The organism is Streptomyces sp. NRRL S-920 (genome assembly GCF_000717945.1).
GTDB classification, from domain to species: domain Bacteria; phylum Actinomycetota; class Actinomycetes; order Streptomycetales; family Streptomycetaceae; genus Streptomyces; species Streptomyces alboniger.
In genome coordinates, this window is record NZ_JODF01000017.1 from 1 (window position 1) to 57,379 (window position 57,379).

General features: G+C 70.5%; 53 protein-coding genes (1 of these 53 cut by a window edge). 41 read left to right on the top strand and 12 right to left on the bottom strand.

Annotated features, from left to right (window positions below; all coding sequences use genetic code 11):
- The first annotated feature begins 78 nt into the window (after window positions 1–78).
- Window positions 79–1,680: an ABC transporter substrate-binding protein gene (locus tag IG54_RS0114805; RefSeq protein ID WP_030782866.1), complete on the top strand. Its 1,602-nt coding sequence runs from the start codon at window positions 79–81 to the stop codon at window positions 1,678–1,680.
- A 58-nt stretch (window positions 1,681–1,738) separates the two neighbouring features.
- Window positions 1,739–3,325, top strand: a complete 1,587-nt coding sequence (locus IG54_RS0114810; RefSeq protein WP_030782869.1) for an ABC transporter substrate-binding protein — start codon at window positions 1,739–1,741, stop codon at window positions 3,323–3,325.
- A 90-nt stretch (window positions 3,326–3,415) separates the two neighbouring features.
- Here the strand turns inward: IG54_RS0114810 and IG54_RS0114815 are convergent, their stop codons facing one another.
- On the bottom strand, window positions 3,416–4,087 hold the full coding sequence (locus IG54_RS0114815) for a response regulator (RefSeq protein ID WP_030782872.1): 672 nt from the start codon (window positions 4,085–4,087) through the stop codon (window positions 3,416–3,418).
- A gap of 14 nt (window positions 4,088–4,101) precedes the next feature.
- The gene (locus tag IG54_RS0114820) at window positions 4,102–4,983 is read right to left on the bottom strand and encodes a RecB family exonuclease (RefSeq protein ID WP_030782875.1); all 882 of its coding nucleotides are present in this window, start codon (window positions 4,981–4,983) and stop codon (window positions 4,102–4,104) included.
- A 128-nt stretch (window positions 4,984–5,111) separates the two neighbouring features.
- Between IG54_RS0114820 and IG54_RS0114825 the strand changes: the two genes are divergently transcribed.
- The 3 genes from IG54_RS0114825 to IG54_RS0114835 all read left to right on the top strand — a co-directional run bounded on the left by IG54_RS0114825 (window position 5,112) and on the right by IG54_RS0114835 (window position 8,408).
- Window positions 5,112–6,566 carry a site-2 protease family protein gene (locus tag IG54_RS0114825; RefSeq protein ID WP_030782877.1) on the top strand — a complete coding sequence of 485 codons (1,455 nt, stop codon included), beginning with the start codon at window positions 5,112–5,114 and terminating at the stop codon, window positions 6,564–6,566.
- 137 nt (window positions 6,567–6,703) lie between these two features.
- Window positions 6,704–7,606, top strand: coding sequence for a tRNA (adenine-N1)-methyltransferase (locus tag IG54_RS0114830; RefSeq protein WP_030782880.1), 903 nt, complete (start codon window positions 6,704–6,706; stop codon window positions 7,604–7,606).
- A gap of 214 nt (window positions 7,607–7,820) precedes the next feature.
- Entirely contained in the window at window positions 7,821–8,408 is a 588-nt protein-coding gene (locus IG54_RS0114835) for a hypothetical protein (RefSeq protein WP_030782883.1), read from the top strand.
- A gap of 19 nt (window positions 8,409–8,427) precedes the next feature.
- Here the strand turns inward: IG54_RS0114835 and IG54_RS0114840 are convergent, their stop codons facing one another.
- Window positions 8,428–8,742 (bottom strand): ferredoxin, encoded by a 315-nt coding sequence (locus IG54_RS0114840; protein ID WP_030782886.1) that lies wholly within the window; start codon window positions 8,740–8,742, stop codon window positions 8,428–8,430.
- A gap of 253 nt (window positions 8,743–8,995) precedes the next feature.
- Between IG54_RS0114840 and arc the strand changes: the two genes are divergently transcribed.
- The 6 genes from arc to prcA all read left to right on the top strand — a co-directional run bounded on the left by arc (window position 8,996) and on the right by prcA (window position 15,050).
- Window positions 8,996–10,762 carry a proteasome ATPase gene (arc, locus tag IG54_RS0114845; protein ID WP_030782890.1) on the top strand — a complete coding sequence of 589 codons (1,767 nt, stop codon included), beginning with the start codon at window positions 8,996–8,998 and terminating at the stop codon, window positions 10,760–10,762.
- Window positions 10,763–10,975: 213 nt separating this feature from the next.
- Window positions 10,976–12,487: a depupylase/deamidase Dop gene (gene dop / locus IG54_RS0114850; RefSeq protein WP_420712254.1), complete on the top strand. Its 1,512-nt coding sequence runs from the start codon at window positions 10,976–10,978 to the stop codon at window positions 12,485–12,487.
- Window positions 12,488–12,611: 124 nt separating this feature from the next.
- Window positions 12,612–12,830 (top strand): ubiquitin-like protein Pup, encoded by a 219-nt coding sequence (locus IG54_RS0114855; protein WP_030782898.1) that lies wholly within the window; start codon window positions 12,612–12,614, stop codon window positions 12,828–12,830.
- Between the two features lie 3 nt (window positions 12,831–12,833).
- The gene (locus IG54_RS40260; RefSeq protein WP_030783188.1) at window positions 12,834–13,427 is read left to right on the top strand and encodes an endonuclease VII domain-containing protein; all 594 of its coding nucleotides are present in this window, start codon (window positions 12,834–12,836) and stop codon (window positions 13,425–13,427) included.
- A complete protein-coding gene (gene prcB / locus IG54_RS0114865; RefSeq protein ID WP_030782902.1) occupies window positions 13,379–14,224 on the top strand; it encodes a proteasome subunit beta in 846 nt (281 codons plus the stop codon). Before IG54_RS40260 ends, prcB begins: the two co-directional genes overlap by 49 nt.
- Before the next feature lie 52 nt (window positions 14,225–14,276).
- Entirely contained in the window at window positions 14,277–15,050 is a 774-nt protein-coding gene (gene prcA / locus IG54_RS0114870) for a proteasome subunit alpha (protein ID WP_037897121.1), read from the top strand.
- Window positions 15,051–15,130: 80 nt separating this feature from the next.
- On the opposite strand, the gene IG54_RS0114875 is transcribed toward prcA, so the two are convergent.
- Window positions 15,131–16,153 carry a LacI family DNA-binding transcriptional regulator gene (locus IG54_RS0114875; RefSeq protein WP_030782908.1) on the bottom strand — a complete coding sequence of 341 codons (1,023 nt, stop codon included), beginning with the start codon at window positions 16,151–16,153 and terminating at the stop codon, window positions 15,131–15,133.
- 143 nt (window positions 16,154–16,296) lie between these two features.
- Between IG54_RS0114875 and IG54_RS0114880 the strand changes: the two genes are divergently transcribed.
- The 17 genes from IG54_RS0114880 (at window position 16,297) to IG54_RS0114960 (ending at window position 33,421) form a co-directional block, all read left to right on the top strand.
- Window positions 16,297–17,556, top strand: a complete 1,260-nt coding sequence (locus IG54_RS0114880) for an MFS transporter (RefSeq protein ID WP_030782911.1) — start codon at window positions 16,297–16,299, stop codon at window positions 17,554–17,556.
- 9 nt (window positions 17,557–17,565) lie between these two features.
- Window positions 17,566–18,927 carry a Pup--protein ligase gene (pafA, locus tag IG54_RS0114885; protein WP_030782913.1) on the top strand — a complete coding sequence of 454 codons (1,362 nt, stop codon included), beginning with the start codon at window positions 17,566–17,568 and terminating at the stop codon, window positions 18,925–18,927.
- A 183-nt stretch (window positions 18,928–19,110) separates the two neighbouring features.
- Window positions 19,111–20,109 carry an FKBP-type peptidyl-prolyl cis-trans isomerase gene (locus IG54_RS0114890; RefSeq protein ID WP_030782916.1) on the top strand — a complete coding sequence of 333 codons (999 nt, stop codon included), beginning with the start codon at window positions 19,111–19,113 and terminating at the stop codon, window positions 20,107–20,109.
- Between the two features lie 81 nt (window positions 20,110–20,190).
- A complete protein-coding gene (locus IG54_RS0114895) occupies window positions 20,191–20,565 on the top strand; it encodes an FKBP-type peptidyl-prolyl cis-trans isomerase (RefSeq protein WP_030782920.1) in 375 nt (124 codons plus the stop codon).
- 134 nt (window positions 20,566–20,699) lie between these two features.
- The gene (locus IG54_RS0114900) at window positions 20,700–21,677 is read left to right on the top strand and encodes a helix-turn-helix transcriptional regulator (RefSeq protein WP_030782923.1); all 978 of its coding nucleotides are present in this window, start codon (window positions 20,700–20,702) and stop codon (window positions 21,675–21,677) included.
- A 17-nt stretch (window positions 21,678–21,694) separates the two neighbouring features.
- Window positions 21,695–22,726, top strand: a complete 1,032-nt coding sequence (locus IG54_RS0114905; RefSeq protein ID WP_030782926.1) for a helix-turn-helix transcriptional regulator — start codon at window positions 21,695–21,697, stop codon at window positions 22,724–22,726.
- A gap of 11 nt (window positions 22,727–22,737) precedes the next feature.
- Window positions 22,738–22,998, top strand: a complete 261-nt coding sequence (locus IG54_RS0114910; protein ID WP_051819518.1) for a hypothetical protein — start codon at window positions 22,738–22,740, stop codon at window positions 22,996–22,998.
- Window positions 22,999–23,007: 9 nt separating this feature from the next.
- The gene (locus IG54_RS0114915; RefSeq protein ID WP_030782931.1) at window positions 23,008–23,205 is read left to right on the top strand and encodes a hypothetical protein; all 198 of its coding nucleotides are present in this window, start codon (window positions 23,008–23,010) and stop codon (window positions 23,203–23,205) included.
- A gap of 225 nt (window positions 23,206–23,430) precedes the next feature.
- Window positions 23,431–23,712, top strand: a complete 282-nt coding sequence (gene tatA / locus IG54_RS0114920) for a Sec-independent protein translocase subunit TatA (RefSeq protein WP_030782934.1) — start codon at window positions 23,431–23,433, stop codon at window positions 23,710–23,712.
- Between the two features lie 92 nt (window positions 23,713–23,804).
- A complete protein-coding gene (tatC, locus tag IG54_RS0114925; RefSeq protein ID WP_051819525.1) occupies window positions 23,805–24,698 on the top strand; it encodes a twin-arginine translocase subunit TatC in 894 nt (297 codons plus the stop codon).
- Between the two features lie 17 nt (window positions 24,699–24,715).
- A complete protein-coding gene (locus tag IG54_RS0114930) occupies window positions 24,716–25,606 on the top strand; it encodes a diacylglycerol kinase (protein WP_030782940.1) in 891 nt (296 codons plus the stop codon).
- Between the two features lie 54 nt (window positions 25,607–25,660).
- Complete coding sequence (locus tag IG54_RS0114935) at window positions 25,661–28,474, top strand: DEAD/DEAH box helicase (protein WP_030782943.1); 2,814 nt, start codon at window positions 25,661–25,663, stop codon at window positions 28,472–28,474.
- A 360-nt stretch (window positions 28,475–28,834) separates the two neighbouring features.
- Entirely contained in the window at window positions 28,835–30,448 is a 1,614-nt protein-coding gene (locus tag IG54_RS0114940) for an ATP-binding protein (protein ID WP_030782946.1), read from the top strand.
- Complete coding sequence (locus IG54_RS0114945) at window positions 30,445–30,852, top strand: roadblock/LC7 domain-containing protein (RefSeq protein WP_030782949.1); 408 nt, start codon at window positions 30,445–30,447, stop codon at window positions 30,850–30,852. The genes IG54_RS0114940 and IG54_RS0114945 overlap by 4 nt, the downstream gene beginning before the upstream one ends.
- Complete coding sequence (locus IG54_RS0114950; RefSeq protein ID WP_030782952.1) at window positions 30,849–31,292, top strand: DUF742 domain-containing protein; 444 nt, start codon at window positions 30,849–30,851, stop codon at window positions 31,290–31,292. Before IG54_RS0114945 ends, IG54_RS0114950 begins: the two co-directional genes overlap by 4 nt.
- Entirely contained in the window at window positions 31,273–31,902 is a 630-nt protein-coding gene (locus IG54_RS0114955) for a GTP-binding protein (protein ID WP_030782955.1), read from the top strand. The genes IG54_RS0114950 and IG54_RS0114955 overlap by 20 nt, the downstream gene beginning before the upstream one ends.
- Before the next feature lie 46 nt (window positions 31,903–31,948).
- Window positions 31,949–33,421, top strand: a complete 1,473-nt coding sequence (locus tag IG54_RS0114960) for a cytochrome P450 (RefSeq protein ID WP_030782960.1) — start codon at window positions 31,949–31,951, stop codon at window positions 33,419–33,421.
- A gap of 36 nt (window positions 33,422–33,457) precedes the next feature.
- On the opposite strand, the gene IG54_RS0114965 is transcribed toward IG54_RS0114960, so the two are convergent.
- Complete coding sequence (locus IG54_RS0114965; RefSeq protein WP_030782963.1) at window positions 33,458–34,402, bottom strand: RluA family pseudouridine synthase; 945 nt, start codon at window positions 34,400–34,402, stop codon at window positions 33,458–33,460.
- A gap of 105 nt (window positions 34,403–34,507) precedes the next feature.
- On the opposite strand from IG54_RS0114965, the gene IG54_RS0114970 reads away from it, so the two are divergent.
- A complete protein-coding gene (locus tag IG54_RS0114970; RefSeq protein WP_030782965.1) occupies window positions 34,508–35,101 on the top strand; it encodes a GNAT family N-acetyltransferase in 594 nt (197 codons plus the stop codon).
- Between the two features lie 197 nt (window positions 35,102–35,298).
- On the opposite strand, the gene IG54_RS0114975 is transcribed toward IG54_RS0114970, so the two are convergent.
- Both IG54_RS0114975 and IG54_RS0114980 read right to left on the bottom strand, forming a co-directional pair.
- Window positions 35,299–36,135: a siderophore-interacting protein gene (locus tag IG54_RS0114975; RefSeq protein WP_030782967.1), complete on the bottom strand. Its 837-nt coding sequence runs from the start codon at window positions 36,133–36,135 to the stop codon at window positions 35,299–35,301.
- A gap of 53 nt (window positions 36,136–36,188) precedes the next feature.
- On the bottom strand, window positions 36,189–37,127 hold the full coding sequence (locus IG54_RS0114980; protein ID WP_420712255.1) for a 5'-3' exonuclease: 939 nt from the start codon (window positions 37,125–37,127) through the stop codon (window positions 36,189–36,191).
- A 223-nt stretch (window positions 37,128–37,350) separates the two neighbouring features.
- Here IG54_RS0114980 and IG54_RS0114985 point away from each other — a divergent pair, with 223 nt between their 5' ends.
- The 5 genes from IG54_RS0114985 to IG54_RS0115005 all read left to right on the top strand — a co-directional run bounded on the left by IG54_RS0114985 (window position 37,351) and on the right by IG54_RS0115005 (window position 43,629).
- Window positions 37,351–38,418, top strand: coding sequence for a quaternary amine ABC transporter ATP-binding protein (locus IG54_RS0114985; protein ID WP_030782973.1), 1,068 nt, complete (start codon window positions 37,351–37,353; stop codon window positions 38,416–38,418).
- Entirely contained in the window at window positions 38,411–41,026 is a 2,616-nt protein-coding gene (locus tag IG54_RS0114990; protein WP_030782976.1) for an ABC transporter permease/substrate binding protein, read from the top strand. The genes IG54_RS0114985 and IG54_RS0114990 overlap by 8 nt, the downstream gene beginning before the upstream one ends.
- A gap of 160 nt (window positions 41,027–41,186) precedes the next feature.
- The gene (locus tag IG54_RS0114995) at window positions 41,187–42,179 is read left to right on the top strand and encodes a hypothetical protein (RefSeq protein WP_030782979.1); all 993 of its coding nucleotides are present in this window, start codon (window positions 41,187–41,189) and stop codon (window positions 42,177–42,179) included.
- A gap of 153 nt (window positions 42,180–42,332) precedes the next feature.
- Window positions 42,333–42,908 (top strand): helix-turn-helix domain-containing protein, encoded by a 576-nt coding sequence (locus IG54_RS0115000; protein ID WP_030782982.1) that lies wholly within the window; start codon window positions 42,333–42,335, stop codon window positions 42,906–42,908.
- A gap of 1 nt (window position 42,909) precedes the next feature.
- Window positions 42,910–43,629, top strand: coding sequence for a helical backbone metal receptor (locus tag IG54_RS0115005; protein WP_030782985.1), 720 nt, complete (start codon window positions 42,910–42,912; stop codon window positions 43,627–43,629).
- Here the strand turns inward: IG54_RS0115005 and IG54_RS0115010 are convergent.
- Window positions 43,598–44,725 carry a TDT family transporter gene (locus IG54_RS0115010; protein ID WP_030782988.1) on the bottom strand — a complete coding sequence of 376 codons (1,128 nt, stop codon included), beginning with the start codon at window positions 44,723–44,725 and terminating at the stop codon, window positions 43,598–43,600. The two genes, IG54_RS0115005 and IG54_RS0115010, sit on opposite strands and share 32 nt — an antisense overlap.
- 70 nt (window positions 44,726–44,795) lie before the next feature.
- Between IG54_RS0115010 and IG54_RS0115015 the strand changes: the two genes are divergently transcribed.
- A complete protein-coding gene (locus IG54_RS0115015; protein ID WP_030782989.1) occupies window positions 44,796–45,746 on the top strand; it encodes a LysR family transcriptional regulator in 951 nt (316 codons plus the stop codon).
- Here IG54_RS0115015 and IG54_RS0115020 read toward each other — a convergent pair.
- From IG54_RS0115020 to IG54_RS0115030, 3 genes are all read right to left on the bottom strand, one after another.
- Window positions 45,739–46,425: a gamma-glutamyl-gamma-aminobutyrate hydrolase family protein gene (locus tag IG54_RS0115020; protein ID WP_030782992.1), complete on the bottom strand. Its 687-nt coding sequence runs from the start codon at window positions 46,423–46,425 to the stop codon at window positions 45,739–45,741. The genes IG54_RS0115015 and IG54_RS0115020 overlap by 8 nt on opposite strands.
- A 34-nt stretch (window positions 46,426–46,459) precedes the next feature.
- Complete coding sequence (gene eat, locus IG54_RS0115025; RefSeq protein ID WP_030782995.1) at window positions 46,460–47,905, bottom strand: ethanolamine permease; 1,446 nt, start codon at window positions 47,903–47,905, stop codon at window positions 46,460–46,462.
- 139 nt (window positions 47,906–48,044) lie between these two features.
- Complete coding sequence (locus IG54_RS0115030; RefSeq protein WP_234336173.1) at window positions 48,045–48,842, bottom strand: FadR/GntR family transcriptional regulator; 798 nt, start codon at window positions 48,840–48,842, stop codon at window positions 48,045–48,047.
- A gap of 75 nt (window positions 48,843–48,917) precedes the next feature.
- Between IG54_RS0115030 and IG54_RS0115035 the strand changes: the two genes are divergently transcribed.
- From IG54_RS0115035 to IG54_RS0115060, 6 genes are all read left to right on the top strand, one after another.
- Entirely contained in the window at window positions 48,918–50,288 is a 1,371-nt protein-coding gene (locus tag IG54_RS0115035; protein WP_030783001.1) for a glutamine synthetase family protein, read from the top strand.
- A 7-nt stretch (window positions 50,289–50,295) separates the two neighbouring features.
- Window positions 50,296–51,672: an aldehyde dehydrogenase family protein gene (locus IG54_RS0115040; RefSeq protein WP_030783004.1), complete on the top strand. Its 1,377-nt coding sequence runs from the start codon at window positions 50,296–50,298 to the stop codon at window positions 51,670–51,672.
- Complete coding sequence (locus IG54_RS0115045) at window positions 51,669–52,451, top strand: 3-oxoacyl-ACP reductase (protein WP_030783008.1); 783 nt, start codon at window positions 51,669–51,671, stop codon at window positions 52,449–52,451. The genes IG54_RS0115040 and IG54_RS0115045 overlap by 4 nt, the downstream gene beginning before the upstream one ends.
- A 78-nt stretch (window positions 52,452–52,529) precedes the next feature.
- Window positions 52,530–53,870, top strand: coding sequence for a haloacid dehalogenase-like hydrolase (locus tag IG54_RS0115050; RefSeq protein ID WP_030783012.1), 1,341 nt, complete (start codon window positions 52,530–52,532; stop codon window positions 53,868–53,870).
- Window positions 53,871–53,892: 22 nt separating this feature from the next.
- Entirely contained in the window at window positions 53,893–55,197 is a 1,305-nt protein-coding gene (locus tag IG54_RS0115055) for an HAD family hydrolase (protein ID WP_030783014.1), read from the top strand.
- A gap of 28 nt (window positions 55,198–55,225) precedes the next feature.
- Window positions 55,226–56,179, top strand: a complete 954-nt coding sequence (locus IG54_RS0115060; RefSeq protein ID WP_030783018.1) for a DUF2510 domain-containing protein — start codon at window positions 55,226–55,228, stop codon at window positions 56,177–56,179.
- A gap of 28 nt (window positions 56,180–56,207) precedes the next feature.
- Here IG54_RS0115060 and IG54_RS0115065 read toward each other — a convergent pair whose 3' ends face one another.
- Window positions 56,208–57,379, bottom strand: the 3' portion of a protein-coding gene (locus IG54_RS0115065) for an amino acid deaminase/aldolase (RefSeq protein ID WP_030783022.1). Its footprint extends 31 nt past the window's final position; the window shows 1,172 of its 1,203 coding nt (coding positions 32–1,203); its start codon lies beyond the right edge, outside the window; it ends in the stop codon at window positions 56,208–56,210.

Below are 57,379 nucleotides of genomic sequence, written 5' to 3' on the forward strand. Positions count from 1 at the left end.
CCCCACCCCCGTGCCCCACCAACCCACACCCCGCGTTGCGGGATTCACGGGATCCAAGAGCTCTGGAGAACGTCGAGCATGAACCGCAAGACTTTGGTGCTGCCGGCCGTCATAGGCCTGCTCGCCCCCGCCCTCGCCGCATGCGGCGGGTCGGGCAGCGGCGACGGTGACGACGCGATCGCTGTCGGCACCACGGACGCGTTCGCCATCTCGAAGGAGGTCCCGGCGCCCTTCGACCCGGCGTACGCCTACGACGCCGGATCCTGGAACCTGCTGCGCCAGACCGTACAGACGCTGATGGCCCTGCCCCGCGGCGGCGGCGACCCCCAGCCGGAGGCCGCCGAGAGCTGCGGCTTCACCGACACGGGCAACGAACGCTACGCCTGCACCCTGCGCAAGGGCCTGACGTTCTCCGACGGCAAGCCGCTCACCGCCGCCGATGTGAAGTTCTCCATCGAGCGGGTCCGCGACATCAAGATCAAGGACCCCAGCGGCTCGGACGGTCTCGTCGCGAACGTGGAGGAGATCGAGACCCAGGGCAGCCGAGGCGTCGTCTTCCACCTCAAGACTCCCGACGCCACGTTCCCGTACAAGCTGGCCACCCCCACCGCCGGCATCATCAGCAAGGACCACTACAGCAAGAACAAGCTCCGCGACGGCTTCGAGATCTCCGGATCCGGGCCGTACACCGCCGAGCACGAGGTCGACGGCGACCGCCTGGTCAAGACGGTGTTCACCAAGAACCCCAAGTACAAGGGCGAGTTCACCCCGCACAGCGACAAGGTGGAGCTGCGCAACTTCGCCGACGCCGAGTCCATGGGCAAGGCCCTCGACGACGGCGACATCGACCTGATGACGCGCACCATGTCGCCCGAGCAGGTCGAGAAGCTCAACTCGGACAAGAAGATCGACCTGGTCGAGATGCAGGGTCTGGAGATCCGCTACCTCGCCTTCAACACCGACGCCCCGAAGGTCAAGAGCAAGGCCGTCCGCCAGGCCATGGCGCAGGTCGTCGACCGCGGCGCGCTGGCCTCCGCGGTGTACAACTCCACGGCCGAGCCGCTGTACTCACTGGTGCCCTCCACCATCACGGGCCACGCCAACTCGTTCTTCAACAAGTACGGCAACCCGAGCCCGGCCAAGGCCCGCTCGCTGCTCAACAAGGCGAACATCACCACCCCGGTGAAGCTCACGCTGCACTACACCACCGACCACTACGGCTCGGCCACGAAGAAGGAGTTCGAGCTGCTGCGAAAGCAGCTGAACGCCTCCGGGCTCTTCGACGTCTCGATCAAGGGCACGCCCTGGAGCACGTTCCGCGCGGCCGAGCGCGACGGCGAGTACGACGTGTACGGCATGGGCTGGTTCCCCGACTTCCCCGACGCCGACAACTTCCTCGCGCCCTTCCTCGACAAGGACAACTTCCTCGGCTCGCCGTATGTCAACCGCGACATCAACGACCAGCTGATCCCCACCTCGCGCCGCGAGGCCGACCGGCTGGCCGCGTCCAAGAGCATCCGCAAGATCCAGGCCATCGTGGCCGAGGACGTCCCGGTGCTCCCGCTGTGGCAGGGCAAGCAGTACATCGCCGCGCGCGACGACATCACGGGCGTCGAGTGGGCCCTCAACTCCTCCTCGAACCTCCAGCTGTGGGAACTCGGCCGCGGCGTGAGCGGCTGATTCCCCCCTCCCACAGGCCCCAGTCCCACCGAATGACCACAACACCAAAGGCACGTACGTGAAATGTCGTAACCAGTGGCTGGCCCTTCCCCTCACGGGAGGGCTCGCCGCCGCCCTGCTGACCGGCTGCGGATCGGAGTCGGGCGGAGCGGGCGAGACGGGCGACGCGGTCGTGGTGGGGATGTCCGACGACGTCCTCGCCACCGACCCGGCATCCGGCTACGACCCCGGGTCGTGGCTCCTGTTCAACAACGTCTTCCAGTCCCTCATGAGCTTCCCCAAGGGCGCCACGGAACCCGAGCCGGAGGCCGCCAAGAGCTGCGGCTTCACGGACATGGAGGCGAAGGTCTTCAAGTGCGAGCTGCGTGACGGGCTGAAGTTCAGCAACGGCAACGCCCTCACCTCGAAGGACGTCAAGTTCTCCTTCGACCGCATGCGGAAGATCAAGGACGACACCGGCCCGGCGATCATGTTCCCGATGCTCGACAGCGTCCGGACCCCGAACGCCAAGACCGTCGTCTTCCGGCTCAAGTACCCCGACGCGACCTTCCCCAGCAAGATCGCCTCGGGCGCGGGTTCGATCGTGGACCACCGCGAGTACGACATGAACAAGCTGCGCGAGGACGGCCAGGCGGTCGGCTCCGGCCCGTACAAGCTCGACTCCTTCGACAAGGAGCAGGCGGACTTCTCCGTCAACTCCTCCTACAAGGGCACGGCCAAGGTCAAGAACGAGGGCGTCTCCCTCAAGTTCTTCAACGGCGACCAGAAGGGCCTGAAGAAGGCGCTCCTGGACAACGAGATCGACCTGGCCTACCGAGGCCTCGCCGCGGCCGACATCGCGGACATCGAGCAGGACACCTCCGAGGCCGGCAAGGACGTCGACATCGTCGAGGGCACCAGCGCCGAGGTCCAGCACCTGGTCTTCAACATGAAGGACCCGGTGGCCGGCAAGCTCGGCGTGCGCAAGGCCATCGCCTACCTCCTCGACCGGGACGCCCTGGTCCAGGAGGTCTACAACGACACCGCGTCGCCGCTGTACTCGATCGTCCCGGCGGGCATCGGCGGCCACAACACCGCGTTCTTCGACACCTACGGCGCCCGCCCGCAGCGCGCGAAGGCCGCCTCGGCGCTGCGCTCCGCCGGAGTCGACGGCAAGGTCAAGCTCACGCTCTGGTCGACGCCCTCGCGCTACGGCCCGGCCACCGACCAGGAGCTGAACGCCATAGCCAAGCAGCTCAACGCCTCCGGTCTCTTCGACGCCGACGTGAAGTCCGTGGAGTTCGAGCAGTACGAGAAGGACATCGCCGCCGGCAAGTACGGCGTCTACGTGAAGGGCTGGGTCCCGGACTACCCGGACCCCGACAACTTCACGCAGCCCTTCTTCGGCAAGGGCAACGTCCTCGGCAACCACTTCGAGAACAGTGAGATCACCGGGAAGATCATCCCCGGTACGGCGACCGAGAGCGACCGCGCCAAGACCGACAAGCAGTACTCCGAACTCCAGGACATCGTGGCCGATCAGCTGCCGATCCTGCCGGTCTGGCAGGCCAAGCAGTACGCGGTCGTCCGCGACAACGTCTACGGCCTCGAATCCTGCCTGGACGCCTCGACCGTCTTCCGCTTCTGGGAGATCAGCAAGGGCTGACCGCGGGTGACCGTGAACGACGACGGTGGCCGTCCCCTCCGAGGGGGCGGCCACCGTCGTCGTTCACGCCTCGGAACCAACCACCGGGGGCTACTGCGCGCCGGGACGCACCAGTCCGCTCTCGTACGCGTACACGGCCGCCTGCACGCGATCGCGCAGGCCCAACTTCGTGAGCACATGGCCGACATGGGTCTTCACCGTCGTCTCGCTCACGAAGAGGTCCGCCGCGATCTCCGCGTTCGACAGGCCGCGGGCCACCAGCTTCAGGACCTCGACCTCGCGGTCGGTGAGCGTGTGCAGGGTGTCCGGCACCGGCTCATCGCCGGACGGAAGGTGCGCGGAGTACTTGTCGAGCAGACGGCGCGTGATGCTCGGCGCGAGCATCGCCTCACCCGCGGCGACCACGCGGATCGCCTGCACCAGCTCGTTCGCCGGAGCGTCTTTGAGGAGGAAGCCGCTGGCACCGGCGCGCAGCGCCTCCACCACGTACTCGTCCAGGTCGAAGGTGGTGAGCACGAGGACCTTCGCCGGACCGTCGCGGCCGGGCCCGGTGATCTGCCGCGTCGCCTCCACGCCGTCCATCCGCGGCATACGGATGTCCATCAGCACCACATCGGGCTGGAGCGCCCGCACCTGATCGAGAGCTTGCAGGCCGTCTCCGGCCTCGCCGACGACCGCGATGTCCTGCTCGGCCTCCAGAATCATCCGGAACCCGGTGCGCAACAGCGGCTGGTCATCGACCAGTAGGACGCGGATGGCCACGTAACTCTCCTTAGCTAGCCCGGCCCCATTCTGCCCTGCGCGCCCTCGGCGGACCCGGGCGCCCTCACCGGAAGCGGATACGGCGGGGGAGTCCCGCCGAACTCCGGACATACCGCCTGGTGGTCGCACCAGCCGCACAGCTTCGTCGGCCGGGGCCGCCACTCGCCCGTCGCCGTCGCCAGCTCGATCGCCTCCCAGAGCGCGAGCAGCTTGCGCTCCACCCGCTCCAGATCCGCCACCACCGGGTCGTACGTGATCACGTCACCGCTGCCCAGATACACCAGCTGGAGACGGCGCGGAACCACGCCCTTCAGCCGCCACACCACCAGGGCGTAGAACTTCATCTGGAACAGCGCGCCCTCCGCGTACTCCGGACGCGGGGCCTTGCCCGTCTTGTAGTCGACGATGCGGACGTCCCCCGAAGGGGCGACGTCGACGCGGTCGATGATGCCGCGCAGCTTCAAGCCCGACGCCAGCTCGGCCTGCACGAACAGCTCGCGCTCGGCGGGCTCCAGGCGCGTCGGGTCCTCCAGGGTGAACCAGCGCTCGACGAGCTTCTCCGCGTCCGACAGCCAGCGCGCCATGCGCTCGCCCTCCGGGTCGTCGGCGAACAGCTCGGTCAGCTCCGGCCTGCTCTCGCGCAGCCGGTCCCACTGGCCGGGGATGAGCGACTTGGCGCGCGGCGCCGTGCGCTCGCTTGCGGGCGCGTCGAAGAGACGCTCCAGGACGGCGTGCACCAGCGTGCCTCTCGTGGCGGCCTCGCTCGGCTTCTCGGGCAGCTTGTCGATCACCCGGAACCGGTAGAGCAAGGGGCACTGCATGAAGTCGCCCGCGCGTGAGGGCGACAGGGATGCCGGGCGCACGGCCGCCGCGGCACCTTCGGTGCTGGTTTCCATGAGGACAGACCCTACGACCCGCCACTGACAACCGACGCATACCATCGACGGCAGACCCTCTCGCCCTGCATGATCGTGAAGGCATCGCGCCGTACCGGGGCGAGGGACGCTTCGAACGAGGGGACATCGTGGACGAGAGCGGCGAGAGCGGCAGGCCGCGGTCCGACGGCGCCGAGGGCACGCGCCCCCGGGGCACGGCCGGCTCCTCCGAGCAGCCTGCGCCCGCGGAGGACACACCCGAGAAGGCGACGCGCCCCCCGCGGGACGAGCCGGACCGGCCCGCGCCCGCAGACCGCCCGGACCCGACGGGCCCCCACCCTCAGCCCCCCACCGGGCCGGCCCCCACCACCCCGGCCCCCGCAGAGCGCGAGCGAGCCCCGTACGGGCCGGGGGAGCGGAAGAAGGCGCAAGTCCCGCCCAAGGCCCGCAAGGGCCCCGGCGGCGGCCTCCTCATGGGCAGGCCCTTCGGCGTGCCCGTCTACGTCGCACCCAGCTGGTTCCTCGTCGCCGCCCTCATCACCTGGGTCTTCGGCGACCAGCTCGACCGCGTCCTGCCCGAGCTGGGCGGCGTCCGCTACCTCGTATCACTCTTCTTCGCCGTCGCCTTCTACGCCTCCGTACTGGTCCACGAACTGGCCCACACCGTCGCCGCCCTGCGCTTCAAGCTCCCCGTGCGCCGCATCCAGCTCCAGTTCTTCGGCGGGGTCTCCGAGATCGAGAAGGAATCCGAGACGCCAGGACGGGAATTCGTCCTCGCCTTCGTCGGCCCACTCCTGTCACTCGTCCTCGCCGGGATCTTCTACGCCGGCATGCGCGCCGTCGAGCCCGGCACCGTCCCCGGCGTCCTGCTCGCCGGACTGATGATCTCCAACCTCATCGTCGCCGCCTTCAACCTCCTGCCCGGCCTGCCCCTGGACGGCGGCCGCATGCTGCGCGCCGTCGTCTGGAAGATCACCGGCAAGCCCATGAGCGGTACCGTCGCCGCCGCCTGGGTCGGCCGCGCCCTCGCCATCTCCGTACTGATCGGACTGCCGCTCCTCAACCAGTCCGGCGCCCTCGGCGGCGAAACCCAGGACATCGGCGGCATGGACACCGTCACCGACGCCCTGCTCGCCGCCATCCTGGCCGCGATCATCTGGACCGGCGCCGGGAACAGCCTGCGCATGGCCCGCCTGCGCGAACACCTGCCCGAGCTGCGCGCCCGCACCCTGACCCGCCGCGCCGTCCCCGTCGAATCCGACACCCCCCTCTCCGAGGCGCTGCGCCGGGCCAACGACGCCGGGGCGCGCGCCCTCGTGGTCGTCGACCCCGACGGCGACCCGATGGCGGTCGTCCGCGAGGCGGCCATCGTCTCCGTGCCCCAGCACCGCCGCCCCTGGGTCACGGTCAGCGGCCTCGCCCAGGACATCACCGAAGGCATGCGGGTCTCCGCGGAACTCTCCGGAGAGGAACTCCTCGACACCCTGCGGGCCACCCCCGCCACGGAGTACCTCGTCGTCGAGGACTCCGGAGAGATCTACGGCGTCCTGTCCGCCGCCGACGTGGAACGCGCCTTCGTCAAGGCGATGGCCCGGCCTTCCTGAGCGCCGCCCGCCGACCGACCGGGAACAAACTTCACCCCCATCCGACGCACAGCTCGCATCGGTCCCGCGAGCCAAGCACCCCGGCGACCCACCGGACCGTGGTCCAAGGGCCCCGCCGCGGCCGGTAGGCTGGTCACATGTCCGAACCGACCGGTGCCGCCCGCCGTCGCGGGCCCTTCAAGGTCGGGGACCAGGTCCAGCTCACCGACCCCAAGGGACGCCACTACACGTTCACGCTCGAAGCCGGGAAGAATTTCCACACCCACAAGGGTTCCTTCCCCCACGACGAGCTGATCGGCGCTCCCGAGGGCAGTGTTGTCCGAACCACGGGAAACGTCGCCTACCTGGCGCTGCGCCCCCTGCTCCCCGACTACGTCCTGTCCATGCCCCGCGGCGCCGCCGTGGTCTACCCCAAGGACGCGGGGCAGATCCTGGCCTTCGCCGACATCTTCCCCGGCGCACGCGTCGTCGAGGCGGGCGTGGGCTCCGGCTCGCTCAGCAGCTTCCTGCTGCGCGCCATCGGCGACCAGGGAATGCTGCACTCCTACGAGCGCCGCGAGGACTTCGCGGAGATCGCCCAGCAGAACGTGGAGCGCTACTTCGGCGGCCCCCACCCCGCCTGGCAGCTCACCGTCGGCGACCTCCAGGACAATCTCAGCGACACCGAGGTCGACCGCGTCATCCTCGACATGCTCGCCCCCTGGGAGTGCCTGGAGGCCGTCTCCAAGGCGCTCGTCCCCGGCGGCATCCTCTGCTGCTACGTGGCGACCACCACCCAGCTCGCCAGGACCGTCGAGTCCATCCGCGAGATCGGCGGCTTCAACGAGCCGACCGCCTGGGAATCGATGATCCGCAACTGGCACATCGAGGGCCTGGCCGTCCGCCCCGACCACCGCATGATCGGGCACACCGGATTCCTGCTCACCGCCCGCCGCCTCGCGGACGGCGTGGAGCCCCCCATGCGCCGTCGCCGCCCCGCCAAGGGCGCCTACGGCGAGGACTACGCCGGACCCAACGCCGACGGCGGCGCCCCGCGCTGACCCGCGCGGCAGGCCCCGTCCAATGAGCAGGCGCCGCCGCGGAGTTCCCCGACCGACCGGGGAACTCCGCGGCGGCGCCGTTTCGTTGGCAGGACACCAGCCGCGTACCAAAAGTTCTACGAGTACCCCCGGACCCCGGTGTTCCACCTCACTGTGACGTATGGCACGATGCTGGCCATCCCACCGGCACAGCCCTCACAGGAGACACTTCCTCGTGCAGCACCCCGCCGTCCCGGACCTGGCTCACACCACTACCCGCCCCGTCCACTGGCTGGCCACCGCCGCCGCGCTGGCCGCCGTCGTCGCGGGCTCCGCCTTCCTCCAGCCCGACCCCGCGACCGCCGCCCAGTCCGGGCCCGAGGCGCACACCAGGGCAGCGGCGGGCGCCCCCGCACCGGCCCCCGCCCCCGACCCCGCCTCCGTGGACTTCCCCCTCGACTGCGGCCCCGTGAAGTCCGCCGTGAAGAAGAAGGCCACCGGCGACCTCGACGGGGACGGCAGGGCCGAGACCGTCGCCGTCGTGCACTGCCGGGCCGGCTCGGGCACCCCACCCGACGGGGTCTACGTGATCACCCGCCCCAAGGCGGGCAAGCCCCGCGTGGTCGCCACCCTCGTCGACCCGAAGGACCGGACGAACGTGACGGACCTCGCCGTGCGTGAGGGAGCGATCACCGCGACCCTCCTCGGCTACTCCTCGCTGGACGTCCCCCGCTGCTGCCCCGACCGCAAGGACGCGGCCAAGTGGCAATGGAAGGACGGCGCGTTCGCGCGGACGGCCCCCGCCGAGGCGCACAGCGTGTGACGCGACGGCAGGATACGGATCACTCCGCGTCGGGCCCGTACACCTCGACCCTGTCCGAAACCCGCCGCACGTGGATGCAGTCGCCCGGACACTCCTTCGCGGAGTCCGCGACGTCCCGCAGCAGCGGCAGCGGCACGGGCGTCGTGGCCCCCGGGGCCTGGAGCAACTCGTCGTCGCCGCTCTTCACATAGGCCAGACCATCGATGTCCAGCTCGAAGACCTCGGGCGCGTACTGCGCGCAGATGCCGTCTCCGGTACAGAGGTCCTGGTCGATCCAGACCTCCAGCAGATCATGGCCCTCACTGCCGGTCTCGGCGTCGTGCCGCACGGTCATCTCTCCTGCCGGTCGCTGCGTCGAGCCGACCGGTGTGGAGTAAGTCGGGCCAGCTCTGACGGGTGTTGAACACTTCGACGATACAACCGCCCGCTTTCCGATGTTGTTGGGTGGGTATTCACCTGGCGTGAGGGGAAAGCGCAAGGGTGAAGATCGGACACACCCCCTCGTCTTTGTGATCTAGGGGTTTCAATCGACACCCACCCAGGTAGGGTCTGGAAGCGTCCAGCTCCCCTTGGAGGAGGTGAGGACCGTGGCAGCCCACGACGACGACATCAACCGCGGCATCCGGCCGGGACGAGGGTCTGAAGACCCTGCCGGTCAGGTTGCCTATCTCGAGCAGGAAATCGCCGTCCTGCGACGCAAGCTCGCCGACTCTCCGCGGCATACGAGGATTCTCGAAGAGCGGATCGTCGAGCTACAGACCAACCTGGCCGGCGTGTCCGCGCAGAACGAGCGGCTCGCCAACACACTCCGCGAGGCCCGCGACCAGATCGTGGCCCTCAAGGAGGAAGTCGACCGGCTCGCACAGCCACCGGCCGGCTTCGGAGTCTTCCTCGTGGCGAACGAGGACGGCACGGCGGACATCTTCACCGGCGGCCGCAAGCTCCGGGTGAACGTCAGCCCCAGCGTGGAGCTGGAAGAGCTGAAGCGCGGCCAAGAAGTAATGCTCAACGAAGCGCTCAACGTGGTCGAGGCCATGGAGTACGAGAGCGTCGGCGACATCGTCACCCTCAAGGAGATCCTCGAGGACGGCGACCGAGCACTAGTGGTCGGGCACACCGACGAAGAACGGGTGGTACGGCTCGCCGAACCACTCCTCGACGTCACCATCCGCCCCGGCGACGCCCTCCTGCTCGAACCCCGCTCCGGCTACGTCTACGAGGTCGTACCGAAGAGCGAGGTCGAGGAACTCGTCCTCGAAGAAGTCCCCGACATCAGCTACGAGAAGATCGGCGGCCTCGGCGGCCAGATCGAGATGATCCGGGACGCCGTCGAGCTTCCGTACCTCTACCCCGACCTCTTCAAGGAGCACGAACTGCGGCCGCCCAAGGGCGTACTGCTGTACGGGCCCCCCGGCTGCGGCAAGACACTGATCGCCAAAGCCGTCGCCAACTCCCTTGCCAAGAAGGTCGCCGAGGTCACCGGACAGCCCGCGGGGAAGAGCTACTTCCTCAACATCAAGGGCCCGGAACTGCTCAACAAGTACGTCGGCGAGACCGAGCGCCACATCCGCCTGGTCTTCCAGCGTGCCCGCGAGAAGGCGAGCGAGGGCACCCCCGTCATCGTCTTCTTCGACGAGATGGAATCCCTCTTCCGCACCCGCGGATCCGGTGTCAGCTCGGACGTGGAGAACACCATCGTCCCCCAGCTGCTCGCCGAGATCGACGGCGTGGAAGGCCTGGAGAACGTCATCGTCATCGGCGCCTCCAACCGCGAGGACATGATCGACCCCGCGATCCTGCGCCCCGGACGACTCGACGTGAAGATCAAGATCGAGCGCCCGGACGCCGAGGCGGCGAAGGACATCTTCGCCAAGTACCTCACCGAACGGCTACCCCTGCACGCCGACGACCTGGCCGAGCACAGCGCGGACCGACGCACCACGGTCCAGGGCATGATCCAGTCCGTCGTCGAGCAGATGTACGCCGAGTCCGAGGAGAACCGCTTCCTCGAAGTGACGTACGCCAACGGCGACAAGGAAGTCCTCTACTTCAAGGACTTCAACTCCGGCGCCATGATCGAGAACATCGTGGGCCGCGCCAAGAAGATGGCCATCAAGGCCTTCCTCGAAGCGAACCAGAAGGGCATCAGGGTCTCCCACCTCCTCCAGGCTTGCATCGACGAGTTCAAGGAGAACGAGGACCTGCCCAACACCACCAACCCGGACGACTGGGCCCGGATCTCCGGCAAGAAGGGCGAGCGGATCGTATACATCCGCACCCTCGTCACCGGAAAGCAGGGCGCGGACACCGGACGCTCCATCGACACGGTGGCCAACACCGGTCAGTACCTGTAGAACACAGGACGGCTGCGGGTGTCCTTCACGGGTACCCGCAGCCGTCTGCTTTTCAATGAAGACAATGATCTCCCCACCAGCGCAAAGGCGTTCTAGGCTCTTCGGTACCGCCGAGTCGCGCAGTGCGGGGACGGGCACCGCACACGCACCGGAGAACCAGCGGTACTTGAGCGCCGTTCCCGAAGGGGAGCGCCGCCGGGCAAGGAGGGCCGCATGACCGTACGGCGAGTAATGGGCATCGAGACGGAGTACGGCATCTCCGTCCCCGGCCACCCGAACGCCAATGCCATGCTCACCTCGTCCCAGATCGTCAACGCCTATGCCGCGGCGATGCACCGGGCGCGACGCGCCCGCTGGGACTTCGAGGAGGAGAACCCGCTGCGGGACGCGCGGGGATTCGACCTCGCCCGCGAGGCCGCCGACTCCAGCCAGCTGACCGACGAGGACATCGGCCTCGCCAACGTCATCCTCACCAACGGCGCACGGCTCTACGTCGACCACGCGCACCCCGAATACAGCTCACCGGAGATCACCAACCCCCTGGACGCCGTCCTGTGGGACAAGGCCGGCGAGCGCATCATGGCCGAGGCCGCGGACCGCGCGGCGCAGCTCCCCGGGGCCCAGCCGATCCACCTGTACAAGAACAACACCGACAACAAGGGCGCCTCGTACGGCACGCACGAGAACTACCTGATGAAGCGGGAGACCCCCTTCTCGGACATCGTGCGCCACCTCACGCCCTTCTTCGTCTCCCGCCAGGTCGTCACCGGCGCGGGCCGCGTCGGCATCGGCCAGGACGGCCACGAACACGGCTTCCAGCTCAGCCAGCGCGCGGACTACTTCGAGGTCGAGGTGGGCCTGGAGACGACCCTGAAGCGGCCGATCATCAACACCCGGGACGAGCCGCACTCGGACGCGGAGAAGTACCGCAGGCTGCACGTCATCATCGGCGACGCGAACCTCTCGGAGATCTCCACCTATCTGAAGCTCGGCACGACCTCGCTCGTTCTCGCCATGATCGAGGACGGCTTCATCGCCGTGGATCTCGCCGTGGACCAGCCCGTGCGCACGCTGCACCAGGTCTCCCACGATCCGACGCTCCAGCATTTGGTCACTCTCCGTAGCGGTCGATCACTGACGGCCGTCCAGCTCCAGATGGAGTACTTCGAGCTGGCCCGCAAGTACGTCGAGGAGCGTTACGGCTCCGACGCCGACGAGCAGACCAAGGACGTCCTCGCCCGCTGGGAGGACGTGCTCGGCCGCCTGGAGAGCGACCCGATGAGCCTCTCCGGAGAACTCGACTGGGTCGCCAAGCGGGAGCTGATGGAGGGCTACCGCCGCCGCGACAGCCTCGACTGGGACGCCGCGCGGCTCCACCTGGTCGACCTCCAGTACGCCGACGTACGGGCCGAGAAGGGGCTGTACAACCGCCTGGTGGCGCGGGGCAAGATGAAGCGGCTCCTGGACGAGGCGGACGTGGAGCGTGCCACCGCCAAGCCTCCCGAGGACACCCGGGCGTACTTCCGCGGCCGCTGCCTGGAGCAGTACGCGGACGACGTGGCCGCGGCCTCCTGGGACTCGGTCATCTTCGACCTCCCGGGCCGTGACTCTCTGCAACGAGTGCCGACCCTGGAGCCCCTGCGCGGCACCAGGAACCACGTCAAGGAACTCCTGGACCGCTGCCGCTCGGCAGAGGAACTGGTTCGGGTGCTCTCCGGCGGCTGAAAGGTCACCGGCGGGGGAATCACAGAGGTGGGTCCCGCACGTTGAACGAAGTGCGGGGCCGATGCCGGACCCGGCTTGTAGGGTCTGATCAAGAACGTCTAACCGAGCGAGCGGGGTGAGGTAGATGGCGACCAAGGACACCGGCGGCGGGCAGCAGAAGGCGACGCGTTCCACCGAGGAGACCGAGGAGCAGGCGCAGGACGCGCAGGCTTCGGAGGACCTCAAGGAGCGTCAGGAGAAGCTGAGCGACGATGTGGACTCCGTTCTGGACGAGATCGACGATGTCTTGGAGGAAAATGCCGAGGACTTTGTCCGGAGTTTCGTGCAAAAGGGCGGACAGTGACGAATGTCCGAATTGGGCATCGGCAAGAAGTGCTCGACTTGTCAGCAGACTCTTCCTGCCGGCGCCTTCGCGGCGAACAGGTCGCGGCCTGATGGCTTGCAGACCAGTTGCCGCGAATGTGCAGCCGAGTACTACAAGCGTCGCCAAGAAGCTCGCGGCAAGTCGGTTCGCGAGAAGGTAGCCGTTCCCGAGGGACACAAGCTCTGCCGCACCTGCGACGAGATCAAGCCTCATGCTGAGTGGCACCGGAATGCGACCGCCTCGGATGGCCTGTCGACGCGCTGCAAGGCGTGCCGGGCCATCCAGGGGCGGGAGGGGCACCTGAAGCGCCAGTACGGCATGACCGAAGCCGAGCGCGATGAGATGATCGCCTCCCAGAAGGGGCTCTGCGTGATCTGTCTCAGTGCCCCCGCAGCCCATGTGGATCACTGCCACGAGACGGGTAAGGTCCGTGGCGTACTGTGCTTCAACTGCAATTCGGCCATCGGCAAGTTGGGAGACGATCCCGACACTGTTCGTCGGGCTGCCGCCTACCTGGAGGGAACCTCGTGGAAGCCAACACTCGTAGCACCGGGCGTCTACCAGCTGCCTTCCTGACGCCTGGCTCGTCGTCCTTCATGGACTTCCTGTCCGAGCATCAGCCCGAGATCCTGCCGGGCAACCGCCAACTGCCGCCCACGCAGGGCGTGATCGAGGCCCCGCACGGCACGACCATCGTGGCCGTGACGTTCCCCGGCGGCGTGGTGCTCGCCGGTGACCGGCGGGCGACGATGGGGAACGTCATCGCGCAGCGGGACATCGAGAAGGTCTTCCCCGCCGACGAGTACTCGGCGGTGGGCATCGCCGGTACGGCCGGTCTGGCCGTGGAGATGGTGAAGCTCTTCCAGCTGGAGCTTGAGCACTTCGAGAAGGTCGAGGGTGCCACGCTCTCCCTGGAGGGCAAGGCGAACCGTCTGTCCACGATGATCCGCAGCAACCTCGGCATGGCCATGCAGGGCCTCGCCGTGGTGCCGCTGTTCGCGGGCTATGACGTGGACCGCGAGAAGGGCCGTATTTTCTCGTACGACGTCACGGGCGGCCGCTCCGAGGAGCACGGGTTCGCGGCGACCGGCTCCGGTTCGGTCTTCGCGCGGGGTGCGATGAAGAAGCTGTACCACGACGCTCTGACCGAGGAGCAGGCGACGACGCTGGTGGTCCAGGCGCTGTACGACGCCGCGGACGACGACTCGGCGACGGGTGGGCCCGATGTGGCGCGCCGGATCTATCCCATCGTCACTGTCATCTCCGACGAGGGGTTCCGGCGGCTGACGGACGAGGAATCGTCTGTGATCGCGCGTTCGATCCTGGAGAAGCGGCTGGAGCAGCCGGACGGCCCGCGTGCCGCGCTGCTCTGATCGCTCCGCATTCGCCGCTGACTGAAGTTCTTGACAGAAAGGGACGGATCCGGTGTCGACGCCGTTCTATGTATCACCCCAGCAGCAGATGGCCGACCGGGCGGAATACGCTCGCAAGGGCATCGCGCGCGGCCGCAGTCTGGTCGTATTGCAGTATGCCGACGGCATCGTGTTCGTCGGCGAGAACCCGTCCCGTGCGCTGCACAAGTTCAGCGAGATCTATGACCGGATCGGTTTCGCGGCCGCCGGCAAGTACAACGAGTACGAGAATCTCCGTATCGGCGGTGTCCGTTACGCGGACCTCCGCGGTTACACCTATGACCGTGACGACGTGACGGCCCGCGGCCTGGCGAACGTGTACGCGCAGACGCTGGGCACGATCTTCTCCAGTGCGGCCGAGAAGCCGTACGAGGTGGAGCTGGTGGTCGCCGAGGTGGGGGCCACGCGCGAGGGTGATCAGATCTACCGCCTTCCGCATGATGGATCGATCGTCGACGAGCACGGTTCGCTTGCCGTCGGTGGCAATGCGGAGCAGATCAGCACCTATCTCGATCAGCACCACAACGACAACATGACGCTCGCGGAGGCTCTCAAGCTGGCCGTGCGTGCGCTCTCCCGCGACACGAATGGCTCTGAGCGGGAGATCCCCGCCGAGCGCCTGGAGGTGGCGGTGCTGGACCGGACGCGGCCGCAGCAGCGGAAGTTCAAGCGGATCGTGGGCCGTCAGCTGTCGCGGCTGCTCGATGAGGGCGGCGCGACGGACGCGGCCAGTGACACGGACGAGGACAGCGGCCCCGCGCCGCGGTCCGGCGGTGACGTCGAGTAGTCCGCAGCGCGGTGTGCGCCCCGTGTCCCGGCCGGTCGGCCGGGGCGCGGGGCGTTCGCGTGCGCGGGGGGCGGGGCGTCCTAGCGGGCGGGGCCCGTCGAGTCGCGGACGGCGAGTTCGACGGGGAGCGGGGCCGCATCGGGGGTCCGGCCCTCGACGACGGCGACCAGGGCTTCCATGCCGCGCTCGCCGAAGCGCTCGGCGGGCAGGCGCACCGTGGTCAGCTCCGGTTCGACGGCGGTCGCGAGGGTCAGGTCGTCGAAGCCGGTCACCGAGAGGTCTTCGGGGACGCGCAGTCCGAGTCGTCGCGCGGCCTTGCAGACCCCTGCCGCGAGGAAGTCGTCGTCACAGATGACCGCTGTGGGGCGGGGGCCGGGAGCGGCCAGGGCGGCTTCTGCGGCGGTGCGGGCGGCGGCGACGGTCAGGGGGGCGGTGATGCGGTGTACGGCCGTGTCCGTGCCGTGCAGGGCCGCGGCGAGGGCGTCGGCGCGTACGTCGAAGGTCCAGGAGTCGACGGCCGCCGCGAGGTGCAGGAAGCGGCGGTGGCCGAGGGCGAGCAGATGTTCCGTCACTTGGCGCATGCCGTCGGCCAGGTCGAGGTTGACGGTGGCGGCGCCCAGGCTGCGGGCGGGGTCGCTGTCGAGCATGACGAGGGGCAGGTCGTCGCCCCGGATGGTGGCGAGGACTTGTGAGGCCATGGAGGAGGCGAGGACGCCGTCCAGGGACGCGCGTGCCGAGTCGAAGGGGTCGCGGGCGGGGCCGGGGCCCTCGGGGGAGGGGTAGAGGAGGACGCCGAAGCCGTGTCGGGCGGCGACGCGGGCGGCTCCGGTGTGGACGTGCGCGAAGAACTCGTTGGTGAGGGCGGGGACGACGAGGAGTGCCGTCCTTGTCCTGCCGAGGCGCAGGTTGCGGGCGGCGAGGTTGGGGCGGTAGCCGAGCTGTCGGGCGGCGGTGCGTACGCGCTCGGCTGTGGGCTCGGCGACCCTGCCTCGCCATTTGTCGCCGAGGACGAGGGAGACGGTGGCCTGGGAGACGCCGGCGGCGCGTGCGACGTCGCGGCTCGTGGGGCGTGGGGTCCCGGCTTCGTGCTGTGGCCCGGCCACTGTTGCCTCCCTGGTGGTGCCCGCGGGGCGGGGTGGGATCGCGGTGCCCCACGTGGACAGCTGACAGCGCTCATGGTACGTATGACTCCGGAAGTTATACGTAAAACCCCGGCCGTGGTGGTGCGGGGGAGGGGCGGTAGTGCATGGCTGCGGGATACGCGGAGATACTCCGGACGCGGTACGCGACCCGGCTGCTGGCCGGAACGCTGGTGGGCCGGCTGCCCAACGCCACGGCCGCGATCGCCATCGTGCTGTTCATCCGGGCCGAGGGCGGCACCTACAGCCTGGCGGGCGCGCTCGCCGCGGTGTACGGCGTGGCCAACGCGGTGGGGCAGCCGCTGCTCGGACGCCTCGTCGATCTGCACGGCCAGCCGCGCGTGCAGCTGCCCGCGGCCCTGCTCTCCGCGCTCGCCATGGCGGCCTTCGCCTTCACCGGGCCCGACCGGCTGGCCCTCGCCTACGTCACGGTGGGAGCCGCCGGCCTGTTCACGCCGCCGCTGGAGGGCGGCCTGCGGGCGCTGTGGCCGAGCGTGCTCGGCAAGGAGGAGCAGGTGCACGCGGCGTACGCCATGGACGCCGTCGCCCAGGAAGTGATGTTCACCGTCGGGCCGTTGCTCGTCACGGGCTGCGTGGCCCTCTGGTCGGAGCAGGCCGCGCTGCTCGTCGTGAACGCGGTCGGCGTGCTGGGCGCGCTCTCCGTAGTGGTGTCCCAGCCCTCACGCGCGTGGCGCTCGGCACCGAGGGAGGCGCACTGGCTCGGAGCCCTGCGCTCGCCCGGTCTCCTCGCGCTCCTCGGCGCGTTCCTCTTCATCGGTATGGCGCTCGGCTCGATCACCGTGGCCGGTGTGTCGTACGCGGACGGGCACGGCGGTGACGCGGTGTACGGCTGGCTGATGGCGGCGCTCGGGCTCGGCGCGCTGGCCGGCGGATCCGTGTACGGGGCGCGGCGGTGGCGCGGTGTGCCGGAGCGGCGGCTGACGGTCCTGGTGGCTCTGCTGGCGGTCTGTTACGTGCCGTTGACGCTGGTGCCGGGCGCGCTCGCGATGACGGCGCTGACCGCTCTCGCGGGGGTCTTCCTCGCGCCGGCGCTGGCTTGTGCGTTCATCATCGTGGACCGGCACGCGCCGCGCGGCACGGTCACCGAGGCGTTCTCCTGGCTCGTGACGACGTTCACGGTCGGGGCCTCGCTCGGTACCGCCGCCACCGGGCCCGTCGTCGAGTGGGGCGGGACGGTGTGGGGGTTCGCCGTGCCGGGAGTGGCGGGAGCGGCAGCGCTGGTGGTTTTGCTGGCGACGGCGCGGGTATTGGTGCCGGTCCATGAATCGGGGGTTGTTGCGGGTTCATCGGAAAATGATCGAAACGGGGTCGTCGAACCCGGTTTCAGTGCAGGGCATCAGGCGTAATGTTCAGTCATGGACCGCCGCATTTTCGGGCTGGAGAACGAGTACGGCGTCACGTGCACGTTCAGGGGACAGCGCCGCCTGTCGCCTGACGAGGTGGCGCGCTACCTCTTCCGCCGTGTTGTGTCATGGGGCCGCAGCAGCAACGTCTTTCTGCGGAACGGCGCCCGCCTCTATCTTGACGTGGGGTCACATCCGGAATACGCCACACCCGAATGTGACAACGTGACCGAGCTGGTCACCCACGACAAAGCAGGCGAGCGCATTCTGGAAGGCCTGCTCGTCGACGCCGAACGCCGCCTGCACGAGGAGGGAATCGCGGGCGACGTCTATCTCTTCAAGAACAACACCGACTCGGCGGGAAACTCCTACGGCTGCCACGAGAACTACCTGGTGGCCCGTCATGGAGAGTTCTCGCGGCTCGCGGACATCCTCATCCCGTTCCTGGTCACCCGGCAGCTGCTGTGCGGCGCCGGCAAGGTGCTCCAGACTCCGCGCGGCGCCGTGTACTGCGTCAGTCAGCGCGCCGAGCACATCTGGGAAGGGGTGTCGTCCGCGACCACCCGCTCCCGGCCGATCATCAACACCCGCGACGAGCCGCACGCGGACGCCGAGCGCTACCGCAGGCTCCACGTCATCGTCGGCGACTCGAACATGTCCGAGACGACCATGCTCCTCAAGGTCGGCGCCACCGACCTCGTGCTGCGCATGATCGAGGCGGGCACGGTCATGCGTGACCTCACCCTGGAGAACCCGATCCGGGCCATCCGCGAGGTGAGCCACGACATCACGGGCCGCCGCAAGGTGCGCCTGGCCAGTGGCCGCGAGGCCTCCGCCCTCGAAGTGCAGCGCGAGTACTACGAGAAGGCGGTGGACTTCGTCGACCGCCGCGGCATCCGCACCGGCACGGTCGAGCAGGTGCTCGAACTGTGGGGCCGCACGCTGGACGCGATCGAGTCCGAGGACCTCGACCGCATCGGCACCGAGATCGACTGGGTCATGAAGTACAAGCTCATCGAGCGCTACCGCGCGAAGAACAACATGACCATGTCGCACCCCCGGGTCGCCCAGATAGACCTGGCGTACCACGACATCCACCGCCGTCGCGGCCTCTACTACCTCCTGGAGAGGAAGGGCCAAGCCGCCCGTATCTGCAACGACTTGAAGATCTTCGAGGGCAAGTCGGTGCCCCCGCAGACCACCAGGGCGCGGCTGCGCGGCGACTTCATCCGGCGCGCGCAGGAGCAGCGCCGGGACTTCACGGTCGACTGGGTGCACCTGAAGCTCAATGACCAGGCTCAGCGCACCGTGTTGTGCAAGGACCCCTTCCGGTCGGTGGACGACCGGGTGGAGAAGCTCATCGCGGGCATGTGACCGGACGCCGGCATGTGACCGGACGAACGGGAATGTGACTGGATGACAATGTGGCCCGGGTGAAACCGGTGGCGTTGTGGGAACGCAACGCGGGCGTCGTACGTTCCTCGTGCGGCGCCCTTCTCACGCCGTAGAGTTGCGCGCACTCCAACCCACAAGATCGACCGATACGAGGCCCCCACCGTGCGCCGACGCTCACTCCTCCTTGCTGTCCCGGCCGGCCTGCTCACGCTGGCAGGCTGCGGTGACGACAAGGCCGACAAGGCCAAGACCAAGCCCAGCGACAGCCCCGCCAACTCCCCCTCGGCCGCGCCGACGGCGAAGATCGTGGCCGGGCCGCTGCCCGAGATCACCAAGGGCGACAAGTTCGGCCAGAAGCCGACCGTCGCCAAGGGCCCCGGCAAGGCGTCCTCCGACCTCGCGGTCAAGACCCTGATCGAGGGCAAGGGCAAGGAGGTCGTCAAGGGCGACTATCTCCAGGCCAACTACCTCGGCCAGATCTGGGCGACGGCCAAGGTCTTCGACAACTCCTACGACCGCGGCAACCCCACGGTCTTCCCGATCGGCGTCGGCCGGGTCATCCCGGGCTGGGACCAGGCGCTGGTCGGCAAGAAGCTCGGCAGCCGCGTGGAGCTGGCCATCCCCCCGAAGATGGGGTACGGCGAGGAGGGCAACAAGCAGGCGGGCATCAAGGGCTCGGACACGCTGGTGTTCGTGGTCGACCTCGTGGGCACCTTCAACGCCAAGAGTTCGGCGAAGGGCAAGGAGATCGCGCAGTCCAACAAGGACCTGCCCAAGGTCGGCACCAACACCGACGGCAAGGCCCCCTCGATCGACCTTCCGAAGACCGACGCGCCGGACAAGCTCGTCTCCTCGTACATCCTGGAGGGCGACGGCGACGTGATCAAGGAGACCGACAGCGTCCTGTGCCAGTACAAGGGTGTGCAGTGGGCGGACGGCAAGGAGTTCGACTCCTCGTACAAGGGCGGCCAGCTCGCCCAGTTCCAGCTCGCGCAGGTCGTCAAGGGCTGGGGTCAGGGCCTGACCGGCAAGAAGGTCGGCAGCCGCGTCCTCATCGTCATCCCGCCGAAGCTGGGCTACGGTGACCAGCCGCCCCAGGGCAGCTCCATCAAGAAGGGCGCCACGCTCGTCTTCAGCGTGGACATCCTCGCCAAGGGCTGAGCCCCGGTCCTCCCCAAGGGGTGAGTCCCGGGGGATGTAAGACTGTCCGTGCTGACTTTCCGTATCAAGCAGGAGCATTTCGTGAGCATTGAGAAGCCCGAGGTCGACTTCCCGGGTGGCGAGCCGCCGGCCGAGCTGAAGATCAGGGACATCTGGGAGGGCGAAGGGGCGGTCGCCAAGGCGGGCGACTTCGTCAAGGTCCACTACGTGGGCGTCGCCTTCAGCACGGGCGAGGAGTTCGACGCGAGCTGGAACCGCGGCAACCCGCTGGAGTTCCAGCTGGGCGCCGGCCAGGTCATCTCCGGCTGGGACCAGGGCGTGCAGGGCATGAAGGTGGGCGGTCGGCGCGAGCTGATCATCCCCGCGCACCTCGCGTACGGCGACCGCGGCGCCGGTGGCGGCCGCATCGCCCCGGGCGAGACGCTGATCTTCGTCTGCGACCTGGTCTCCGTCTGAGGACGTCTGTGACCTGATCCTTTCGCCGAGGGTCCATGCCTGTCCGGCATGGGCCCTCGGCTTTTGCCCGGACACCCCGGGGCGGTACGGTCATCGGTCGGAAGCACAATCTGAACAGCCGAGAAAGGGCGTCGATGGCCATTGCCAAGGCCGAGCGGCTGATGAATCTGGCGCTGTGCCTGCTCGGGACCCGGCGGCCGCTCAGCAAGCGCGAGCTGCGCGATTCCATCGAGGCGTACGTCGAGGCCTCCGGGCCGGGGGGCAGGGCGGCGGGGTCCGAGGACTCCTTCAACCGGATGTTCGAGCGCGACAAGGACGATCTGCGCGAGCTGGGTCTGGTCATCGAGACCGTGGAGAACCTCGACGGCGAGGTCGGCTACCTCGCCCGGCGCGACAGCAACCGCCTGCCGCCCATCACCATCGACGCCGAGGAGGCCGCCGCCCTCGGCCTCGCCGCCAAGGTCTGGCAGCAGGCCCGCCTCGCCGGGGCCGCCAGCGGCGCCCTACAGAAGCTGCGCGCCGCGGGCCTGCCCGAGGACGCCGATCCCTACGGCGCGCACAGCGCCCTGGAGCCCCGCATCCCCGCGCACGAGGCGTCCTTCGAGCCGCTGATGCTGGCCTGCCGCGACCGCCGCCCGGTCGTCTTCGACTACCGCAAGGCCACCGCCGCACGGCCCGAGCAGCGCCATGTCGAGCCCTGGGCGCTGGAGTGCTGGCGCGGCCACTGGTACCTCGCGGGCTGGGACCGCGACCGGGGCGCCGAGCGGGTCTTCCGCCTCTCGCGGATCACCGGCAAGGTCCGCGCCCGCGCGGGCAAGTACACCGCCGACGTCCCGGACGTCGTCACGGTGCGGGAGACCGTCGCGAGCTGGGCGGGGGAGAGCGCCGACCGCACGGCCCGGATCAAGCTGCGCGGGGGAGCCGGCTATCCGCTGCGGGCCAAGGCCGGCAGCGTGCGGGAACTGGGCGACGGCTGGGACGAGTTGGAGATTCCCTACGGTCACGGGCTGGATGCCTGGCTGGTGGAGTTCGGGCCCGACGTGGTGGTCCTGGAGCCCGCCGAGCTGCGGGCCGACGTCGTGGACCGGCTGCGTGCCGTGGCCAAGGGCTGAGGGGGACGGGAAAAGCAATGGCCTCGAACGCCATCGACCAGACGCGGCGGATGCTGTCGCTGGTGACCTATCTGCGCGAGCGCCCCGGCGCCCACGTCGAGGACGTCGCCCGTGCCTTCGGCATCACCCCGGACGAGCTGATCTCCGACCTCGACGTGCTGCCGCTGTGCGGCACCAGCTTCCGCGGCGGTGATCTGCTCGACATCGACACCGACGGCGACCGCATCTGGTGGCACAACCCGGACGACGTGGCGGCCCCGCTGCGGCTCGCCGCCGACGAGGCGACCGCCCTGCTCGTGGCGGCCCGCGCGGTGGCCACCCTGCCCGGCCTGCGCGAGAGCGACCGCCTCGCGCTGCTGCGCGCCACCGCCAAGCTGGAGACGGCGGCGGGCGAGGCGGCGGGCGCCAGTGCCCGGCTCTCGGTGACCTTCGAGTCCGAGGGCGGCGTCTTCGCCGACGTCGACCGGGCGATCTCCGAGCGCCGCAGGCTCTGGATCCGCTACTACTCACCCGCCCGCGACGAGGTCACCGAGCGCGAGATCGACCCGATCCGCCTGGTGAGCGTCGGACACACGTACGTAGAGGCATGGTGTCGCCGCTCCGAGGCGCGGCGCACCTTCCGGCTCGACCGCGTCGCCGAGATCAAGATCCTCGACGAGCCGTCCGCGCCGCCCGAGGTCGAGCTGCGCGACCTCTCCGAAGGCCTCGTCCAGCCCGCCGCCGAGGACCCGGAGGTCGTCGTCGAGGTCGGCCCCGGCGGCCGCTGGGTCGCCGAGTACTACCCCCACGACAGCGCGGACGAGCTGCCCGACGGCGGCCTGCGGATCACGCTGCGCACCCCCGAGCCCGCCTCGCTGCGCCGTCTCGCGCTGCGGCTCGGCAGGGACGGCCGGATCGTCTCCCCGGCGCAGCTCGCCGACAGTGCGCGCCAGGCGGCCCGCGAGGCGCTCGCGGCCTACGACCAGGACGGCGACCAGGACGGCGGCGAGCCGTACGACCAGCCGTACGGCGAACCCCAGGCCTACGACCGGCAGGAGCAAGGGCGTTGAGCACACCGACCATGTCCGGACTGCCGGGAGTGCCGGCGCAGCCGAGGCCCGCCCCCGTCCTGTTCACGGCCGCCTGCCCCGACTGCCGTGCCCGCTTCGAGCTGTCCGCGGGTGCGCTGCGCCTGGCGATCGGCGCCAGTCCCCGCACCACCTTCTACTCCTTCACCTGCCCGGAGTGCGAGGTCGCGGTGCGCAAGCCGGCGGGCGAGCGCATCGTCGAACTCCTCACCGGCGGCGGGGTGCGGACGCTGCGTCTGCACTCGACCGTCTAGGCTCGGCGCATGTTCTGGGCGATGCTCGCGATCGCGGCGGGCTTCTTGGGCCTCGCCGTCCTCGGCGTAATGGCGATCAAGGTTTTCGTGGAGGCGCAGCGCCTCGGCCGTCAAGTGAGCGAGACCACACGGCAGATCAACCAGGCGGCCGAGGACCTGGAGAAGGCCGCGGCCGACGTGGCCCGTGCCGGACGCGAGGCGGTTTAGCCCCCGCGCCCCCGCGGCCTCCGCTACCTGTCAACTCCCCGAGACGGGCGGGTACCCTGCGAACGCGGCCCGGGAACGAGGCGGGGGCCGCACTCGGAGTATGCGCGGGGATTGCCGAGCGTTTACCCCGGGGGGTTACGATCGCTGACAGCGCGGAGATCGGATATATGTCCGGTCTGCCGAGCAACCAGACTCCTGTCGCCTCGGTGAAGAAGGTAAATAGCTATGGGTAGGCTCGGCCCCACCGAGATTGTCCTCATCCTCGTCATCATCGTCCTGCTGTTCGGAGCCAAGAAGCTGCCCGACATGGCACGCTCCCTCGGCAAGTCGGCCCGCATCCTCAAGAGCGAGGCCAAGGCCATGAAGTCCGAGAGCAAGACCGACGACGCCGCCCCGGCCGACCCGCCGAGCGACCCCGCCGTCCAGCAGCGCACCATCCAGGCGGCCCCCGGCGACGTGACCAGCTCGCGCCCGGTCACCGAGCCGACCGACACGACGAAGCGCTGATCCAAGGCCGGCGACGGCCGGCCTGCCGCACGAGATGAGGACGTGGGTTGCTCAAGTCTGCCCGCAAGAAGGAGAAGGACCCCGAGGGGCGGATGCCTCTCGCGGAGCATTTGCGCGAACTCCGCAACCGGCTCGCCAAGGGCATGCTGGCGATCACCATCGTGTCGGTCGTGGCGGCTTTCTACAGCCAGGACCTGATGGAGTTCCTGGCTGATCCGGTGCCGCGCTGCAAGCCGGGCATGGACCCGACAGGCGGCCATTGCGCGAAGGTCACGTTCAACGACCTGCTGTCGCCCTTCACCACCACGGTGAAGGTCAGCCTCATGGTCGGCATCATCGTCTCCAGCCCGGTCTGGCTGTATCAGCTGTGGGCGTTCGTCGCGCCGGGCCTGCACAGGCACGAGCGCAAGTACACCTACTGGTTCGTCTCGGCGGCCGTGCCCCTCTTCTTCGCGGGCGCCTGGCTGGCCTACACGATCCTTCCGGTCAGCATGCGCGTCCTGATCAGCATCACGCCCGACCAGGCCGAGAACCTCCTCGCGATGGACAAGATCCTCGACTTCACGGTCAGGATGGTCCTCATCTTCGGCGCCTCCTTCGAGCTGCCGCTGCTGCTGGTGATGCTCAACATGACGGGCATGGTGACCGGGCGCCGCATGCTCACGTGGTGGCGCGGCGTGGTCATGGGCGTGTTCGTCTTCGGCGCGGTGGCGACTCCGACCACCGACCCCGTCGGCATGATCGCGCTCGCCGGACCGATCGTCGTCCTGTACTTCATGGCCGTCGGCATCTCCTTCCTGAACGACAGGCGCCGCCGCCGCAACGACCCCGACGCCGAGCTGGACGACGACGAGGCCTCCGACATCGACCTCACCCCCGAGGCCATCGGCGGCATCGAGCCCGTCGCCTCGCCGAGGGCCCTGCCCGAGCAGGCGGGCACCGGCCGGGCCGATCACCGCGTCAACGGTTTCGACGATGTGACCTGACCTTGTAGGGTCCCGCCGTGACCAGCGAGATCACCCTCTTCGTCAATCCCACCGCGGGCCGCGGCCGGGGCGCCCAGGCGGCGCAACCGGCCGCTTCCGCTTTGCGGGACCGCGGCTTTTGCGTGCGCACCGTCCTCGGGGAGGACGCCCCCGACGCGCTGCGGCGGGCCAGGGAGGCCGTCGAGGGCGGCACCGGAGCGCTGATAGCCGTCGGCGGTGACGGCATGGTGAGCCTCGCGCTCCAGGCCGTCGCCGGGACCCGCACCCCGCTCGGGGTGATCGCCGTGGGCACCGGCAACGACTTCGCACGGGCCCTCGGGCTTCCGGTGCGCGAGGCGGCCGCCGCGGGGGAGGTCGTCGCCGAGGCGCTCAAAGGGGGGCGCATGCGGGACATCGACCTCGGCCGGGTCGGCGGCACGTGGTTCGGGACCGTACTGGCGTCCGGCTTCGACTCCCGGGTCAACGACCGGGGCAACCGGATGCGGTGGCCCACGGGGCGCTTCAAGTACGACCTCGCGATGGTCGCCGAGCTGGCGGCCTTCCGGCCCCTCCCGTACCGGATCACGCTGGACGGCGGCGACGTCCACGAGACCGAGGCCACGCTGGTCGCGGTCGGCAACGGACCTTCGTACGGCGGTGGCATGCGGATCTGCGCCGGGGCCGACCTGAGCGACGGCCTCTTCGACGTCACGGTGGTGGGGGAGTGCAGTCGTACGACGCTGCTCACGGTGTTCCCGCGGGTCTACAGGGGCACGCACCTCGACCATCCCAAAGTGACCGTGTACCGGGCGGCCACGGTCGAGCTTGCCGCGCCCCGCGTCACCGGATACGCCGACGGGGAGCCGCTGGGCGCCCTGCCGCTGCGGGCCGAGTGCGTGCCGGGGGCGGTGCGGGTGCTGGCCTTCTGAGCCGCCGATAATGATCGTCCGTTGTCAGTGGTGCCCGGTAGTCTCGAAAGCACGATGACAGAGGACCTCTCACCGGCCGAGCGGTACGCGGCGGCGCGCAAGCGCGCTGTCGAGCAGGCCACCGCACTCGCGTCCTTCCGCGAGATGTACGAATTCGGCCTCGACCCCTTCCAGATCGAGGCCTGCCAGGCATTGGAGGCGGGCAAGGGCGTGCTGGTGGCCGCCCCCACGGGGTCGGGCAAGACGATCGTCGGCGAGTTCGCCGTCCACCTCGCCCTCCTTCAGGGCAAGAAGTGCTTCTACACCACGCCCATCAAGGCGCTCTCCAACCAGAAGTACGCCGACCTCGCCAAGCGCTACGGCGCGGACAAGGTCGGCCTCCTCACCGGCGACAACAGCGTCAACTCCGACGCGCCGGTGGTCGTGATGACCACCGAGGTCCTGCGGAACATGCTGTATTCGGGCTCGCAGTCGCTGCTGAACCTCGGCTATGTGGTCATGGACGAGGTGCACTACCTCTCCGACCGCTTCCGCGGCGCCGTCTGGGAGGAAGTGATCATCCACCTCCAGGAGTCGGTCACGCTCGTCTCCCTGTCGGCCACGGTGTCGAACGCCGAGGAGTTCGGCGCCTGGCTCGACACGGTGCGCGGCGACACCGAGGTGATCGTCTCCGAGCACCGGCCCGTGCCGCTCTTCCAGCACGTGCTCGCCGGGCGGCGGATGTACGACCTCTTCGAGGAGGGCGAGGGCCACAAGAAGGCCGTCAACCCCGACCTGACGCGCATGGCCCGCATGGAGGCCAGCCGTTCGTACAACCCCCGGGACCGCCGCAAGGGCAAGATGGTCCGCGAGGCCGACCGCGAGCGGGAGCGCAGGCAGCGGTCGCGGATCTGGACGCCGGGCCGCCCCGAGGTCATCGAGCGGCTCGACGCCGAGGGCCTGCTCCCCGCGATCACGTTCATCTTCAGCCGCGCGGGCTGCGAGGCGGCCGTACAGCAGTGTCTGTACGCGGGCCTGCGGCTGAACGACGACGAGGCGCGCGGGAAGGTCCGCGAGATCGTCGAGGACCGCACGGCCTCGATCCCGGAGGAGGACCTCCACGTCCTTGGCTACTACGAATGGCTTGAGGGGTTGGAGCGCGGCATCGCGGCGCACCACGCGGGCATGCTGCCCACCTTCAAGGAGGTCGTCGAGGAGCTGTTCCTGCGCGGCCTCGTCAAGGCCGTCTTCGCCACCGAGACCCTCGCCCTCGGCATCAACATGCCCGCGCGCAGCGTGGTCCTCGAAAAGCTCGTCAAGTGGAACGGCGAGCAGCACGCCGACATCACCCCCGGTGAGTACACCCAGCTGACCGGCCGTGCCGGGCGGCGCGGCATCGACGTCGAGGGGCACGCCGTGGTGCTCTGGCAGCGCGCCATGAGCCCCGAGCACCTGGCCGGGCTCGCGGGCACCCGCACGTATCCGCTGCGCTCCAGCTTCAAGCCGTCGTACAACATGGCGGTGAACCTCGTCGAGCAGTTCGGACGGCACCGCTCGCGCGAGCTTCTGGAGACGTCCTTCGCGCAGTTCCAGGCCGACAAGTCGGTTGTCGGGATCTCCCGGCAGGTGCAGAAGAACGAGGAGGGCCTGGAGGGCTACAAGGCCTCCATGACCTGCCACCTGGGCGACTTCGAGGAGTACGCGCGCCTGCGGCGCCGGCTGAAGGACCGGGAGAACGAACTGGCCAAGCAGGGCGCGGCCCAGCGCAGGGTCGCCGCCGCTGTCGCCCTGGAGAAGCTCAAGCCGGGGGACGTCATCCACGTCCCCACGGGGAAGTACGCGGGCCTCGCGCTCGTCCTCGACCCCGGGCTGCCCGCCGGGCGGGCCAACGGCCACCGTGGTTTCGACCACGTGGACGGCCCCCGGCCGCTGGTGCTCACCGCCGAGCGGCAGGTCAAGCGGCTCGCGTCGATGGACTTCCCGGTGCCGGTCGAGGTGCTGGAGCGGATGCGCATCCCGAAGTCCTTCAACGCCCGCTCGCCGCAGTCCCGCCGCGACCTGGCCTCGGCGCTGCGCACCAAGGCCGGGCACATCGTGCCGGACCGGCACCGCAGGGGGCGCGCGGACGCGGCCGACGACCAGGAGATCGCCCGGCTCCGCACGGAGCTGCGCGCCCACCCGTGCCACGGCTGCGACGAGCGCGAGGACCACGCGCGCTGGGCCGAGCGCTACCACCGCCTCAAGCGGGACACCTCGCAGCTGGAGCGCCGCATCGAGGGGCGTACGAACACCATCGCACGCACCTTCGACCGCATCGTGGCGCTCCTGACCGAGCTGGACTATCTGCGGGGCGACGAGGTCACCGAGCACGGCAAGCGCCTCGCCCGGCTCTACGGCGAGCTGGACCTGCTGGCCAGCGAGTGCCTGCGCGCCGGGGTCTGGGAGGGGCTGAGCCCGGGCGAACTGGCGGCGTGCGTCTCGGCGTTGGTGTACGAGTCGCGGGTCAGTGACGACGCGCTCGCGCCGAAGCTCCCCTCGGGCGCCGCGAAGGCGGCGCTCGGCGAGATGGTGCGCATCTGGGGGCACCTGGACGGCCTCGAGGAGGAGTTCAAGATCAGTCAGGCGGAGGGCGTCGGTCAGCGCGAGCCGGACCTGGGCTTCGCCTGGGCGGCGTTCATGTGGGCGGGCGGCAAGGGCCTGGACGAGGTGCTGCGCGAGGCGGAGATGCCGGCCGGTGACTTCGTACGCTGGTGCAAGCAGGTCATCGACGTCCTCGGGCAGATCGCGGCGGCGGCTCCCCGCGAGGGCGGCAGCACGGTCGCGAAGAACGCCCGCAAGGCGGTCGACCAGCTGCTGCGTGGCGTGGTGGCGTACAGCTCGGTGGGCTAGCCCGATAGCGCGACGCAACCCCGCTCCCCTTCGGGGGGCGGGGTTTTGTGCTGTTCGAGGGCGTCACACCGTGTGTTCGAGTGATCGCCGCGCGTGTAAATGGGGCGAGTGTATTCCTGTTCGCGAGGTCGCGGCAGGGGGTTGCCGAATATGACTCGGCGATGATTCCGGCGGACTAAGCTCGCCCGGAGCGCGGCGAGTTGAAACGAGTTGCGATACCTTCGCGCGCTTGTTCCCAAATCTTTCGATAGTTCGTTTTGGCTCCCCGCTTCCGCAACCCCGCACATCCCTTCCCGCACCCCCATCCCCGCACCCCCGTCCCCACCCCCCTTCCCCAAGACGAGTGTTCAGAGGGCATACATGGTGAGTGTTCAATCGCCTCCCGGTGGCCGAGAAGTCCCTTACGCGCGTGTGCTGTTGCTGCCCGCCATGCTGATGGCCGCGGCGACCGGAGCCGCCGTCGCCACGGTGACGGAGCCGGCCAGGACCGCCGTCGGCTGGTGCGGCGCCGTCGCGACCCTCATGGTCATCGTGGTCGGCACGGAAGCCGTGCGGCGCGGCCGGACCATCAGGGGCCAGCGCGCACAGTACGCACAGCGGCTCGCCTACCTCGAAGGGCGCATCGCATCCCACGACCACGAGACGATCCGGCTGGGACAGGAGATCCTGCCCGAGGCGTTCTGGCGGCTGCGGCAGGGCGAATCGCCCGCCGAAGTGATCCGCAACGTCGTCGACAACGACGAGGCCTACCGCGATCTGCCGCACGCCCAGCGCGAGTTGCTCCGCTCGGTCCTCGACACCCTGGACCGCGAGGAGTCGATGCGCGAGTCCGCGCAGCGCGCCTTCGTGAACATCGCCCGGCGCGTCCAGTCGATCGTCCACCAACAGGCCGCCGAACTGCGCGAGATGGAAGAGTTCCACGGCCGCAACCCCGAGGTCTTCGACGACCTGCTGCGCATCGACCACGGCACCGCGCTGATCGGCCGCCTCGCCGACTCCATCGCCGTGCTCGGCGGCGCCCGGCCGGGCCGCCAGTGGCCCAAGCCCGTCCCGCTGTTCAGCGTGTTGCGCGGCGCGATGTCCCGGATCCTCGACTACCCGCGCGTGGAGCTGCACTCGATCGCCAACGTCGCGATCAAGGGCACCTCCGTCGAACCGCTGATCCACGCCTGCGCCGAACTCCTCGACAACGCCACCCGGTACTCGCCCCCGCAGACCAAGGTGCACGTCACCGCCGTCGAGGTGCAGACCGGCATCGCCGTCGAGATCGAGGACGGCGGCGTCAGCCTCAGCGAGGAGGCCCGCGCCCGCGCCGAGCGCATGCTCGCCCAGGCGCAGGCCGGCATCGACCTCAACGACCTCGGTGAGACCCCGCGCCTCGGCATGGCGGTCGTCGGGCGCCTCTCGCAGATGTACAACATGCAGATCTCCCTGCGGCAGTCCGCCTACGGAGGTGTCCGCGCGGTGCTCATCGTGCCGCGCGACATGATGACCACCGAGCCCGCCCCCGGCCTCGCCCACGGCATCGGTGCCTCCGCCGTGCCCCGCGTGGACAACGGCGGACGGCTCATCGAGGAGCCCGCCCGCAACATCCGCCGCAAGAAGCCCCGCGTCGTCACCGCGGGCCCGCCCCTGCGCGCCCCGCTCACCGCGACCATGGAGGATGACGTCCCCGAGGTCACCGAGTGGACCGAGAACGGCCTGCCGCAGCGCCGCAGCCGCGTCAAGATCTCCCTCAGTGAGCGCTACGCGCGCGAGGCCGAGGCCCAGCGGGTCGCCGAGGCGCACGCCGCCGCGACCGCGCCGCCCCCGGCGCCCCCCAAGAAGGAGGGGACCGAACCGGGCCTGTGGATCGAGGCGTTCATGAAGGGCGTCAAGGGCGACCCGGACGACCCCGATCCATCGGCGGCACCCGGCACGCAGGGGACCACCCAGAACAACCACGGCAGGGCCGACGAGGAGGGCTGGCAGTGATCCAGCAGCGCGCCAATTTCGACTGGATGCTGAAAGAACTCGCCGACGGGGTGCCGCAGACCCGGCAGATCGTGGTGCTCTCCGCCGACGGCCTGCGCATCGCGCGCTACGGCGGCGACCCGGACGCCGCCGACCGCATCGCCGCCGCCTGCGCCGGCCTCCAGAGCCTGGCCGCCGCCGTGGCCACCGAGATCCCGCACAGCGACGGCGGCATGAAGATGGTCATCATCGAGATCGACGGCGGCTACTTCTACATGATGGCCGCCGGTGCCGGCGCCTACCTCGCGGTGCTCGCCGACGAGACCGTCGACGCGGGCCTCGTCGGCACCCGGATGCGCGACCTCGTCGTACGCATCGGGGCCCATCTGACGAGCCCCCCACGGCGTGACGGGCAGGCCGTATGACTCCTCCGCAAGGCCCTGCGCACGGCCCTTCGAACGGGGATCTCCCTTCCCGGCGGGACGCCCCCGCCAGAGACGCGCCCGACCCGGACGTCCCCGCCCAGCGCGAACGCCGCACCCCCGAGAACCCGGCGCGGCTGTACATCCTGACGGGCGAGGACTCGGAGCGGGCGCCCCTCGACCTCGTGACGCTCATCGTGGCCCAGGGCGAAGCGTCCCCCATGGCGCAGCCCGAGCACTCGGCGGTGCTGCGGCTGTGCGGGACGCCGCTCTCCGTCGCCGAGCTGTCGGCGTATCTGGCGCTGCCGTTCAGCGTGGTGACCGTCCTCCTGACGGAGTTACTCGCGACCGGGCTCGTCCAGGCGCGCGCCCCCATCGTCCGTTCCGCGCTCCCCGACCGGTCCCTTCTCGAAGCGGTGATGCATGGACTTCAGAAACTCTAAGAACACGGACACGATCACCGGCCCGCGCAGCGAGGACGTCCTGCCGCACACGGCCGCGGCCGCCGTGAAGGTCGTGATCGTCGGCGGGTTCGGGGTCGGCAAGACGACGATGGTCGGCTCGGTCAGTGAGATCCGTCCGCTGACCACCGAGGAGACGATGACCGAGGCGGGCATCGGCGTCGACGACAACTACGGCTCCGAGACGAAGACGGCCACCACCGTGGCCATGGACTTCGGCCGCATCAGCATCTCCGACGAACTGGTCCTCTACCTCTTCGGCACCCCCGGCCAGGAGCGCTTCTGGTTCCTGTGGAACGGACTGTTCGAAGGCGCGCTCGGCGCGGTCGTGCTCATCGACACCCGCCGCCTCGAAGTCAGCTTCGACGTGATCGGCCGCCTGGAGGAGCGCGGCGTGCCGTTCGTCATCGCCGTCAACGACTTCCCGGACGCGCCCCGGCATCCGGTCGAGACGTTGCGCAGGGCCCTGGACCTGGAACCCGCGGTGCCGATCATGGCCTGCGACGCCCGTCTCAGGGAGTCCAGCCGGGACGTCCTGATGACTCTGATGCGCTACCTCCACTCCCTGACGGTGGCCGGTGCCCGCGTCTGACACCCCGGCCTCCCACACCCCCTTCCGCCAACCCGGAGCGACGAACGTGACGACTCCCTCCCCCTCCTGGCCCGGCACCGACGACGCCGCCGCGCCGCCCCCCGGCTGCCCCGCCCACGGCCTCGGGCCGGGGGGCCTGCGCCGCCTCTACGGCCCCGAGGCGGACGCCGACCTGGCCGGCCTGTACGAGAAGCTGCGCGCCGAACACGGCGCGGTCGCTCCCGTGCTGATCCACAACGACGTGCCGATCTGGGCGGTCCTCGGGCACAGCGAGAACCTCCACATGGTCCGCACGCCCTCGCAGTTCACCCGGGACTCGCGCGTCTGGCGTGCCGTACGGGACGGCACCGCCGGGCCGGACCACCCGCTCGCGCCCGTCTTCAGCTGGCAGCCCATGTGCAGCTTCGTCGAGGGCGACGAGCACCAGCGGCTGCGCGGAGCGGTCACCGGCGCCATGTCGGGCATCGACCACCGCGGCATCCGCCGTTACATCAACCGCTATACGAACCACCTGCTCAACGACTTCTGCCAGGCGGGCGAGGCCGACCTGGTCAGCCAGTTCGCCGAGCATCTGCCGATGATGGTGATGTGCCACGTCCTCGGCATGCCCGAGGAGTACAACGAGCGGATGGTGCAGTCGGCCCGCGACATGATCAAGGGCACCGAGACCGCCATCGCCAGCAACGCGTACATCATGGAGGTCCTGATGGGCCTCGTGGCGCGGCGCCGGGCGGCGCCCGAGGAGGACTTCACCAGCAATCTCATCGCGCACCCGGCGCAGCTCACCGACGACGAGGTCGGCGCGCATCTGCGCCTGGTCCTCATCGCCGCGTACGAGGCCACCGCCAACCTCATCGCGAACGTGCTGCGGATGGTCCTCACCGACCCCCGCTTCCGCGCCCAGCTCAGCGGCGGGCAGATGACGGTCCCCGAGGCGGTCGAGCAGTCCCTGTGGGACGAGCCGCCGTTCAGCGCCATGGTCGGCTACTTCGCCAAGCAGGACACCGAGCTGGGCGGGCGCCGGATCCGGGCGGGCGACGGGCTGATCCTCGGTATCGCGCCGGGCAACGTGGATCCCGTCGTACGCCCCGATCCCGCCGCCGGTATGAAGGGCAACCGCTCGCACCTGGCGTTCAGCGGCGGCCCTCACGAGTGCCCCGGTCAGGACATCGGCCGTGCCATCGCCGACACCGGTGTCGACGCGCTCCTGATGCGGCTGCCGGATGTCGAACTGGACGTCGACGAGCGCGAGTTGCAGTGGACGTCGTCGATTCTCTCGCGGCACCTGGTGCGGCTGCCCGTGCGGTTCGCGCCGCGGCCTCCGCAGGACGTCATGGCCCGGCCGTCGGCGCAGGTGCCGAGGCCTCGCCAGGACTGGCAGGTCTCCACACCGCCGCGCCCGCAGCGGCCCACCGCGCCCGCGCCGCAGCCGCCGCCCGCCGCCCCGGCGCCCGCGCCCGAGCCGGTCCCCGCCCAGGGGGCGTGGCGGCGCTTCGTCACGTGGTGGCGCGGGTACTGAGCGGGGGGCGTGCGGCTACTGGGTGGGGGCGTGCGGCTACTGGTTCCAGTCGTCGTACGCCGACCACGCGCCGAGCGTCCGTCCGCTCACGAAGCGGTGCGCCACGCCCGTGACCGGATCCGTGAACTCCAGGACGCGCGCCAGGAGTTGCAGGGGCCGCCGGAAGTCGTCCGGCGGTACGGGTCCGGTCACCACCGGATAGACCGGGTCGCCGAGGATCGGCAGCCCCAACGCGTTCATGTGGACGCGGAGTTGGTGGGTGCGGCCGGTGTGCGGGGTCAGACGGTAGCGGCCGAGGCCGCCGCGGTGCTCGACGAGTTCGACGCGGCTCTCACTGTTGGGCTCGGCGCCCTCGACCTCGTAGGCCGCGATAACGCCGCGCTCCTTCTCGATGTGGCTGCGTACGGTGCGGGGGAGCGGCACCTCCGGGTCGTACGCCGCCACCGCCTCGTACTCCTTGTGTACGCGGCGATCGCGGAACAGTGTCTGGTACGCGCCGCGTTCCTCGGGGCGCACGGTGAACAGGAGGAGCCCGGCGGTCAGCCGGTCGAGGCGGTGAGCGGCGCCCAGCGTGGGAAGGTCGAGTTCCGTACGCAGCCGGGCGAGGGCGGTCTGGGTGACGTGGCTGCCGCGGGGCATCGTGGCGAGGAAGTGGGGCTTGTCCACGACGACGATGTGCTCGTCCCGGTGGACGACGTCGAGCGCGAACGGCACGGGCACCTCATCGGGCGGATCGCGGTGGAACCACACGAAGGACCCCGGCGCGTAGGGCGCGTCCGGGGTGATCGGTGTGCCGTCCGCGCCGACGATCTCGCCGCCGCGCAGCATCGCGTCGATGACCCCGTCCCCGGCCGCGAGCCGCTCCACCAGATGGTCGCGGACGGTCGCCCACGCACCCTCGGGCGGCAGCTTGACCCTGACGGGGTCGACGCCGTCGCGCTGGGGGAGCGGGGCGGGCGGGATGCGGGGCTTGCGTCTCATCAGAAGGCCAGCGTACGGGGGCGCCGCAGATCAGGGTGGGTCACCGGCCGCCGAGGCCCGGAAAAGCAGTGCCGTCGCGTGCGCCTGCGCTGCCACGATGAGGGCATGCCCTTCCAGATCTCCGACGTCGTCGCGCCCGGTACCCTCGCCCGCCGGGAACAGCCCGTGCTCCCCGTCCCCGGCGGTCTCGTCCTGCGCCCCTGGGCGGCCGCGGATGCCTCCGCCGTGTACGAGGCGTTCCAGGACCCCGTGATCCAGCGCTGGCACGCCCGCGTGGCCGAGTCCGAGAGTGAGGCGCTCGGCTGGATCGAGGACTGGCGCAAGGCCTGGGCCGACGAGCGCGACGCGTACTGGGCGATCGCCGACGCCGCCACGGACGAGGTGGTCGGGCGGGCTGCCCTGCGGCAGATCACGCTCCCCGAGGGTCAGGCCGAAGTCGCCTACTGGACCATGCCGTTGGCGCGCGGCCGGGGTATCGCCCCGCGGGCCGTGGAGACCCTTTCGCGGTGGGCCTTCGTTGAAGTGGGCCTGCACCGGCTTGAGTTGACGCACGCGACAGCCAACGAGGCGTCGTGCCGCGTCGCCGCGAAGAGCGGCTTCACCGCGGAGGGCGTCAAGCGCAGCGCGCTGCTGCACGCGGACGGCTGGCACGACATGCATCTGCACGCGCGGATCGCGGGGGACGGCGACGTGGCGTGACGGGGCCTGCGGGCCTGACACGGGGGCCGCCTCTGAGCCGCGAGGAGTGAGCGCCCCTGGAAGGGGCGCGGGGAACTGCGCGAGGACGGACCACGGTCGGCCGTCGGCCACGGACGTCAGCCCCTACGGCCGTTGACCGGCCGACCCCGCGGAGCGAAACGCCGCGAGGCCGACCGGGCCGACGGCAGGCGCGGCGCTTATGCCGCGCTTTCCTGCTCCGCCTCCACCTGCGCGTTCCACTCCCGCTTCGACGCCTGCCAGCCGTCCTCGTTGTGGCCGAGGCGCCAGTAGCCGGAGATCGACAGGCGTTCGCGGGGCAGTTCGCGCTCCACGCGGAGATAGCGGCGCAACTCCTTCACGAAGCCCGCCTCGCCATGGACGAACGCCTGGACGTCACCCTCGGGCCACTCCAGGGAACGTACGGCCTCGATCAGGGCCTGGCCGACGGGGCGGTTCGCGCGGTGCAGCCACACGACCTCCGCGTCCGTCGCGATCTTCTGCTCCTCGTCGGGGCCCTCGACCTCCACGAAGACGCGGGCGACGGCGCCCGCGGGAAGCGCCTCGGCCGCCGCGGCGATCGCGGGCAGGGCGCTCTCGTCACCCGCGAGCAGGTGCCAGTCGGCGCCCGCGTCCGGGGCGTAGCCGCCGCCGGGGCCGAGGAAGCGGATCGTGTCGCCCGGCCGGGCGTCGCGTGCCCAGGGGCCCGCGAGGCCCTCGTCGCCGTGGATCACGAAGTCGAGGGCCAGCTCACGGGCCTCGGGGTCCCACCAGCGCACGGTGTACGTCCGGGTGACCGGCCACTGCTCGCGGGGGAACTCCTCGCGGATCCGCTGGATGTCGAAGGGCTCCGGACAGGTGACCCCCTCGGCGTCGAAGAGGAGCTTCACGTAGTGATCGGTGCACTCTCCCGCCGTGAACGCGACGAGACCCTCGCCGCCGAGGACCACGCGCTGCATGTGCGGGGTCAGCCGCTCCGTGCGTACGACCTGTGCGGCGTGGGTCTGCGGCGCTTTGCGTGCCGGACGTTCTGCCATCGGCGACGGCCTCCCCTGATCCATAGTTAGTTAGGCTTACCTAAGCTAACATCTCAGGCCTGGAGGGTGGAGAGGAGTCGCTGAAGCGAACCGCCCAGGTTCCACCGCTCGGCCAGTTCCTCAAGGGCCACCGGGTCGCGCGGCTCGCGCGGCAGCGCCACGTCCACCTCGGGCAGGGGCACGTCACCGGCGACGCGGACCACCTTCGGCGCGACCGCCACGTACGCCCGGGACTCGTCGAGCCGCTTGCGCTGCGAGGGGGTGAGCTTCGACTTCGGGTCGTCGACCGCGGCCATGATCCCGGCCAGGTCACCGAAGGCGTCGAGCAGCTTGGCCGCCGTCTTCTCGCCGATGCCGGGCACGCCGGGCAGGCCGTCGCTCGGGTCGCCGCGCAGCAGGGCCAGGTCGACATAGCCGGGCCCGTCCACGCCGTACTTCTCGCGCAGCCACGCCTCGTCGGTGATCTGGAGGGTGCCGACCCCCTTCAAGGGATAGAGGACGCGGATGTCGCGCTCGTCGTCGACCAGCTGATAGAGGTCGCGGTCGCCGGTGACGATGTCCACCGGTCCCGTGGCGCGGCCCGCGAAGGTGCCGATGACGTCGTCCGCCTCGTACGCCCGTACGCCCACGCGTGCGATGCCGAGCGCGTCCAGGACCTCCTCGATCACCGGCACCTGCGGGGAGAGGGTGTCGGGGATCTCCTCGGCGTCCGGGCCCTGCGCGACCTCCTCGGCGACGCGGTGCGCCTTGTAGGAGGGGATCAGCTCCACCCGCCAGTGGGGGCGCCAGTCCGCGTCCATGCAGGCGACCAGGTCGTCCGGGCGGTGGTCCTGGACGAGCCGGGCGATGAAGTCGAGCAGCCCGCGCACGGCGTTGACCGAGGTGCCGTCCGGGGCCTTCACGGAATCCGGGACTCCGAAGTAGGCCCGGAAGTAGAGGGAGGCCGTGTCGAGAAGCATGAGCCGTCGTGTTCGCTGAGTCACGGTGCGCATCATGCCGCACGGCACCGACAGCGGCCCTGACCGGCACCGAACCCGTAACACGTGAGCTGGGCCACTCTCTGGTTTGACTTCTTCGAGTCGGGGCAGGCGCGCCGCCGGAACCGACCCAGTCGAGGATTCAACATTTCGATCGGGCAAATGGCCCGACGCCATCGCGTTCCACGGCCCGTCGGCGGGGGAGGCGGGCCGTCTTGGTTCAACCCGAGAGGTGTATGTGTCCAGGCTCCAGGCCGAGCACTTGTACAAGGTGTTCGGCAGACGACCCGCCGACGCGGTGGAGAAACTCCGCCACGGAGCCGACCGGGAGGAGCTGCGCGCCGACGGCACCACCGCCGCCGTGATCGACGCCTCCTTCGAGGTCGAGCCGGGCCAGATCTTCGTCGTCATGGGTCTCTCCGGATCCGGCAAGTCCACGTTGCTGCGCATGCTCAACGGACTGTCGGAGCCGACGGCCGGTCACGTCCGCTTCGACGGTCAGGACCTCACCGAGCTGAGCGCGCGCGAGATGCGCCAGGTGCGCTCCAAGAAGATCAGCATGGTCTTCCAGCACTTCGCCCTCTTCCCGCACCGCAGCGTCCTGGAGAACGCCGGGTACGGCCTTGAGGTGCAGGGCGTCCCGCGCGCCGAGCGCGAGAGGCGCGCCACCGAGGCGCTGGAGCTGGCCGGCCTCAAGGGCTGGGAGAAGTCCTGGCCCGACGAGCTGTCCGGCGGTATGCAGCAGCGCGTCGGCCTGGCCCGCGCGCTCGCCACCGACGCCGACCTGCTCCTGATGGACGAGTCGTTCAGCGCGCTCGACCCGCTGATCCGGCGCGACATGCAGGACCAGCTCCTCGAACTCCAGAAGCGGCTGAAGAAGACCATCGTCTTCATCACCCACGACCTGAACGAGGCCATGCGCCTGGGCGACCAGATCGCCGTCATGCGCGACGGCCGCATCGTCCAGATCGGCAACGCCGAGGACATCCTGGTCACCCCGGCCAACGACTACGTCGCCGCGTTCACCCAGGACGTCGACCGCTCCCGGGTGCTCACCGCCGGCGCGATCATGGCCGAACCCGACAGCGACTTCGTACGGGCCGATGCCCCCGCCACCGTCACCGAGGACACCCCGATCATCGAACTGTTCACGCCCTGCTCCACCAGCGTGGTGCCGGTCGCCGTGACCGACGCGGACGGCAAGCTCGTCGGCGTCGTGCCCCGGGCGCGGCTGCTGGCCGTACTCGGCGAGCCGATGAGCCCCGAGGACGAGCCGAAGAGCGAGAAGGTGGTCAGCGGTGCCTAGGATTCCCTTCGGCGAGTGGGTCAACGACGGCGTCGACTGGCTGCTCAGCCATATGTCCTGGCTGTTCGACTTCTTCAAGACCGTCTTCCAGGGCGCGTACGACGGCATAGCCGACGTGCTCCAGGCGCCCGAGCCGCTGCTCCTCGCGGGCATCTTCGCCGTCGTCGCGTTCTGGCTGCGCGGGGTGGTCGCCGGTGTGCTGACCTTCGCGGGCTTCGCGTTCATCGTCTCGCTGGAGCTGTGGGACCACGCGATGATGACGCTGTCCCTGGTGCTCGTCTCGACGGTCATCGCGCTCGTCATCTCCGTGCCCGTGGGTATTTGGGCGGCACGGTCCAGCACGGTCAGCGGCATTGTCCGCCCGGTGCTCGACTTCATGCAGACGCTGCCGGCGATGATCTATCTCATCCCCGCCATCCTCTTCTTCGGGATGGGCGCCCCCGCGGGCATCGTCGCCACCCTGATCTTCGCCCTCGCCCCCGGCGTCCGCATGACGGAGCTGGGCATCCGCCAGGTCGACAAGGAACTGGTCGAGGCCGCGGACGCGTTCGGCACCACACCGCGGAACATCCTGCTCCGCATTCAGCTGCCCCTCGCCCTCCCCACGATCATGGCCGGTGTCAACCAGGTCATCATGCTGGGCCTTTCCATGGCCGCCATCGCGGGCATGGTCGGCACCGAGGGCCTGGGCGCCGACGTCAACGAGGCCATCGGCCAGCTCAACGTGGGCCTCGGCTCCGAGGCGGGCGTCGCCATCGTCATCCTGGCCATCTACCTGGACCGGATGACCAGCTCGCTCGGCACCCAGGTCTCCCCGCTGGGCCGCCGCGCCGCCGCCAAGCTGCGGGCCGCGCGGGGCCTGAACATCTGGACCTACCGCCCGCAGGCCGCCGTCGCGGTCGTCGGCGTGGTCGTGCTCGCACTCGTCGCGGGCGGCATGGGCGTCTTCGGCGGGTCGAAGTCCGAGGAGGCCGCCGCCACGGACGGAACCGACGTCGGCCGGGGCACGCGAATCAACATCGGCTACATCCCCTGGGACGAGGGCGTGGCCTCCACCTTCCTCTGGAAGGAGATCCTGGAGCAGCGCGGCTTCAAGCCGCAGACCAAGCAGCTGGAGGCGGGCCCCCTCTACACCTCGCTCGCGCAGGGCAGCGTCGACTTCCAGACCGACGCCTGGCTGCCGACGACGCACGCCTCGTACTGGAAGAAGTACGGCGGCAAACTGGAGGACATGGGCGCGTGGTTCGGCCCGACCTCGCTGGAGCTGTCCGTGCCCTCCTATGTGAAGGGCGTCGACTCGCTCGATGACCTCAAGGGCAAGAGCGGCACCTTCAAGGGCAAGATCGTCGGCATCGAGTCGAGCGCCGGGATGATGGGCCTGCTCAAGGACAAGGTGCTGAAGGAGTACGGCCTCGACAAGGAGTACAAGGTCGTCGACGGCTCCACGCCCGCGATGCTGGCCGAGCTGAAGCGCGCGTACGCCAAGAAGGAACCGATCGTCACCACGCTCTGGTCGCCGCACTGGGCGTACAGCGACTTCGACCTGAAGAAGCTCAAGGACCCGAGGGGCGCCTGGGGCAAGGGCGACGGCGTGCACACACTGGCGCGCAAGGGCTTCTCCGAGGAGAACCCGCAGGTCGCCAAGTGGCTGAAGGACTTCAAGATGAGCGAGAAGCAGCTCACGGGTCTGGAGGCGGAGATCAACAAGGCGGGCAAGGGCAAGCAGCAGGAAGCCGTCCGCGCCTGGCTGAAGAAGAACCCGGGCGTCGTCGACAAGCTGGCCCCGCTGCCGGAGGACTCCACCCCCGCCGAGGCGAAGCGGCCGCTGAACGCCGCGTACTTCGCGTGGGACGAGAACATCGCCGTCACCAACCTCTGGAAGCGTGTCCTGGAGAAGCGCGGCTACAAGATGAAGCTGACGCCGTCCGACGTCGGCCCCGTCTACACCGCCCTCGCGCAGGGCGATCTCGACCTGGACCTCGACGCCTGGCTTCCCACGGCCCAGAAGCAGTACTGGGACAAGAACAAGGCGAACCTCAAGGACCTGGGCTCCTGGTACAGCCCGACGTCGCTGGAGGTCGCCGTCCCGTCCTACGTCAAGGACGTGAAGTCGCTCGCCGACCTCAAGGGCAAGGGCGACAGGTTCAAGGGCAAGATCATCGGCATCGAACCCGGCACGGGTGTGATGACGGCGCTCAAGGACAAGGTCCTGCCCGGCTACGGCCTCGACAAGGAGTACAAGATCGTCTCCGGTTCGACGCCCGCCATGCTCTCCGAGCTGAAGTCGGCGTACGCCAAGAAGGAGCCGGTCGCGGTCCTGCTCTGGTCGCCGCACTGGGCGTACAACGAGTACGACCTGACCAAGCTCAAGGACCCCAAGGTCGCCTTCGGCAAGGGCGACACGATCCGCACGATCTCCAGCAAGCGGTTCCCCGAGCAGTACCCGCGGCTCACGAAGTGGCTCAAGGACTTCACGATGAGCGAGAAGGAACTGGCCAGCCTGGAGAACGAGATCAACAAGGCGGGCAAGGGCCATGAGCCCGCGGCCGTCGACGCCTGGCTGAAGAAGAACCCGGGCTTCGAGGAGAAGATGACGGCCGCGAAGTAGCACCGGACGGCCGGTGCCGACTGGTGCCAACCGGTGGCTTTCGGGGGGTGGGCCTCGCCCTGTGGCGAAGCCCACCCCTTCCGGCGTTCCGGCGGGCGCCTCGACTCCTTAGCCTCGACCGGGCACCTTCTCGAAGACAACTGAACGTGAGACCCCACCCGTGACCGCAAGGCAGCCGAGAACGGCGCTGCTCACCGCCGCCGTGCTCGCCCTGGCCGCCGCCCTGCTGCTCGCGCAGCTGGCCCGGGCCGACGCCGCCCCCGACCCCGCCTCCGCCGGCACCGCGCGCCTGACCGCGCTCGCCGAGGACGTGACGACCGCCGACGGGCACCGCTACGACACGCGCGACCACACCGGCCGCACCATGGACGCCGCACAGATCGAACAGGCCCCCGACGGCCGCTATCTCGCCGTCTACCACACGCTCCTGTCCGACGGCCGCTTCCACGCGGCCGTCGCCACCTCCGCCGATCTGCGGCACTGGCAGCGCCGCCACGACCTCGGGCCCGGCACGCACCAGGCCTCGCTCGCGCACGACGGACGCGGCGGCTACGTCCTCGCGTACGAGAAGGACCCCCGCAACCACATAGCCGTCCGTGCCTACGAGGACCTGGCGGCGCTGCTCGACGGCCGCGCCCGCCGGTCCTTCGACGCCCCGCTGACCCTCTCGCGCTGCGCCGAGGGGACCCCGAGCATCACGTCCGTGCGCGGCGCCACCATCCACCTCACCGGGCACTACCGCGCGGGCTGCGACACCGACCGCCAGCTGCGCGCCACGCTCACCGGCTTCCGGGACTGGCACGCCGAGCCCGACCGGCGCCTGGACCGCGCCGTGCACGCCTGGGGCACCGGCGGCAACATCGGCGACCGCTCGCCCGTCGAGCTGGGCGGAGAACGCGTGGTCCTCATCGAGGGTCAGGGGCGCCGGTCGGACTTCGGCAGCTGGGGCACGTACGCCTACGACCCGGTGAGCGGCCGCGCCGACAGCCTCGACGTCCGCACCCACGGCGGCAGCCGCGCCTTCGCCAACCCCTCCGCGACCCTGCTGACCGATCCGCGGGGCAGGCCCGCCCTGCTCGTCAGCCTGTTCATCCCGCGTGAGGGTTCCGCCCCCGGGGAGGCCGGGCAGCTGCTGTACTGGCACAGGCTGTAGCCGGTCGGCCGCGCACCGGGGTATCCGGCCATCCGCGCACCCGGGCATCCGGCCATCCGGGCAACGGGGCAGAACCGTTTGGCGAACATGCGTAGGGTGCAGAAAACCCCTCAGGGTTGAGAGCGGGCCGACGCGCTGAAGGGAGCCGAGGCGATGGACGAGCAGAAGGAGACCCTGCGGGTGGGCTCGGCCGTGCGGCGCCGCCGCCGGCAGCTGGAGCTGACCCTCGCCGTCGTCGCCGAGCGCAGCGGCCTGTCCGTACCGTTCCTCAGCCAGATCGAGAACGAACGCGCCCGGCCCAGCAGGCGCTCCCTCCTGCGCGTCGCCGACGCCCTGCGCACCACCGACGTGGAACTGCTCGCCGCGGCCGACCCCGCCCGCACCGTCGAGGTGGTGCGCGCGGACGACGACACGGATCTGGACACCTCGACGCCCGACGCGCGAGTACGCCAACTGGCGCGCGGTCACCACCAGCTCCAGGTCCTGGAATTCATTGGGGACCACGACGAGGGCCGCGAGTTCCAGCACAGGAACGACGAGCTGCTGTACGTCGTCGAGGGTGCCGTCGAGATGGAGGCGGAGGGCCGCGCCTACCGCCTCGGACGCGGCGACAGCCTGTTCCTCACCGGCGGGGTGCGCCATCGCTGGCGGGCCACGGTGCCGGACACACGGGTCCTGGTGGTCGCCGTGGGGGACCACATCGAGGCGGTGGACGACGGGGGGCGCTGAGATGCGGGTCGTCTCGCTCGTGCCGTCGCTGACCGAGGCGGTCGCCGTGACTGTGCCGGGCGAGCTGGTCGGGGCCACCGACTGGTGCAGCCATCCGGTGGACCTCGACGTCACCCGGGTGGGCGGCACCAAGAACCCCGACGTGCCCGGCATCGTGGCCCTCGCGCCCGACCTGGTGATCGCCAACGAGGAGGAGAACCGCGCCCCCGACCTGGCGGAGCTGCGCGCGGCGGGCATCGAGGTCCTCCTGACCGAGGTGCGCACCCTGGACCAGGCCTTCCGGGAGCTGCGGCGGGTGCTCGCCGCGTGCGGGGCCGGGCGGCCGCGCTGGCTGGAGGAGGCGGAGGCGGCGTGGTGGGACCCGCCCTGCCCGTCCGTCCGGCTCAGGGCGGCGGTTCCGATCTGGCGGCGGCCGTGGATGGTGCTCGGCCGTGACACGTTCGCGGGGGACCTGCTCGTCCGGATGGGCGTGGACAACGCGTACGCCGCACACGCCGAACGCTATCCGCGCGTCCCTGTGGAGGAACTGCGCGCGGCGGACCTCGACCTGGTGGTCCTGCCCGACGAGCCGTACCGCTTCACGCGTGAGGACGGCCCCGAGGCGTTCTCGACGCGTACGCCGGTCGCGCTGGTCAGCGGCCGCCATCTGACCTGGTACGGGCCCTCCTTGGTGGAGGCCCCCGCCGTGCTCAGCGCGGCGCTGCGAGCAGCCTGCCGGTGACGACGCCGCGCAGGGTGCGGGCCAGCGCCACGGCCCAGGCGGCCAGGAGGAAGACGTAGAGCCCGGCCGCGAGCCAGTCGAACACCGCGAGCCCGGTGTGCTTGCCGAGGCCCTCCGCGCCCGTCACGCAGGTGCCGACGGGGAAGGTGAACGCCCACCAGGTCATCGCGAAGCCCATGCCGCCGCGCCGGGCCCGCCGCACCATGGCGAGCGCGAGCGCCAGCCACAGGAGGGCGAAGCCCGTCACCGGTATGCCGTAGAGCACGGCGAGGACGAGGAAGCCCTGGTCGAGCGGGGCGGGTACGACACCGGGGGCGGCGTCCGCGAACTTGTTGGCGGCGGTGGTCGACTGGCCCAGGGGGCCGAGCACGAGGAAGAGAGTAGGGGTGAGCGCGGTCGGCAGCGGGCCCGCGGTCACCAGGCGGGCGAATATCACCGGCAGCATGACCAGGGTGGCGAGCAGGCTCAGGCCGAACATCGCGCAGCACGCGTACAGCAGGGTCTGCTGGGCCTGGCCCGCGGGCAGGTGCGGGATGAGCAGCGGGCCGACGGCGGCCGACACCATGGGCGCCACCACGGGCAGCAGCCATACGGGCGAGGCCTGGTCGGCGGTGATGCGGTGCCGGACCACCATCAGGTACGGGACGGCGACGGCCGCGGCGAGCCCGACGGCGGTGCCGAGGGTGAACAGCACGGCGTCGATCGCGACGGCGGGGCCGGCGCCGATCCAGTCCCCGCCCACGAGCAGGGTGCCGGCGCCGACCGCGGTCAGCGCCATCGACAGACAGCCGTAGAAGGGTGCGACGCCCGGGTCGAGGAGATGGGCGCGGGCCTGGTCGCGGTGGTGGATCCAGTGCGCGGCGCGGGCGGTGAGCAGCACGGCGAGCATCGCGAGGGAGAGCGCCCAGACGGCGGTGCAGGTCGTGCGCAGCCCGGTGAACCGGTAGGGGAGGGTGGCGCCGGCGTTGGCGATGACGGCGGTGCCCATGACGGACGCGTACCAGTTCGGGCCGAGGTGGCGGACCGCGGGGAAGCGGGTGCCGGGGGCCGAGGGGGTGGTGCGGAGCAGCTGGGCGGGGTGGGCGGCGGTGACCATGGATTCAGCGTCGTCCAGGGGCGGGGCCTCCACCAGGGAGTACGCTCCTATGGGGGCATAAGCTGGCTTTATGAGTCAGCCCTCTCCCGCCGCCTCCCCGCCCGCCTCGGCGGAGGCGTCGCTCGCGCACCGCGTCCCCGACCTCGGGGCGCTCCAGCTGCTGCTCGCCGTGGCCCGGCTCGGCAGCCTCGGGCGGGCCGCGCGGGAGCTGGGCATCACGCAGCCCGCGGCGAGCGGCAGGGTCCGTGCCATGGAGCGGCAGCTCGGCGTCGCGCTCGTCGACCGGTCGCCGCGCGGCTCGCGCCTCACGGACGCGGGGGCGCTCGTCACGGACTGGGCGGGGCGGATCGTGGAGGCGGCGGAGGCCTTCGACGCGGGGGCGCAGGCGCTGCGCGACCGGCGGGACTCACGGCTGCGGGTCGCGGCGAGCATGACGATCGCCGAGTATCTGCTGCCGGGCTGGCTCATCGCACTGCGGACCCAGCGGCCGGACACGGCCGTCTCGCTCCTCGCGGGCAACTCCGCGGCCGTGGCGGCCCGGTTGCTGGCCGGTGAGGCGGACCTCGGCTTCGTCGAGGGGCTGACCGTGCCGGCCGGTCTCGACGGCGTGGTCATCGCGCACGACCGGCTGGTCGTGGTGACGGCGCCCGGGCACCCCTGGGCGCGGCGCGGCAGGCCGCTGGGCGCGGCGGAACTGGCGGCGACCCCGCTGATCCTCCGCGAGGAGGGCTCGGGCACCCGGCAGGTCCTCGACGCGGCACTCGGCGGTCTGGCCCGCCCGCTGATCGAACTGTCCTCCACCACGGCGGTCAAGGCGTCGGCGGTCAGCGGCGCGGGCCCCTCGGTCCTGAGCGAGCTTGCGGTGGGCGAGGAACTGGCGGCGCGGCGCCTGGTGGAGATCCCCCTGGACGACGTGCTCCTGCGCCGCGAACTGCGGGCGGTGTGGCCGACGGGGCATCGGCCGGCCGGACCGGGGAGGGATCTGCTGGGGCTCACGCGGACGAGCGGCCCGCTCAGGTAGCGGCCCGGACCAGTGCCGTCATGACGCGCGTGTCCTGGCCCGCCTCCGGGTGCCACTGCACGCCCAGCGCCCAGGCGGGGGAGGGGAGTTCGATGGCCTCCACCGTGCCGTCCTCCGCGTGCGCCGAGGGGGCGAGGTCCCTGCCGAGGCGGTCCACGGCCTGGTGGTGGTAGGTCGGTACGTCCGTGCAGGCGTCCGGAACGATCGACTCGTAGAGCGTGCCCGGCACCGGCTTCACCGTGTGCGTGCCGAAGACGCCCGGCAGTTCCACGTGTCCCTCCAGGTGCTGGACCAGCGTCCCGCCGAGCGCCACGTTCATGAGCTGCATGCCCCGGCAGATGCCGAGCAGCGGCGTCCCCGAGGACAACGCCGCCTCGATGAGGGCGAGTTCCCAGGCGTCCCGCTCCCGCGCGGGTGGCCCCGTGCGCGCCTCGCGCTCGGCGCCGTAGCGCACCGGCTCGACATCGGGCCCGCCCGCGATGACCACACCGTCCAACCGGGCGACAACGGAACCCGCGTACGAAGGATCGTCCGGGGGGAGCATCGCGGCGATGCCGCCCGCCGCCTGCACCTGGCGCGGATACCCCAGGGGCAGCAGGGCCGCGGGCAGCTCCCACACGCCCCAGCTCGCCCTCGACTCCAGGTAGGTGCTGACACCGATCAGCGGCCTGGTGCTCAATCTGTTCTCCTTCGTGGTGCCGGTCCCGCGGTCATCAGTCGCGCGTCAACTCTGCCTCGGCCGCCGCGAGCGCCGCGAACTCCTCCTCCGGCGCGCGCGCCACGAGGTGCTTGCGGCTGTAGATCCCGAAGTACGCGATCGCGACCGCGTACACCCCGAGCGCGATGAGCGCCGCCGTCACGTCCACCAGGAAGGTGGCGACCAGCGCCGCGCAGGCGAGGACCAGCGCGACCGACGAGGTCAGGACGCCGCCGGGGGTGCGGTAGGGGCGCTCAAGACCCGGCTCGCGGCGGCGCAGCACGATGTGCGACAGCGACATCAGGGCGTACGAGATGGTCGCGCCGAACACCGCGACGTTCAGCATGCGGGCGCCGTCGCCGGTCGCCGCGGCGAGCCCGAAGCCGATCGCGCCGGGGACGAGCAGGCCGAGGTAGGGGGCCTTGCGGCTGCTGGTGAGGGAGAGGAAGCGGGGCAGATAGCCCGCGCGGGAGAGCGCGAAGAGCTGGCGCGAACCCGCGTAGATGAGGGAGAAGAAGGACGCCACCAGGCCCGCGAGCCCCGCGTAGTTGATGACGCGGCTCAGGCCCGTCGCCTCGCCGTCCGGCTGGAGCGCCTCGACCAGGGGGTTGCCCGCGTCCTGGATCGCGTCCGCGCCGCGCGCGCCGGCCGACGCGAAGAAGGTGAGGAGCGCGAGGGCGACGAGGATGGCCATCGACCAGCGGATCGCGCGCGGCAGCGTACGCGCCGGGTCCTTCGTCTCCTCGGCCGCCAGCGGCACCCCCTCGACTCCGAGGAAGAACCACATGCCGAAGGGGAACGCCGCCCAGATGCCGAGCAGGCCCATCGGGAGCCAGGAGTTGGCGCCGAAGGCGTCCGCCTCGACGGGGATGTCGTTGAGCTTCGACGCGTCGAAGTCCATGAACGCGCCGACGGCGAAGACCAGCAGCGCCGCCACCGCGATGCCGGTCACGACGAAGCTGAAGCGCAGCGCCTCGCCGACGCCCCACAGGTGGATGCCGATGAAGATGACGAAGCAGGCGAGGTAGACCGGCCAGCCCGAGGTCAGGCCGAAGAGACCGAGCGACGCGACGTAGTCGCCGATGAAGATGGAGATCGCGGCGGGCGCCAGGATGTACTCGATGAGGATGGCCGTGCCCGTCAGGAAACCGCCCCAGGGGCCGAGCGCCCGGCGCGCGAAGCCGTATCCGCCACCCGCCGTGGGCAGCACGGACGACAGCTCGGCGAGTGAGAAGACCATGCACGCGTACATCACGCCCATGAGCGCCATGGCGATGCCGAGGCCGCCGAAGCCGCCCTCGGCCAGACCGTAGTTCCAGCCCGAGAAGTCGCCCGAGACGACGTAGGCGACGCCGAGCCCGGTGAGCAGCAGCCAGCCCGCACTGCCCCGGCGGAGCGTCCGGCGCTCCAGATAGTCGTCCGGTGGTTCGGCTGGGCTCGGCTTGCTGGACTCCACGGTCATGGCACGGCTCCCCTACGACGGCACTGCGGCGGGTGACTCAATGGAACGGATCCATACCTTTGCCGTCCGGGGGCCGAGAAAGCAAGACCCCTGCGTTACGCGATGGTTAACCGCTCCTCACAGGCGCCCTGCCCGCTCCTCAGGTCAGGAATCCCCGCAGCAGCGCCGCCGTCCCCGCGCAGTGCTCGCGCATCATCTCCCGCGCGCCGTCGGCGTCGCCGTCGAGCACCGCCTCCACGAGCGCGGTGTGCTGGCGCTGCGAGTGCTCCAGGTTGCGTACGAGCAGCGGGATGCAGTCCAGGAGGTCGTTGACGGTCGCGCGGACCGCCGCGTACTGCGCGGTGAGCGTCGGTGAGCCGCACAGCTCGGCGAGCGTGAGATGCAGCAGGGTGTCCAGGCGGCGGTACTCCGACAGGGGGGCGTCGTGCGTCTGTGCGAGCGCCGTGCGCAGCCGGTCGGCCTGCTCGCCGGTCAGGCCGTGCGCCGCGCAGAGTCCGGCGGCGCCCACTTCCAGAACCTCGCGGAAGCGCAGCGCGTCCTCCACGTCGACGTCCTTGATGCGGCGGCGCAGCTCGTCCTCGCCCGGCGCCTCGGGGCGTGGCCGTACGAACGTGCCGCCGTAGCGCCCGCGCCGCGACTCGACCAGCCCCTGGTCCGTCAGCACCTTCAGGACCTCGCGGAGCGTGACCCGGCTGATGCCGAGGCGGTCGGCCAACTCCCGCTCCGACGGCAGGCGTTCACCGCCCGGCACCAAGCCGAGGCGGACGACCTGGAGGATCTGCTCCAGGGCCTCCTCGAAGCCGTTGCCCGCCCGCACCGGGCGCAGCACCGGAGTCAGCCGGTCGTCGTCGTGTGCCGCGGGCGCTGCCGTGGGCCCTGTCGTGGGCGCCACCGCAGGTGATCCGCCCTCTTCCGTGCGCTCTTCCGAGTGCGACATGTCCGTACCCCCTTCCCAAGCAAAGGTTCTCCGCAATACCTTATGGCTCCCGGCTGACCCAAGGAGGCATTTCCCGTGGCAGACCGCACACCCCCGCTCGCCGTCCAGGAGCTGACGGCCCTGGTCGCGAGCGGCGAGATCGACACTGTCGTCCTGGCCTTCCCCGATATGCAGGGGCGGCTCCAGGGCAAGCGGTTCGCCGCCCGCTTCTTCCTCGACGAGGTCCTCGAACACGGCACGGAGGGCTGCAACTACCTCCTCGCCGTCGACCCGGAGATGAACACCGTCGACGGATACGCGATGTCCTCCTGGGACCGCGGCTACGGCGACTTCGCCATGCACGCCGACCTGAGCACCCTGCGCCGCGTCCCCTGGAACGAGGGCACCGCGATGCTGATCGCCGACCTCGCCTGGAGCGACGGATCGCCCGTGGTCGCCGCGCCCCGGCAGATCCTCCGCCGCCAGCTGGAGCGCCTCGCCCAGCTCGGCTACACCGCGCACGTCGGCACCGAGCTGGAGTTCATCGTCTTCAAGGACACCTACGAGCAGGCCTGGGACGCCGGATACAAGAACCTGACCCCGGCCAACCAGTACAACATCGACTACTCCGTCCTCGGCACCGGCCGCATCGAGCCGCTCCTGCGCCGCATCCGCAACGACATGACCACCGCCGGCCTGGTCGTCGAGTCCGCCAAGGGCGAGTGCAACCCCGGCCAGCACGAGATCGTGTTCCGCTACGACGAGGCCCTCGTCACCTGCGACCAGCACGCCATCTACAAGACCGGCGCCAAGGAGATCGCGGCCCAGGAAGGCGTCTCGCTCACCTTCATGGCCAAGTTCAACGAGCGCGAGGGCAACTCCTGCCACATCCACCTCTCGCTCCAGGACGCCGACGGGAACAACGTCATGCGGGGCTCCCAGGACGACCCGGGCGGTATGTCACCCGTCATGCGGCACTTCCTGGCCGGACAGCTCGCCGCGCTGCGCGACTTCTCCCTCCTCTACGCGCCCCACATCAACTCCTACAAGCGGTTCGTGCCCGGCTCCTTCGCGCCGACCGCCGCCGCCTGGGGCTACGACAACCGCACCTGTGCCCTGCGCGTGGTCGGCCACGGCCGCTCGCTGCGCTTCGAGAACCGGCTGCCCGGCGGCGACGTGAACCCGCACCTCGCCGTCGCCGGGCTCGTCGCGGCCGGCCTGTACGGCATAGAGCACAAGCTCGAACTGCCGGAGGAGTGCACCGGAAACGCGTACACCGGCGACTACGCACACGTTCCCACCACCCTGCGCGAGGCCGCCGAGCTGTGGGAGAACAGCCCCATCGCCAAGGCCGCCTTCGGCGACGAGGTGGTCGCGCACTACCGCAACATGGCGCGGGTCGAGCTGGACGCCTTCGACTCCGCGGTGACCGACTGGGAGCTGCGCCGCTCCTTCGAACGCATGTGAGGCAGCCTTGCTTGAGGTCCTGAAACTCGACGTACTGAACCCGGCGACGGAAGACATCGTCGCGACCGTCCCCGCCGCCACCGCGCAGGACGTCGACGCCGCCGTCGCCCGGGCCGCGCGGGCCCAGGAGCAGTGGGCCGCGGCCGCCCCCGCCGACCGCGCCCGGCTGCTGCGCCGCTTCGCCGCCCAGGTCGACGACCACCTCGAAGAGCTGGCCCGCCTGGAGGTGCGCGAGGCCGGTCACGTCATCGGCAACGCCCGCTGGGAGGCCGGCAACGTCCGTGACCTGCTCGACTACTCGGCCGGTGGGGCCGAGCGGCTGAGCGGCCGGCAGATCCCCGTGCCCGGCGGCCTGAACGTCACCGTCCTAGAGCCCCTCGGGGTCGTCGGCGTCATCGCCCCCTGGAACTTCCCGATGCCGATCGCCGCGTGGGGCACGGCACCCGCCCTCGCGGCGGGCAACGCGGTGATCCTCAAACCGGCCGAGACGACACCGCTCACCGCGCTGCGCCTCGCCGAACTCGCCCTGGCGGCCGGCCTCCCCGAAGGCCTCTTCCAGGTCCTGCCCGGCGAGGGCGCCGTCGCGGGCAACACGCTCGTCGAACACCCCGGCGTCGCCAAGATCGTCTTCACCGGCTCCACCGGAGTCGGCAAGCGGATCATGGCCTCGTGCGCCGACCGCGTGAAGCGCCTGACCCTCGAACTCGGCGGCAAGAGCCCGAACATCGTCTTCGCCGACGCCGACGTGGAGGCGGCGGCCCTCGCCACCCCCATGTCGTACCTGGACAACTCCGGCCAGGACTGCTGCGCCCGCACCCGCGTCCTCGTCCAGCGCTCGGTCTACGACCGCTTCCTGGAGACCGTGCGGCCCGCCATCGAGTCGGTCGTCGTCGGCGACCCGTCCGACGAGAAGACCCAGATGGGCCCGCTGATCTCCAGGACCCAGCTGGACCGCGTCCGCGCCTACGTCACCCCCGGCGAGGGCATCCACGGAACGGCCCCCGAGGGCCCCGGCTTCTGGTTCCCGCCGACCCTGCTCACCGACGTCGACCCCCGGTCCCCGGTGGCCACGGAGGAGGTCTTCGGCCCCGTCGCCGTCGTAATCCCCTTCGAGGACGAGGCCGACGCGATCCGGCTCGCCAACGCCACCGAGTACGGCCTGTCCGGCTCCATCTGGACGCGGGACGTCGGCCGGGCCCTGCGCGTCTCCGCGGCCGTCAAGGCCGGGAACCTCTCCGTCAACTCGCACTCCAGCGTCCGCTACTGGACCCCCTTCGGCGGCTACAAGCAGTCCGGCCTCGGCCGGGAACTCGGCCCCGACGCCCTCACCGCCTTCACGGAAACCAAGAACGTCTTCATCAGCACGGAAGGTCCCGCACAGTGACTGAGCAGAACATCTGCCGCCGCCTCGTCGGCCGCACCGCCGTCATCACCGGCGCCGGCAGCGGCATCGGCCTCGCCACCGCGCGCCGCCTCGCCTCCGAGGGCGCGAACGTCGTCTGCGGCGACATCGACGAGAGCGCGGGCAAGGCCGCCGCCGAGGAGGTCGGCGGGACCTTCGTGAAGGTCGACGTCACCGACGCCGAGCAGGTCGAGGCGCTCTTCAAGACGGCCTTCGACACCTACGGCTCCGTCGACATCGCCTTCAACAACGCGGGCATCTCGCCGCCCGACGACGACTCCATCCTGGACACCGGCCTGGAGGCCTGGAAGCGCGTCCAGGAGGTCAACCTCACCTCCGTCTACCTCTGCTGCAAGGCCGCCATCCCCTACATGCGGCGCCAGGGCAGGGGCTCGATCATCAACACCGCGTCGTTCGTGGCGCGGATGGGCGCCGCGACCTCGCAGATCTCCTACACCGCTTCCAAGGGCGGCGTCCTCGCCATGTCCCGCGAGCTGGGCGTCCAGTTCGCCCGCGAGGGCATCCGCGTCAACGCGCTGTGCCCCGGCCCCGTCAACACCCCGCTCCTCCAGGAACTGTTCGCCAAGGACCCCGAGCGCGCCGCGCGCCGGCTCGTGCACATTCCGGTGGGCCGCTTCGCCGAGGCCGAGGAGATGGCGGCCGCGGTGGCGTTCCTCGCCAGCGACGACGCCTCGTTCGTGAACGCCACGGACTTCCTCGTCGACGGCGGCCTCACCGGGGCGTACGTCACGCCCCTGTAGTTCATCCTCCGGCCACCACCTCGTCAGCCGGGCGTCGCGGGACGCCCGGCTGACCTGCGTAGACACGGGAGTGTGTTCGTGAACCTCAAGCGCCGCGCCGTCGCGGCAGCAGCCGTACTCGCCGTCGCCTCGGCCGGTCTCCTCACCGTCCAGGCCACCGCGGAGGCCACCCAGACCGCACCCGGCAAGCCGCCCCGGACCGAAGCCGGGGAGCGGCCCGCCCCCTGCCCCGACCTCACCGTCTCGCGCGGCTGGCACGGCGGGAACAAGGCACGGCTCCAGCGCATGATCGACACATACGGCCTCTGCGGGACCCGGGGCCACAAGGGCGGCGCCAAGCCCGTCGCCACCTTCGACTGGGACAACACCGTCATCAAGAACGACGTCGGTGACGCCACCATGTTCTGGATGCTGCGGCACGACAGGATACGTACGCCCCTGGGCGGCGACTGGCACACCACCAGCCGCTATCTGACCGGCCCGGCGGCCGGGGCCCTCGCGAAGGCGTGCCCCGCCACGGGCGCCACGCTCCCCACCCGCACCGACGCCGCCTGCGCCGACGAGATCCTCTCCGTCTACGGCGAAGGCACCACCACCTCGGGCAAGGCCGCCTTCGCCGGCTTCGACCACCGCCGCATGGAGCCGCAGTACGCCTGGCTCGCCCAGCTCACCCGCGGCTGGTCCACCCGCCAGGTGAAGCACTTCGCGGCCGCCGCCCGCCGGGAGAACCTCGCCGCGCCCATCGGCACCGAGCAGCGCGTCGGCACTGGCAAGGTCACCGGCTGGGTCCGCTACTACGACCAGCAGCGCGACCTGATCCGCACGCTCAAGAAGGCGGGCTTCGACGTGTACGTCGTCTCCGCCTCGCCCGAGCCGGTCGCCGAGGTCTGGGCGCGGGGCGTGGGCATCGACGCCCGGCACACGATCGGCATCCGCAACGTCACCGCGCACGGAAAGCTGACCGCGCACCTCAAGGGCTGCGGCACGGTCGGGGACGGCGACGACTCGATGATCACGTACATCGACGGCAAGCGGTGCTGGATCAACCAGGAGATCCTCGGGGTGCGCGACGCCGCCGCCGAGAAGGTCCAACCGGCCGCCAAGCGGCAGGTGTTCGCCGCGGGCGACTCCGACACCGACATCTCCTTCCTGCGCGACGCCACCCGCCTGAGGCTCGTCCTGAACCGCAACAAGAACGAGCTGATGTGCCGCGCCTACGACAACGGCGACGGCCGTTGGCTGGTCAACCCCATGTTCATCGAGCCCAAGGGCGAGAAGGCCGACCCCTACCCCTGCGCCACCACCGGCTACACCGAACGGGACGGCGCAGCGGGCCCGGTTCGCCGTACGGACGGCTCCGTGATCCCCGATCAGAGGGACACGGTGTACGGGGCGCCGACACCGTCGTCAGCCTCCTAGAAAGGATGTACGGTCCACTCACATGCGTAACAGAAACATTTTGGCGCTGACCCTGGCCGCCGCCACCCTGGCGGCCGTGCCGGCAGCTCTCCCCGCGGCCGCCGCCACGGCCGTGCACCCGTCCGACTCCCGCACCCCCGGCGGGCATTGCCCGCAGCTGTCGAAGAAGCTCGACTGGTACGGCGACAACCGCGCCAAGCTCCAGCGGATGATCGACGAGCGCGGCCGCTGTGCGAACCGCGGCCTCGGCCACGGCGGGAAGCGGCCGGTCGCCGCCTTCGACTGGGACAACACCGTCGTCAAGAACGACGTCACCGACGCGACCATCGCCTGGTCGCTGCGGCACGACAAGATCCTGCGCCCCAAGAGCTGGAAGTCCACCAGCAAGTGGCTGACCGACGACGCGGACCGCGCCCTCACCAAGGCCTGCGGCACCGACGTGCCCGTCGGCAAGCCGTTGCCGACCTCCACGGACACCGACTGCGCTGACGAGATCTTCGAGGTCCGCGAGGACGGGAGGACGATGAGCGGAGCCGCCGCCTTCGCGGGCGAGTGGGACCACCGCCACACCGTCCCGCAGTACGCCTGGGTGCCGCAGCTCTTCGCCGGGCACACCGTCCCGGAGCTGGAGTCGTACGCCGCGAAGGCCCGCAAGGAGGCGCTCGCCGCCCCCGTCGGCGCCACGCAGACCGTCGGCACGCACGAGATCCCCGGTTACGTCCGCTACTACGACCAGCAGCGCGACCTGATCCGCACCCTCAAGAGGGCCGGATTCGACGTCTACATCGTCTCCGCGGGCTCCGAACCGGTCGCCGAGGTGTGGTCGAAGAGCGTGGGCATCGACCGCGCGCACACCATCGCCATCCGCTCCGTCCTGGACGGCAGGGGCCGCATCACCCCCTGGAACCAGGGCTGCGGCGGCGTGCCCGTGAACAAGGGCGAGGCCATCCCCTACATCGACGGCAAGCGCTGCTTCATCAACCAGGAGATCTTCAAGATCAAGGGCAAGTCCGCCTGGGAGAAGCAGGACCAGAGCCGCCGCATCGCGCTCGGCGGCGGCGACGCCGACACGGACGTGACGTTCGTCGGCGACGCCACCGGCGCGCACCTCGTGCTGAACCGCAACAAGAGCGAGTTCATGTGCCGCGCGTACGACAACGCCGACGGCCGGTGGGTCGTGAACCCCATGTTCATCGAGCCGATGCCGCACAAGAGCGGCGGCTACCCGTGCGCGACGAGCGCGTACAACGAACACGACGGCCGCAAGGGCCCGGTGCTCCGCGAGGACGGGTCGGTCGTGCCCGATCAGCGGGACTCGGTGTACTGATCGTCGAGGCACGTCCTAGAGTGCCGGGATGAGCATGACGCCTCCGCCCGGCTGGTACCCGGACCCCCATCAGCCCTCCGTCGAGCGCTGGTGGGACGGTGCCGCATGGACCGAGCACCGGCGCACCCCCGAGAACCCCCAGGCGGCCGCGGTGGGGCAGGGCTTCGGCCCGGCACCGGACCCCGCCGCGACCGCGGTGATCGCCCCGGCGTCCGCGGGCGGCGGCCGGGCGAAGGTCATCGCCCTCGCCACCGCCGGTGCCGTGCTCGTCGCGGCGATCGTCACGGGCGCCGTCGCCCTCGGCAAGGACGACGGCGACCCGCAGGGTGCGGCCCCGGCGCCGAGCACTCCGGCCGCGACCGAGAAGAGCGCGAGCCCCACGCCGACGCCCACGAAGACGGCCGATCCCGACCCGGACGTCCTCGTCGACGACCTCAACGGCATCACGATCCCCGTCCTCGACGGCTGGGAGAAGGCCGAGGGCGCCGTCCACGACAAGCCGACCGTCCGGACGTCAAAGACCTTCGACTGCCCGGGCGACGCGGGCGTCTGCCGCCACGGCCAGGTCACCTCGCACCCGGTGACCTCCACCGACGAGACGTCGCCCAAGGCGCTCGCGAAGGGCGACATCGAGGACGCGGCCAAGGAGATCTACGGCGAGAACGCCCTCGGCAGCGAGTACTACGGCGGCATCACCGGCCACGAGAAGGCCGCGGAGGGCACGGTGGCCGTCGCGGGCCGCAGCGGCTACTACGTGCGCTGGAAGGTCCGCACCGATAAAGGCTCCGGAGGGTACGTGCAGTCGGTGGCGTTCAAGTCCAGCATCGGCTCCGAACCGATGGTCATCGTCCGCCTCTGCGTCGGCGCCGCCAAGGACGCCCCGCCCCTCTCCGTCATGGACCGCATCGTCAAGGGCATCCGCTCGACCGACGACAGCGCGACGGGCGGCGGCGTGGGCGAGGACGTCGGCGCGACGCCGTAGGCAGCCTGCCGGTCATCCGGGCATCCGGTCAGAGGAAGGTGCGGCCCTCGCCCCGATACGTCGGCACGCTCCCCGTCACCCGGTCGCCCTCCACCAGATGCAGCGTGTCGAACCGCTCGCACAGCTCCCCGGCCTTGGCGTGCCGGAACCACACCTTGTCGCCGATCCGCAGATCGTCCGCAGGGGGGCCGTGCAGCGGCGTCTGCACCTCGCCCGCACCCTCCCGCGGGTCGTACCGCAGCCCCTCGGGGAGATAGGGCACCGGCGAGCGGTCGGGGCCCGCGACACCCGACGCGGGATAGCCGCCGCCGAGCACCGTCACGGTCCCCGGCCCCGGCCTGCGCACCACCGGCTGGGCGAAGAGCGCCGCCGGCCGGCCGCTGAACGACGTGTAGTGGTCGAAGAGCCGCGGCACGAAGAGCCCCGACCCCGCGGCGATCTCCGTCACCGCCCGCTCGGCCGCGGTGTGCTGCACACTGCCCGTGCCGCCGCCGTTCACGAACTCCAGGTCCGGCGCGAGGGCCCGCACCGCCCCGATGGTCCTCGCCCGGCGCTCCGCCAGCTCCTTGCGGGCCGCGGCCTGCATCATCCTGATCGCCCGCGAGCGCGCCGGATGCCCCTCCACCGCGTCGCCCACCCCCGCGACATGACCCTCGTACGCCATGACGCCCACGAGCCTGAACCCGGGCCGCCGGGCGATGGCGCGGGCCAGCGCGGCCACCTGCACGGGGGAGTGCAGCGGCGAACGCAGCGCACCGATCCGTACCCGCCTGCCCAGCACCTGGAAGGAGGTGTCCAACTCCAGGCAGACCCGCACCTCTTCGGCCCCGCCGTCCCTCGCCTCGTCGATCAGCCGCAGCTGCGCGGGGTCGTCGACCATCACCGTCACGGCCGCCGCGAGCTTGGGGTCGGCGGTCAGCTCGGCGAAACCGGCGCGGTCGGCGGAGGGGTAGGCGAGCAGGACGTCGTCGAAGCCGGAACGCGCGAGCCACATCGACTCGGCGAGCGTGAACGACATGATCCCGGCGAAGCCCTCGCGGGCCAGGACCCGTTCGAGCAGGGCCCGGCAGCGCACGGACTTGCTCGCGACCCGGATCGGCTTCCCGCCGGCCCGGCGTACGAGATCGTCCGCGTTGGCGTCGAACGCGTCCATGTCGATGATCGCGAGGGGGGCGTCGAGGTGTGCGGTGGCCCGGTCGT

Excerpts from the sequence above, each read along its gene's own strand:
- IG54_RS0114805 (WP_030782866.1), top strand. The coding sequence starts at position 79 with ATGAACCGCAAGACTTTGGTGCTGCCGGCCGTCATAGGCCTGCTCGCC.
- IG54_RS0114820 (WP_030782875.1), bottom strand. The coding sequence starts at position 4,983 with ATGGAAACCAGCACCGAAGGTGCCGCGGCGGCCGTGCGCCCGGCATCC.
- IG54_RS0114830 (WP_030782880.1), top strand. The coding sequence starts at position 6,704 with ATGTCCGAACCGACCGGTGCCGCCCGCCGTCGCGGGCCCTTCAAGGTC.
- IG54_RS0114840 (WP_030782886.1), bottom strand. The coding sequence starts at position 8,742 with ATGACCGTGCGGCACGACGCCGAGACCGGCAGTGAGGGCCATGATCTG.
- dop (WP_420712254.1), top strand. The coding sequence starts at position 10,976 with ATGACCGTACGGCGAGTAATGGGCATCGAGACGGAGTACGGCATCTCC.
- IG54_RS0114855 (WP_030782898.1), top strand. The coding sequence starts at position 12,612 with ATGGCGACCAAGGACACCGGCGGCGGGCAGCAGAAGGCGACGCGTTCC.
- IG54_RS40260 (WP_030783188.1), top strand. The coding sequence starts at position 12,834 with ATGTCCGAATTGGGCATCGGCAAGAAGTGCTCGACTTGTCAGCAGACT.
- IG54_RS0114880 (WP_030782911.1), top strand. The coding sequence starts at position 16,297 with ATGGCTGCGGGATACGCGGAGATACTCCGGACGCGGTACGCGACCCGG.
- pafA (WP_030782913.1), top strand. The coding sequence starts at position 17,566 with ATGGACCGCCGCATTTTCGGGCTGGAGAACGAGTACGGCGTCACGTGC.
- IG54_RS0114900 (WP_030782923.1), top strand. The coding sequence starts at position 20,700 with ATGGCCATTGCCAAGGCCGAGCGGCTGATGAATCTGGCGCTGTGCCTG.
- IG54_RS0114905 (WP_030782926.1), top strand. The coding sequence starts at position 21,695 with ATGGCCTCGAACGCCATCGACCAGACGCGGCGGATGCTGTCGCTGGTG.
- IG54_RS0114910 (WP_051819518.1), top strand. The coding sequence starts at position 22,738 with ATGTCCGGACTGCCGGGAGTGCCGGCGCAGCCGAGGCCCGCCCCCGTC.
- IG54_RS0114915 (WP_030782931.1), top strand. The coding sequence starts at position 23,008 with ATGTTCTGGGCGATGCTCGCGATCGCGGCGGGCTTCTTGGGCCTCGCC.
- tatA (WP_030782934.1), top strand. The coding sequence starts at position 23,431 with ATGGGTAGGCTCGGCCCCACCGAGATTGTCCTCATCCTCGTCATCATC.
- tatC (WP_051819525.1), top strand. The coding sequence starts at position 23,805 with ATGCCTCTCGCGGAGCATTTGCGCGAACTCCGCAACCGGCTCGCCAAG.
- IG54_RS0114935 (WP_030782943.1), top strand. The coding sequence starts at position 25,661 with ATGACAGAGGACCTCTCACCGGCCGAGCGGTACGCGGCGGCGCGCAAG.
- IG54_RS0114940 (WP_030782946.1), top strand. The coding sequence starts at position 28,835 with ATGGTGAGTGTTCAATCGCCTCCCGGTGGCCGAGAAGTCCCTTACGCG.
- IG54_RS0114950 (WP_030782952.1), top strand. The coding sequence starts at position 30,849 with ATGACTCCTCCGCAAGGCCCTGCGCACGGCCCTTCGAACGGGGATCTC.
- IG54_RS0114955 (WP_030782955.1), top strand. The coding sequence starts at position 31,273 with ATGGACTTCAGAAACTCTAAGAACACGGACACGATCACCGGCCCGCGC.
- IG54_RS0114965 (WP_030782963.1), bottom strand. The coding sequence starts at position 34,402 with ATGAGACGCAAGCCCCGCATCCCGCCCGCCCCGCTCCCCCAGCGCGAC.
- IG54_RS0114970 (WP_030782965.1), top strand. The coding sequence starts at position 34,508 with ATGCCCTTCCAGATCTCCGACGTCGTCGCGCCCGGTACCCTCGCCCGC.
- IG54_RS0114975 (WP_030782967.1), bottom strand. The coding sequence starts at position 36,135 with ATGGCAGAACGTCCGGCACGCAAAGCGCCGCAGACCCACGCCGCACAG.
- IG54_RS0114980 (WP_420712255.1), bottom strand. The coding sequence starts at position 37,127 with ATGCGCACCGTGACTCAGCGAACACGACGGCTCATGCTTCTCGACACG.
- IG54_RS0115000 (WP_030782982.1), top strand. The coding sequence starts at position 42,333 with ATGGACGAGCAGAAGGAGACCCTGCGGGTGGGCTCGGCCGTGCGGCGC.
- IG54_RS0115005 (WP_030782985.1), top strand. The coding sequence starts at position 42,910 with ATGCGGGTCGTCTCGCTCGTGCCGTCGCTGACCGAGGCGGTCGCCGTG.
- IG54_RS0115010 (WP_030782988.1), bottom strand. The coding sequence starts at position 44,725 with ATGGTCACCGCCGCCCACCCCGCCCAGCTGCTCCGCACCACCCCCTCG.
- IG54_RS0115015 (WP_030782989.1), top strand. The coding sequence starts at position 44,796 with ATGAGTCAGCCCTCTCCCGCCGCCTCCCCGCCCGCCTCGGCGGAGGCG.
- eat (WP_030782995.1), bottom strand. The coding sequence starts at position 47,905 with ATGACCGTGGAGTCCAGCAAGCCGAGCCCAGCCGAACCACCGGACGAC.
- IG54_RS0115030 (WP_234336173.1), bottom strand. The coding sequence starts at position 48,842 with ATGTCGCACTCGGAAGAGCGCACGGAAGAGGGCGGATCACCTGCGGTG.
- IG54_RS0115055 (WP_030783014.1), top strand. The coding sequence starts at position 53,893 with ATGCGTAACAGAAACATTTTGGCGCTGACCCTGGCCGCCGCCACCCTG.
- IG54_RS0115060 (WP_030783018.1), top strand. The coding sequence starts at position 55,226 with ATGAGCATGACGCCTCCGCCCGGCTGGTACCCGGACCCCCATCAGCCC.